Consider the following 57,671-nt stretch of genomic DNA (forward strand, 5'->3'; position numbering starts at 1 on the left):
CTCTGTTGGGTGCCCTCAGGCTGCCTGCCGGGGTGGCAGGCTTGCCCTGGAATCAGTGGCAGCTTTGCCGTGGAATGGGTGGCAGGCTTCGCGTGGAATCAGTGGCAGGCTTGGTCTGGAATACGCAAGATTGACTTTCTGCTGGGCTTCGACAGAGCCAGGAAAACGCTCAATACCCTGCTCGACTGGCCACGCCACGACCTCGACCTATTCATCCGGGTCGTCCACCAAAATGCCGGGCAGTTGTCCGCCAACAAGCGCAAAAGCCACTTTGGCTGGATGCGGGACGATGAAATACGACAGGCCGAGGAGACCGTTATTGAAGCTTTCGGAGGGCTAACAAAACCCGCCTGATTAAAAAGTCCTGGAAAATACGGCGTGTGAGACCGCCTTAAATATATAGTTAACCTATTGTTATAATTGGAAAATATAAATATTTTATTTATATATACCCCCATTTATACCCCCATAGTAACTTACTAAACACTTCCCCCAACTGTAATCACGTAAAGTCCAGTCCGAGGTTTTACTCATAACAAGCTGATTCCTATATGTATATTAGGCGGAACCGGCCTTAACGAGTTACTATCCGAAGCGAACAAAAATTCACCTCCCATCGACGTCTTTGGAAGCACAAAAGCAAAGCTAGTGGAATCGTCTTGAATGGACCACAAGACTAAAAAACAACTTACAGAAACAGATATCATTACTAAGTTCCTCCTCCCGGCCATAGAGCAAGCTGGCTGGGATTCCATGCTCCAAATCCGCCAGGAAGTAAAACTCCGCGACGGCAAAGTCATCGTCCGCGGCCAAATGGGCGTGCGCAAAACCGTCAAATCCGCTGATATCGTCCTCTACCACAAACCCAACATGCCTCTAGCTGTGATCGAGGCTAAAGCCAATAAACACGAAATCGGCAAAGGTATGCAGCAGGGCCTAAATTATGCTCGATTACTCGATGTACCCTTCGTCTTCGCCAGCAACGGCGATGGCTTTATCTTCCACGATAAAACCACCTCACCCGGCGAGCCGATAGAAACTGAAATCGCCCTCGAAGACTTCCCCAGCCCCGATCAGCTCTGGGCCAAGTACCGCGCCTTCAAGGGCTACAGCGATGCGCAACTCCCCACCATCACACAGGACTACTATGACGACGGCAGCGGCAAATCGCCACGTTACTACCAATTACAAGCCATCAACAAAACCGTAGAAGCCGTCTCCAACGGGGATGACCGCATACTGCTGGTCATGGCCACCGGCACCGGCAAAACCTACACCGCCTTTCAAATGATCTGGCGGCTGTGGAAGGCCAAACAAAAAAAGCGCATCCTGTTTTTGGCTGATCGCAATATCCTCGTCGACCAAACCCGCATCAATGATTTTCAGCCCTTCGGCCAGGCCATGACCAAAATCACCGGCCGCAACGTCGACCCCGCCTACGAAATCCACCTGGCCCTCTACCAGGCCCTCACCGGCCCCGACGAATCGCAAAAAGCCTACAAGCAGGTCAGCCCCGACTTCTTTGACCTGATCGTCATCGACGAGTGTCACCGCGGCAGCGCCGCCGAAGACAGCGCCTGGCGTGAAATCCTCACCTATTTCAGCTCCGCCACACAAATTGGCATGACCGCCACCCCCAAAGAAACCGAAGAAGTCTCAAACATCGATTACTTCGGCAAGCCAGTCTACACCTACTCCCTCAAAGAGGGCATCGAAGACGGGTTTCTCGCCCCCTACAAAGTGGTGCGCGTCGATATCGATGTCGACCTCCAGGGCTGGCGCCCGGAAAAAGGCCAAGTCGACAAACAAGGCGAAGCCATCCCCGACCGCATTTACAACCAAAAAGACTTCGACCGCACCCTGGTGATCGACGAACGCACAGACCTGGTCGCCCAAACCATCAGCGCCTACCTACAGCGCACCGACCCTATGGCCAAGACCATCGTCTTCTGTAACGATATCGATCACGCAGAACGTATGCGCCGCGCGCTCATCAACCACAACCCCGAGCAAGTGCAGAAGAACGACAAATACGTGATGAAAATCACCGGCGATGATGACCAAGGCAAAGCCCAGCTCGACAACTTCATAAATCCCAAAAAGGCCTACCCGGTCATCGCCACCACCTCCGAGCTGATGACCACCGGAGTCGATGCCAAAACCTGCAAGCTGGTGGTGCTCGACCAAAACATCCAGTCCATGACCAAGTTCAAACAAATCATCGGCCGCGGCACCCGTATCGACGATCGCTACAACAAACTCTGGTTCACTATCCTCGATTTCAAAAAAGCCACCGAACTCTTTGCCGACGAAACCTTCGATGGCCCACCTGAACAAATTATGACAACCGACCCCGGTACCATCATCGATACCGACAATCCCGACTTCGACGACGAACTGGCCGGCAACCCCACCGATAGTGACGGCGACAAACCGGGCGGGGCAGGGGTTGACCAGGGCACGGGCACCGGCGGCGGAGTCATCACTGACGAGTGGCCCGACGACGAACATAGCGAGCACATCAAATACCGCGTTGCCGGCGTCACAGTGCGCAAAGTCGCCGAGCGCGTGCAATACTACGATACCGACGGCAAGCTTATCACCGAGTCCTTTAAAGACTACACCCGCAACACCATCAAAAAACAATTCGCCACCATGGATGACTTCATCAAAAAGTGGCAAAGCAGCGATCGCAAACAAGCCATCATCGATGAGCTAGAACAGCATGGTGTAATCTGGGAGGCCTTAGAAGAAGACGTCAGCCGCGAATTGGACCCTTTTGATTTAATCTGCCACGTCGCCTTTGATCAACCGCCACTCACCCGAAAAGAGCGCGCCGATAACGTCAAAAAACGCAACTACTTCGGCCAATACTCTGAGGCGGCTCAGTCCGTTCTCAATGCTTTGTTGGATAAGTATGCCGATAGTGGCGTCACCGAAATCGAATCGAAAGAGGTGTTAAAAGTCACCCCATTTGATCAAATGGGCCGCCCCCTAGAAATTGTTAAAAAAGCCTTTGGCAGCCCCAAAGAATACGAACAAGCCATCAGCGACTTAGAACAAGTCCTGTACGACGATAAACACAGCGCCTAGCGCCCAGCAGTAGAGAAACGAATGTCTATATCAAGCGTGATAAAATCAATCCAAGACATCATGCGCAAAGACGCCGGTGTTGACGGCGATGCCCAGCGCCTGGGGCAAATGTCTTGGTTGTTATTCCTCAAAATCTTCGACGCCCAAGAACAAGAGCTAGAGTTTGAGTTGGATAACTATAAAGCGCCGATCCCAGAACGGTATTTATGGCGTAACTGGGCTGAAGATAGCCAAGGTATGACGGGGGATGAGTTATTAGATTTTATCAATAACAAATTGATTGATGACCTTAAAAACCTCAACGCCCCTATCGATACCAACCCCAGGGGCTATGTGGTGAAAGAGGCCTTAAGTGATGCCTTCAACTACATGAAAAACGGCACTTTGCTGCGCCAGGTCATTAACAAACTCAACGAGATCGACTTTACCAGCTCTGAAGAACGCCACCTGTTCGGTGATCTCTACGAGCAAATTCTCAAAGACCTACAAAGCGCTGGTAATGCTGGCGAGTTTTATACCCCCCGTGCTGTTACTCGTTTTATTGTGCAAATGATCGACCCGCAACTAGGTGAGACCATCCTCGACCCAGCCTGTGGCACCGGTGGATTCCTCGCCTGCTCGGTCGATTTGTTAGAAAAGCAAGTTAAAACTAACGACGATAGAAGGCAGCTTCAAGAGTCGCTACGCGGCGTAGAGAAAAAGCAACTCCCACACCTGCTCTGCACTACCAATATGATGTTGCACGGCATCGAGGTTCCAAAAAATATTCGCCACGGCAATACCTTAAATCAACCACTCTCAAGTTTAGATATTGAGGTCATGGTCGACGTAGTGGTCTCCAACCCGCCCTTTGGCGGTATGGAAGAAGACGGGATCGAGAAAAACTTTCCCAGTGAAATGCAAACCCGCGAAACCGCCGACTTGTTTTTGCAGTATATACTCGAGGTATTAAAAGAAAATGGCCGAGCCGCCGTCGTTCTGCCCGATGGCACTCTCTTTGGTGAAGGTGTAAAAACCAAGATCAAAAAACTGTTATTGGAAGAGTGCAACCTCCACACCTTGGTGCGCCTTCCTAACTCGGTGTTCGCCCCCTATACTAGTATCAAAACCAATATCCTGTTTTTTGAAAAGGGGAAACCTACCAAAGATATTTGGTATTACGAGGTTCCCCTGCCAGAAGGCATTAAAGCCTTTAACAAAACCAAGCCCATGAAGCTAGAAGACTTCGCCGCCTGCACCGAGTGGTGGGGTGAGGGAAGAACAATTAAGACTAAAACCAAACGCAAAAACCGCCAGGAAAACGAATTCGCCTGGCAAGTCAGTATGGATGAGATCAAGGAGCGCAACTACAACCTCGATATCAAAAACCCCCATGTAGGAGAACAAATCTGCCATGACCCAGAAGAGCTGTTAGCCGATTACGTCGAACAGCAACAAAAGATTCAAGAGCTGCGCGATGAGTTAAAGAATATTTTATCGACAGCGCTGGCTAGTGAGGGTGCTAAGTAATGGCGGCTGTTGAGAAACTTATTACGGATAGTTTGGATGTTTGGTCTTCGGCGGTTAAGTCCAAAGCTGCTACTGGGCGAGGGGCGAGTGGTGAAAGAGAACTCTATGGAATAAAAAAGCTGAGGGAGTTAATACTTGATTTGGCTGTAAGCGGATTATTGGTGCCTCAGGATAAAAAAGATTCCCCCGTAAAAAAATTACTTGAAATCATGGCGGCTGAAAAGACTAAATTAGTAAGAGAAAAGATAATTAAAAAACCGAAGAAATATGAGCCTATAGATCGTGATAAAATTCCACATGCTATTCCTAGCACATGGGAGTGGGTTAGATTAGCGGATATAGGCCATGATTGGGGTCAAAAAACTCCGGACTGTGAGTTCACATATATTGATGTTGGGGCAATAAATAAAGAGCTAGGTGTTGTATCTGAGCCTAGCGTAATTCTGCCTTCTAATGCGCCTTCAAGGGCTAGAAAGATTGTCAGGAAGGGTACTGTGATCTACTCAACAGTTAGACCATACCTTCTAAATATAGCCGTGGTAGATAGGGAATTCGAACCCGAACCTATAGCAAGTACTGCATTTGCGATTATCCACCCCTTTACCGGAATTAATGCATCCTATTTGCATAGGTACTTAAGGTCACCAACTTTCGTAGGTTATGTGGAGAGTGTTCAGGCGGGTATTGCTTATCCGGCAATTAACGACAAGCAGTTTTTCGCTGGGGTTATTCCTATTCCGCCCTTGGAGGAACAAGAACGCATAGTGGCCAAAGTCGACGAACTCATGGCCCTGTGTGATGCCCTAGAAGTCCAACAAAAAAACAGCTTCACCGCTCACCAAACTTTGGTAGAAACCCTGCTGGCTGTGCTCACCAACGCCCAAAACGCCGAAGCGTTTAACCAAGCTTGGTCCAGAATCGCCGAACACTTCGACACTCTGTTCACCACCGAACACAGCATCGGCCAGGTCGAACAAACAATATTGCAGCTCGCAGTGACGGGAAAACTGGTCCCTCAATATCCGGGCGACGAGCCAGCGAGTGTAGTGTTAGAACAAATTGCTGCAGAAAAAAAGCAGTTGATTGAAGAGGGCAAAACCAGAAAAGAAAGAGTGCCCAGTGAAGAGGAGCAGAATAGCTTGGGTTTTGACCTCGCTCCTGGGTGGAGTCTCACATCTGTTCAAGAGCTCTGTAGACCTGAAGAGATAGTTACTTATGGAATATTGAAACCGGTGTGGTCCGAGGAGGGTGTCCCGACGGTTCGGATATCTGAAATGCGTAACGGTGAGATTGAAATCGATAAACTAAGAAAGTGTGACATCGAAAGGGCATCTAAGTTTGAAAAAACAAGATTAGTACCTGGCGATCTTCTAATTACTAAGGACGGCACTATAGGAAAAACAGCATTTGTCCCGCCCGAGCTGGAAGGTGGAAACATAACTCAGCATGTATTGCGGTTTCCTGTAAGTAGATTTGTTGACAGGCGATACATAAGAGTATGCATAGATGCGCCAGTTTGCCAGGCGTGGATGGCCGGGGAGACTAAAGGCGTTGCTCTTAAGGGGATAAATGTTGGAGATTTTCGAAAAATGCCTTTGCCGCTCCCTCCAATAAAAGAGCAAGCCCGAATTGTGGGAAAGGTTGATGAGTTGCTCTCGATCTGCAATCGCTTAAAAGACTGTTTGAAGTCAGTAGAGAAAATAGCGGTTCAAATATCAGACTTGATTGGAGACCACCTGATCGGCTCTTCCAATAACAAAATTCTTACTAACAGCGGAGGCTATAAAGAGATGAAAATAACTACTCAGTTGATGCTTGGAAAGAGGACGCCGGGTGACGACTCCATCATCGCTCCGCTAATTATGGCTGAGAACGGAAAGGCTGATGCCAAGGCTATATGGAAGAAGTCGCAATTGGAACTGCCGACTTTCTATAGTCAATTGAAACTCGAAATCGAGGCTGGATATGTACTTAAACCAGTGGCCGGTATCCTTGAGGGATAGAGGAGCGAATTAGGTGAAGCTCAGGGAACTAAGGGTATCCAACTACAAGGGGTTTGTAGCTTTCACTACGAATTTTGATGCTGATTCATCCATAACCACTCTGATTGGTCAGAACGGCGTTGGCAAATCGAATCTCATAGAAATAATAGTCTCTGTTTTTCGATCTATAGACCTGAGCGAGACCCTCGATTTCAGTTACGGATTGAGCTATGAATGTAGAGGTCACGAAATTGAGATAGATTACGACTCGCTAGTAAGGAGAAACACAAAAGTCAGCGTTGATGGCTCCAAGAAATCCTTGGCCTTTTTGAGGTCGAATAGAGATGAGTTGTTGCCATTGAATATTTTTACATATTACTCGGGAACAAACTGGCGTATAGAAGAATTATTTGTGAAACATCAGACGCAGTTCTATAAGCGTTTGACCGAGGGCGAGGACTCGATTCTTCGCAGATTTTTCTATTGCCGCGACGTACACAGCTACTTTGTCTTGTTGGCTTTTTTGGTTGATGACGATCCAGCGTGCAACGACATATTGCATAAGCTTGGCATAGTCTCTCTAGACTCCGTTTTGTTTCGCCTAAAGAAACCGTTCTGGTTCAAGTCGAAACCAAGCGCCATTATGGAAAATGAGGGCGATCGTAGGTTTTGGTATGCGAGGGGAGTGGTCAAGGAATTTCTCTCGGACTTATGGGAAGAATCAATTGCTCCCATCGATAACAAAGAACGCAAGGTCATAGATTTTCGGGGGCGATCGGAACAACAAGATCGACTCTATTTGTTTTTGCCAGATAAGCAGTCTTTACAGCGGTTACGTGATAGATATCCGGATACTGCAACTTTGTTTAAATATCTGGAGAGTACATATATAGCTGACTTGCTAGAGGACACGATAATATCCGTCATATTGTCGAACAATGAAAAGGTGACTTTCGCCGAGCTATCTGAAGGAGAGAGACAGTTACTTACTGTAGTTGGTCTGATGAAATTTACCCGTGATGATGAGTCACTTTATCTGCTGGACGAGCCCGATACGTACCTAAACCCCCGTTGGAAGTTGGACTTCTTTGATCAGATCCAGAGAATCCTCGATCACGATAGTGAGGAAACTGGTGTAAACGCATGGAAAAGTAGTCAGGTGATTCTGACTACCCATGATCCTCTAATGCTCACGTCGCTGTACGCGTCTCAGGTTAGGGTGCTGACCGAGAGTGGTGAGGGAAGAACATCTTCTATGCCAAAAGAGGATCCGATAACTCTTGGGGTTGAGGCAATTATCCAATCAGAACTATATGGTATTCGCACCAGCTTGGATAAAGAGATTCAATCTAAGATCGATTTAAGGAACCGCTTGTTGTCAATGAAGGTTGTAGATGGTGAGTTATCGGATGAGCTCAAAAAACTCAACAATGAATTAGAGGAAATGGGGTTGACTCATGCTCATCCGAATCCGTATTTTTCGAACTTTGCCAAAGCGATAGGTAGGAATCCGACATTTAGAAAACCCGATTTCACCCCGGAGGAGTATAGAGAGATACAGGCTTTATCTGACCAGCTTCTGAGCGAGCTAATTGAAGAGGAGAAATCTTCATGATGCGAGTAAGATTTCCCGCCGATCTTCCCGAGGAAATACAAGTATGGAAAGCGCGCGCTCATGAAATTACTTTGGAAATAGTAGCTGCACCTGATTTAGAGGCCAAGTATGCGTTGATTGAGCTTTATAAAAATCATTGGCGGGCCCCTGTTTTGATTCAGTGGCTATCCGATCTGAGCCATGAAAAGTGTTGGTATACAGAAACCAAATTCGGGGGTGACTACCAAGAGGTTGAGCATTTCAGGCCAAAAAAGGGAACCAAATGTATAGATGGAACTGATCTGGCCGGTCACCCTGGTTATTACTGGTTGGCGTTTGATCTAGAAAACTATCGCCTCTGCAAAAGGCGACCGAATGCTAAGAAAGGGACATTCTTCCCTATTTTGAACGAACCATTGAGGTGCGGCTGTGAAGTTGATGACTGGCATGACGAACTACCTTTGTTTCTTGACCCGATGGACGAAGAAGACTATTTGCTTTTGAGCTTCGACGACAATGGCAAACCTGTTCCACAAGAAGGTGCTGAGGATCAGGATAGGGAAAGAGTGCTCTTCACCATAGATAAATATTATTTAGACGAAAGAATACTTAATATTCGTCGTGCACAAGTCTGGGCTAGTTGCAGAGAAATATTCAATAGTTACCAAAATGCTATGAAAGAGGCAAAACTCGGCAATGGGGGGGTAGCCAAGCGCGCTGAGGCAAAGAGAGACTTAAGGCTCTTACGGCAAATGATATCTAGGCAAGCTGAGTTCTCCTCAGTGGCGAAAGCGGCGCTTATTAAAACCGGAGATCCTATGGCTGCAAGAATCGCAGCTTCTTAAACCATTAAATTACAAATACGCAGTTGTAGAGATGAATGCATGTTGGTTTTATTCTGCTTGAACTATGCGCTTTCTGCATTTATTGCACCAATCTAGGTGCTTAGAACGGTATAAATCAGTTCCTATTGAAGACGTCGATTGAGCCTGTGGTTCCAATCCTCTCACAGGATTCGAAGTGGCTCGCAGCAGAGGATGACTCACAACAGGCTAAAGCCTGTTGTGACCCCAGCGGGGCTTCGCCGCATGCGCGGCTCGGTGCAAACTGTGCCGTAGGCACAGTTTGTCGAACCTGGGGAGGTTCTCACCACCATCACACCCACCGGCCACCCGATTGGGTGACCGTTTCGTATTGGTCGGTGTGAGAGGATTCGAACCTCCGACCCCTTCCTCCCGAAGGAAGTGCGCTACCAGGCTGCGCTACACACCGTGAATTTCAAGGGGGCGCAACTATACCAGAGGGAATAACGGCAACCAAGCCCCTCCTCCTACATTTCCGGTGGCGGTGATTGCAAGGCAATATTCACGCACACCAGTCTGAACCCGGGCCCTCTGCCACCTGTCCAAACCGGTACTTCCAGCGCAGCGGTACAGCGCCGGTAACTTCGCTGTACCCCCGCGCCGGCAGTCAACACAACAGTCGGCTGGGAATCAATCCGCCCGGGGTAACTTTCGATCCTCTGGCCCTTTGGTAACCCCCTCATTCCGGGCATTCCCCGTTCGACTGTCGCGGCTACGCCGCCGGGCCATTGCGATCATCTCGTCGTAAGGAGTACACAATGAAAAAGCTACAACAAACTGTCGCCCTGGGTTTCTGCACTGCACTGCTGCCCGTTGCACTGGCCGCAGCGCCGCAGGAAGGCGACCGCGAATTCTCACTGTCGGGCACCGGTACCAGTGACAAGGATTTCGATAACAGCAACTTCGGTATTTCCGGCGACATCGGCTGGTACACCTCGCCCGACCTGTCCCTGGGTATCCGCCAGAGCGTCAGCTACGCCGACATCGAAGGTGAAGGGGTCACCGACGACGCCTGGAACGGCAGCACCCGCGGCTACGCCAACTACCATTTCGGCAGCGGCAATGCGCGGCCGTTTCTCGGCGCCAGCCTGGGTGGCATCTACGGCGACAACGTCAAGGAGAGCGCCTTTGCCGGCCTGGAGTTCGGCCTGAAATACTACGTGCTGGAATCCACCTACATTCTGGGCCGTGCCGAATACCAGTTCTTCTTCGACAGCGGCGACTCGGCCGAGGATAACTTCGACGATGGCGCCTGGGCCTATGTGCTGGGTGTCGGCTTCAACTTCTGACCCGTTCGCGGCCACGCCTGGCGTGGCCGCACCCTCCCTGCGCTGTACTAATAAAGGCGGGGCAATTACAGTAGCCCTCCCCGAACAAATCCCAGTACAGCCCGATGAGCCAACGTTCCCTAAGCGCCGATCAACAGATGGCCGAAGCCCGTTCCCTTGCCAGCAAGGGGCAGGTGGAAGCCGCCAAGCGCATCTATCACCAGATTCTGGCCCAGCAACCGGGCAACAAGAAGGCGCGCAAGGCCCTGAAGGCCCTGCAATCCCAGCCCGGCGGTCCACTGACCCGGGACGATTTCGATCGCGTCACCCACCTGATGCGGCGCGGCAAGCTGGAGGCGGCCCGGGCGGAAGCCAGCCAGCTGGTGCGCCTGCACCCGGAGCAACCCGCCCTGCACAATCTGCTGGGGGTCATCCACACCCGCATGGAGCGGCCGGAAGCCGCAATCGAGGACTACCGCCGGGCCCTGCAACTGGAGCCTGATTTTGCCGATGCGATCAACAACCTCGGCAGCGCCTACAACAAGCTGAAGCGCTATGCAGAGGCCGCGCGCTGTTACCAGGCCCTTCTCAACAGCAATCCGCGGGACCCGGACAGCTGGTACAACCTCGGCAACAGCCAGCGCGGGATGAAGGCCAACCGGGAGGCGGTAAAAAGCTACCAGACCTCGCTCAAGCTGCGCCCGATATCTGCGGAAACCTACCACAACCTGGGCAACACCTACGTTGACCTCGGCGACGCTGAAAACGCCATCGCCTGCTACGAAAGCGCACTGGGCATCCGCGAGGATTTTCACGCGGCCCGGCGCGGCCTGGCGACCACCTACTTCAGCCAGGGCCAGGGCGGCAAGGCCGGCAGCTGCTATCAACGCATCCTCAAGGACCTGCCCAACGACGTGCCTGCCCTGCGCGGACTCGCCAATGTGCAGAACAGCGCGGGCATGTACCACGCGGCGGCAGAGACTTTTTCCAAAGTGCTGGCCCTGAGCCCCGGCGATGCCAACGCCCGACACCACCTGGACGCCCTGCAGCACCGCCGCAGCGAACGCGCGCCGGAGGCCTACGTGCGCTCGGTGTTCAACGCCTACGCGGTGGGCTTTGAAGAACACCTGGGCAACACCCTGGGCTACGCCGGCCCCACCAAGCTGCGCTCGCTGTACGACCAGCTGAATTCTGACGGCGGCGTCAAAAACGTCGGCCTCGACCTGGGCTGCGGTACCGGCCTGGCGGGCGTTGCCTTCAGCGATGTGGTGACCCGCCTCACCGGCATCGACCTGGCAGCGCAGATGCTGCAGGAAGCGGAGAAAAAGGGCGTCTACCACAAGCTCATCGAGGGCGACCTGCTCAGCACGCTGCCGACCCTGGAAGAGCAGGCGGATCTCATCCTTTGCGCCGACACACTGGTCTACCTGGGGCGGCTCGACAGGATCTTTGCGGCGGTGGCCGCTGCTGCCGCGCCGGGCGCCCAGTTCCTGTTCACCACCGAGCACCTGCTGGAAGGGGAGTACGAGCTGCTGCCCAGCGCGCGCTATGCCCACAGCCGCGACTACGTGGAGGCCTGCGCCACCGGTGCCGGGCTGGAGCTGAAGCATTTTGAAATCACACCGCTGCGCATGGAGCGCAACGAGTGGCTGGACGGCGGTTTCTACTGCCTGGTCAAACCGGGCTGAGGGTCAATAGACCCCGGCCCAGCGGGCCAGCAGCTGGCTGAAAAAGCTCAGGCCGACCACAATCACCACCAGGATCAGCAGCAGGCGGAAGGGCCGGAAGGGCTTGCGCTCCACCGCGTTGACACCGCGCTGCAGGAAGGCGTCGACTTTCGCCTGGTCTTCCGGGTATAGGCGGGGTTCATCCTGGGCGTCGCTTTGATTCTGTTTATGTTCTGACATGGCAATTCATCACTACGGGCGTCCTGCCCTCTCGCGATGTACAGCCGAACGCGGCCCGGTACATCCTGCACATAAAAAAGGGGGACAGGCTTGCGCCATTGTCCCCCGAACACACACTCAAGTCACGCCGTCTGTATCAGAAGGCGAAGAGTTCCTCAGGCATCTGCATCAGGTTGTCGGCGCCTGACAGCAGGGCCTGTTTGTGCGCCGCGGTGCGCGGCAGCAGACGGTCGAAGTAGAACTTCGCGGTCATCAGCTTGGCCTGGTAGAAGGAGGTGTCACCCTCGGCGGCGACAATTTTCGCCTGGGCGACGGCGGCCATGCGGGCCCAGAAGTAGGCCAGGGTCACGTAGCCTGCGTACATCAGGTAATCCACAGCGGCGGCGCCGGCTTCGTCCGGATTCTGCATGGCCGCTTCGCCGATCTTCATCGACAGTTCCAGCCACTCGTCCTTGTGCTGTTTCAGGGCGGCGACAAAGGGTGCTACCGCCTCGTCGCTGTTGGCCTCGCAGAACTCGTCGATCAGGCCGGTGAAGGCCAGCAGAAGCTGACCGCCAGAGCCCAGCACCTTGCGACCGATCAGATCGAGTGCCTGGATACCGGTGGTGCCTTCATAGAGCATGGAAATGCGCGCGTCGCGCACGATCTGCTCCATGCCCCATTCGCGAATGAAACCGTGGCCACCGAAAATCTGCACGCCATGGTTGGCGGACTCAAAGCCGGTTTCCGTGATGAAGGCCTTGGCAATCGGGGTCAACAGGGCCAGCAGGTCGTCGGCCTTCTTGGCGCGCTCACCGTCGGCGGCATGCACGATGTCGCCCTGCTGGGCCAGGAAGTAGATGAACGCGCGGCTGCCCTCGGCCAGGGCCTTCTGGGTCAGCAGCATACGGCGTACATCGGCGTGCACGATGATCGGGTCGGCCGGGCCGTCGGCATTTTTCGGGCCGCTGAGGCTGCGCATGGACAGGCGGTCCTTGGCGTAGGCCAGGGCGCCCTGGTAGGACAGCTCGCCGTGGGCCAGGCCCTGGATGGCGGTGCCGATGCGGGCGGTGTTCATGAAGGTGAACATGCAGGCCAGGCCCTTGTTGGGCGGGCCGATCAGGTAGCCTTTGGCGCCGTCGAAGCTCATCACGCAGGTGGCGGAGGCCTTGATACCCATCTTCTTCTCGATGGAATCGCAGCGCACGGCATTGCGCTCGCCGAGGCTGCCGTCGTCGTTGACATTGAACTTGGGCACGATGAACAGGGAGATGCCCCTGGTGCCTTCCGGCGCGTCGGGCAGGCGGGCCAGTACGATGTGGACGATGTTCTCGGCCATGTCGTGCTCGCCGGCACTGATGAATATCTTGGTGCCGGTGATGGCGTAGCTGCCGTCTGCCTGGGGCTCGGCTTTACTGCGCAGCAGGCCCAGGTCGGACCCGCAGTGAGCCTCGGTCAGGCACATGGTGCCGGTCCAGCTGCCTTCGATCAGCTTGGTCAGGTATTTCTGCTTCTGCTCTTCGTCGCCGTGGGCTTCCAGGGTGTTCACGGCACCGTGGGACAGGCCCGGGTACATGCCCCACGACCAGTTGGCGGTGCCCACCATTTCGCTGACCACACTGCCGACGAAGGCGGGCATGCCCTGGCCACCGTAGTTGGGGTCGGCGGACATGGCGGCCCAGCCGTTTTCCACGTATTGCTGGTAGGCGGCGGCGAAACCTTCGGGGGTTTTCACCTCGCCGTCTGACCAGGTGCAGCTCTCTTCGTCGCCGCTCTGGTTGAGGGGGGAGAGCACGTTCTCGGCAAACTTGGCGCCTTCCTCGACAATGGCGTTGATCAGGTCTGCGGTGGCCTCTTCAAAACCGGGCAGGCTTTGATAGAGGGCTTCGGTTTCGAGCACTTCGTGCATCACAAACTGCATATCGCGCAGGGGGGCCTTGTACTCAGGCATACGGTTTACCTCATCTAGAACAGGTGGCAGATGGAAGCCCCGGGGCGGGTTTGCCCGAATGGCGAGGGGCCCATGTGTTCGGCGTTCACATTTTGCGCAAAAAATGTCCGCTGTCAAATATCTTTTCGACTAAGGGGAGCAGGGCTTTAGTGGAAGAGGCGTTATAAGGCGCAGCTGTGGGCCGGCAAGAAAAAAATGTGTAAGCGCTTACTTACCCAGCAGTGCTTTGATATCGAGGTACTCGCTGGCCCTGTCCGGGCAGAAGGGAGAGAGGTGGGGAATTTCGCCCAGCAGCGGGGCCGGCAGCCAGTCGCGCAGGGTGGCGACGTTCTCCTCGTGGCAACCCATGCGCTCGCCGCACTGATTGGCCACCCAGCCGGCCAGCGGCAGGCCGTCGCGGACGATGGCCTCGGCGGTGAGCAGGGCGTGATTGATGCAGCCCAGGCGCATGCCCACCACCAGAATCACCGGCGTGTTCAGCTCCCGGGCCAGGTCGGCCAGGGTCTCGCGGTTATTGAGGGGCACCCGCCAGCCACCTGCGCCCTCGATCAGGGTCAGGTCCGCGGTGCCGCCCATTACCCCACGGCACAATCCCGCCAGACGGCTCGCCTGCAGGCGGCGGCCGGCCTGCTCGGCGGCGATATGGGGTGCCAGCGGCGGTGCCAGGGCCACCGGATTTACCTGGGCGTAGGGCAGGGTTTCGGTCATCGCGGCCTGCAGGGCCAGGGCGTCTTCGTTGTGACCGTTGTCGTCGCAACCGGCCGCCACCGGCTTGACCGCGGCGGTGCACAGACCGGCCCGCGCGGCAGCCCTCAGCAGAGCGCAACTCACCGCGGTTTTGCCCACCTCGGTATCGGTACCGGTGACAAACCACGCCCGCTTCACGCCGCCTGCTCCCGGTGGCCTGCGCCACGCTTGCTGAACACGCCGTAGAAGACCTCATAGGTGGCCGGCAACAGGCCTTCGCTGCGAAAGCCCTCGTAGGCCGCCATCATGCCGGCCAGGGCCCTGCGCCCCCCCAGCCCGGCAGGGCGCTGGCTGTGCACATTGTGGGCGCCGATGCCCTTGAGTTCATCGAACAGCTGGCGCAGCCGGGCATAGCCCAGGCCAAGCAATTCCCGCTCCAGGTGCAGGGCCGGACCGGCGGCCTGCTCCAGCGCGGCCGCCGGCAGGAAATCATTGACGTGGCGCCCGCTGTCTACCGCGGCCCAGGCACTGCGCAGTTCCTGCAGTGTGGCGGGGCCGAGGGTGCTGAACAGGCACAGGCCACCGGGGCGCAGCACCCGCTGCAGTTCGGCGAACAGGGCCGCCGGGCGCTGGCACCACTGGATGGCAAGACTGGAAAACACCAGGTCCACGGAATCCGCCGCCAGCGGTAACTGTTCCGCGTCCCCCGCCACCCAGCGGGCGTCGGTGCCGCGCGCGCTGCGGGCGTAGTCCAACATGCCGCTGGCGAGATCGAGGCCGATATAGTGCGCCGCCGGGTAGCGCTGACTGAGGGCGGGCTGGAAATAGCCGGTACCACAGCCGAGATCGAGCACGGTGGCGACGCTGTCCTTCGCTGGCGGCAGGCGCAACAGCAGGCGCTCACCGACCTCGCGCTGCAGCGCCGCCACGCTGTCGTAGGTGCTGGCGGCGCGGCTGAAAGAGGCGGCGATGGCGCCCTTGTCCAGCCGCACCCCGGCGTCTCCGGCGGCATCGCCGGCGGCGAGCAGGTTCTGCTGTTGCAGAAAAGCCTCGAGTTCGGCAGCGACGAGCTGCGGGCACTGCAGTGGCAGGGCGTGTCCGCCCTCGTGCAAACTGCGCACCACCGCTCCGGGCAGACTCTGAAGCTGCGCGGCCAGGGCCGCTGCCAGCTCCGCGGGCAGCAGGCTGTCGCGCCCGGCCAGCAGGTGCAACTGCGGTTGCGCCAGCCCGGCGAGCACGGCGCGGGTATCCAGCCGGGCCAGCCACTCCAGCCCGCTGGCGCAGGCGGCCGCATTGCCGCGGCAGGCGGCCAGGTGCCGGCGCAGGCCGGCGGCGGCGGGCTGCCCCAGTGCCTGCAGGGCCTCGAAACGCTCAAGGCTGCGCGCGGGGTTGGTTTTGTGGGCACTGGCCATCTGCTGCAGATTGGCCGCGGGCACCCCGGGCCAACCGTCGGCAGCGGTAAAGTGAGGGTTGCTGGCCACCGTGACCAGTGCGCGGATCTGCTCCGGCGCCAGTGCCGCCGCGAGGCTGGCAATCTGCCCACCCAGCGACCAGCCCACCAGCACCGCGCCGTCGGGGCAGGCGTCGACGACAGCGCGGGCCAGCGTCGCAGCGTCACCCGGGTTGCCCTCGCCACCCAGGCCCGGCAGATCCAGCAGGGATACATTGGCCCAGGGCCGCAGGGCTTTCAGCAGGGGGCGCCAGCAGGCGCGACTGCTGCCCCAGCCATGCAACAGCACCAGCTCGGTGCGGGCCTCGCCACTGGCGCACAGCCGCTCGACAGTCAGCTCAAGCTGCATGGCGGGTGACTCCGGCCTGTTCCAGGGCTGCCAGCAGCTGGTCGACCTGCTGCTCCGAATGGCCAGCGGTCAGGGTGATGCGCAATCGCGCCGTGCCCACCGGTACCGTCGGCGGGCGGATAGCCCCCACCAGCACGCCGCGCTCTCGCAGCGCTTCGCTGAAGGCCACGGCGCGCCCGGCATCGCCAATCAGCAGCGGTTGGATCGGGCCGCCAACATCCGCCAGGGGCAGGCCCAGCTGCTCCGCCCCGCGACGGAATCTGGCGACCAGGTGCTGCAGATGCTCGCGGCGCCAGGCCTCTTCCCGCAGCAGGGCGAGAGCCGCCAGACCGGCCACTGCCAGTGCCGGCGGCATGGCGGTGGAATAGACATAGCTGCGGGCGAACTGGATCAGGGCCTCCACCAGCTCCTCGCCACCGGCGACAAAGGCGCCGCTGCACCCCAGGGCCTTGCCCAGGGTCGCCATCAACACCGGCACCTCCCCGCAGCCGAGCCCCGCCGCCTCCAGGCTGCCGGCGCCGCGCTGGCCCAGCACACCGAAGCCGTGGGCGTCGTCCACCATCAGCCAGGCATCGTGGCGCTGGCAGAGTTCGGCCAGCGGTGCCAGGGGCGCCACATCGCCGTCCATGCTGAATACCCCGTCGACCGCCACCAGCGCGGGGCCGCTGAGTCGCGCCAGTTTGCGCTCCAGGGTGTCGAGATCGTTGTGGGGAAAGCGGCTCAGGCGGGCGCCACTGTGCAGGCCGCCGTCCAGCAGGGAGGCGTGGTTGAGGCGGTCCTGCAGTACCGTGTCGCCCGGCTGCAGAAGCACCGACAGGGTCGCGGTATTGGCCGCAAAGCCACTGCCGAACAGCAGGGCCCGGGGGCGGCCGGTGTAGTCGGCCAGGGCTTCTTCCAGTTGCTGGTGGGCCCGGCTGTGGCCGCATACCAGGTGGGAGGCGCCGCTGCCGACACCGTAGTCGCGGGCCCCCTGCTGCAGGGCCGCCACCAGTTTCGGGTGGGCCGCCAGACCCAGGTAATCGTTGCTGCAGAAGTTCAGGAGTTCGCGATCACCCAGGCGCACCAGCGGCCCCTGGGATGAACCCAGGATCCGCCGGTGCCGGTACAGGTGTTCAACCCTGCGCGCCTCCAGGGAGGCGGCCAGGCGCTCGCGAAACAGCGACACGGTTCAGGCGCTGGCGCCCGCGGCAGCGTCGTAGAAGCGCGGGTCGGGCGCGGCGGGTTCCGCTTCCACCCGGCGCTGTTCCGGGTTGATGCCCAGGCGGCCGAACAGCTCCATATCCTTGTTCGCCTGCGGGTTAGGGGTGGTCAGCAGTTTCTCGCCATAGAATATGGAGTTGGCGCCGGCGAAGTAGGCCAGGGCGTGCATCTGCTCGTTCATCTCCTCGCGGCCGGCGGACAGCCGCACGTGGGACGCCGGCATCATGATGCGGGCCACGGCGATGGTGCGAATAAAATCGAAGGGATCGAGGTCTGCCTCGTCCGCCAGCGGCGTCCCCTCCACCCGCACCAGCATGTTGATGGGCACGCTCTCCGGGTGCCGGGGCATATTGGCCAGCTGCTGCAGCAGGCCGGCGCGGTCACCGGCGTTTTCACCCATGCCGACAATGCCACCGCTGCACACTTTCATGCCGGCGCTGCGTACGTGATCGAGGGTTTCCAGGCGATCCTGGTAGGTGCGCGTGGTAATGATCTCGCCGTAGTACTCGGGCGAGGTATCCAGGTTGTGGTTGTAGTAGTCCAGCCCCGCCTCGGCCAGCTCCCGGGCCTGCTCGTCGGTGAGCATGCCCAGGGTCATGCAGCTCTCCAGGCCCAGCTCCTTCACGCCGCGCACCATGGCGGTGACGTAGGGCATGTCGCGCTTCTTCGGCGAGCGCCAGGCGGCCCCCATACAGAAGCGGGTCGCGCCGGTATCCCTGGCGGCGCGGGCCTGCTCCAGCACCTTCTCCACTTCCATCAGCTTTTCCGCTTCCAGGCCGGTGTCGTAACGGGTGCTCTGGGGGCAGTACTTGCAGTCCTCCGGACAGGCGCCGGTTTTGATGGAAAGCAGTGTGCTGACCTGTACTTCGTTCGGGTCAAAATACTGGCGGTGCAGGGTCTGGGCCTGAAACAGCAGATCGTTGAAGGGCAGATCAAACAGGGCCTGCACCTCGGCGCGGGTCCAGTCATGACGGATCAGCGGGCGCTGGGCGGGAGCGGGGTTCATTTCGGCAACCGACATAGTGCGAGTCCATAACTGCAAGAGGTAAAGCCGCCATGATAGTTGCGCCAGCATTGCTGTCAACCGGGAGCGGCAGGTATGGTTAACAAGTTCCGGTGGGCGCTCAGCCAGGGGCTCAACATCCTGCTGCCCCAGTACTGCCTGTTCTGTGGCCTGACGAGCAACACCGCCCTGCCCCTGTGTCGCGACTGTCGGCGGGAGCTGCCGCTCAACCAGCCCTGCTGCGAGCGCTGCGCCCTGCCGCTGGCGCGCCACAGCGCCCGTTTCTGCGGCCGCTGCCTGGCGCAGAAGGCGCCGCCCTTTGACCGGGTGATCGCTCCCTACCGCTACGACCCCCAGCTCGCCCTGCTGATCCAGCGCTGGAAGTACCAGCCGCTGCCGCGCCTGGGGCTGCTGGCAGCCAGCCTGTGGCAGGACGCCGTGCCGGAACCACCGCCAGTCGATGTGCTGGTGGCGGTGCCCCTGCACTGGCGGAAACTGCTGCGCCGGGGCTTCAACCAGTCCGGCCAGTTCAGCGAACTGCTGTACCGGCGCCATCCGGCGCTGGGTGACAAGTGCCTCGCGCGGCGCCTGCTGCGGCGCCAGCGTGCAACGGCGGTGCAGGCGGGCCTGGACGCCGCCGCGCGGCAGCGCAACCTGCACGGCGCCTTTACATTGCGGGGGCGCTGTGACAATTTGCGGGTCGCAGTAGTCGACGACGTTATGACAACCGGTGCCACTGCCAGCGAACTGGCCCGCTGCCTGAAGGCCGGAGGCGCGCGGGAGGTGCAACTGTGGTGCCTGGCGCGTACTCCCGCCCCCGCGAACTGACAAGGATTCCCGTGCGATTGCTGTGCCTGCTAATCCTGTTGCTGTCCCTGCCGGCGCATGCCGGCGACACCCTCCGCGTGGCCGTGGCTGCCAATTTCCGCGCAGTACTCGAAACCCTGGCCCCGGACTTCGAAGCGGCCGATGGCACTGCCCTCAGCCTGAGCAGCGCCTCCACCGGCGTGCTCTACAGCCAGATTCGCCACGGCGCGCCCTTCGATGTCCTGCTGGCGGCGGACAGCGAGCGACCTGCACTGCTGGAGGCCGAAGGCCTGGGCGACCAGCGCAGCTGCTATGCCCTGGGCCAGCTGGTGCTGGTGGGTAGCGATTCACTGGATGCGCTGGCCAATCCCGCCCTCAGCCTCGCCATCGCCAACCCGGCCACTGCTCCCTACGGTCTGGCCGCCGGGCAGGTGCTGGCCAGGCCCGCCTACGCCGCCGGCCAGGGCCGCAAACAGGTGCAGGGCAACAATGTGGTCCAGACCTGGCAGTTCTGGCACAGCGGCAGCGTCGACCTGGCGCTGGTACCGCGCTCGCTGGCGGGGGACAGGGGCATACCGGTACCCGCCGCATGGCACGACCCCCTGCGCCAGGAAGCGCTGATTCTCAACAGCGAACGAAGCACTGCCGCCCGCCGCTTTCTCGCCTGGCTAGGCAGCCCCCCCGTGCAGGCCCGCCTGCAGGCCGCCGGATACGGCCCCTGCCCGTGACCGCCGCCGAGCTCGATGCCGTCCGGCTGACCCTGGCACTGGCCGGTACCACCACCCTGATCCTGATGTTGCTGGGCACGCCGCTGGCCTGGTGGCTGTCGCGCCGGCGTGGCAATTTACCCGCGCTGGTGGAGGCCCTGGTGGCCATGCCGCTGATTCTGCCGCCGACCGTGCTCGGCTTTTACCTGCTGTTGATGCTGGCGCCGGACAGCGCCGTTGGCGCCCTGTGGCAGCGGCTCACCGGCCAGCAGCTGGCCTTCAGCTTCAGCGCCCTGGTCATCGGCTCGGTGATCTACTCTCTGCCCTTTGTCGTGCAACCGCTGCAGGCCGCCTTCGCCCGGGTGCCGACGACCCTGCTGCAGGCCGCCGCCACCCTGGGGGCCACACCGCTGGACCAGTTCCGCAGTGTGGTGGCGCCCCTGTGCCGGCGCAGCTTTCTGGTGGCGGCCTGTCTCGGCTTTGCCCATACCGTGGGCGAGTTCGGCGTCATCCTGATGATCGGCGGCAATATTCCCGGGGAGACCCGGGTGGTCTCGGTGGCGCTCTATGACTATGTGGAATCCCTGCAATTTGCCGAGGCCCACCGCCTGGCGGGCGGGCTGGTGGTGTTCTCCCTGCTGCTGCTGTTCCTGCTCTATCGCAATAACGGCCGCCCGCGGGCGGACCAGCAATGAGCGCACTCGATCTGGCGCTGCGCTGCGCCGGCGCCGATGGCTTCGCGCTGGACATCACTGAACGGCTTTCCCTCACTGGAGTAACCGCAGTGTTCGGCGCCAGCGGCAGCGGCAAAACCACGCTGCTGGAATGTGTCGCCGGCCTGCGCGCGCCCGAGCCCGGCAGCCGCATCGCCTTCGACGACGAAACCTGGGTGGATACCGGCCACAGCCTGCCCCCCTGGCGGCGCGGGATCGGTTACGTCTTCCAGGATGCGCGCCTGTTCCCTCACCTCGATGTGCGGGGCAACCTGACCTACGGCCAGCGCCGCAAAGTCTCCGCGAAGGGCCCAACGCTGGCGCAGGTTTGCGCCTGGCTCGGCCTGCAGGACTTGCTGCACCGCGCCCCGGACACCCTGTCCGCCGGCCAGCGCCAGCGCGTATCCATGGGGCGGGCCCTGCTGGCGGCGCCGCGCCTGCTGTTGCTGGATGAGCCCCTGGCCAACCTCGACGGCGACAGCCGCCGCCAGTGCCTGGCCGCCCTGCGCCACGCCATCGCCGCCAGTCGCATTCCCGCCCTCTACGTCAGCCACGACGCCGAGGAAGTCAGCCACCTGGCAGATCGCCTGCTGATCCTGGCCGCCGGGCGTGTCACCGAACACGGCAGCATGCTGGATCTGTCCAGCCGTATCGACAGCGCCCTGGCCAAAGACGAGCAGGCCGCCGCCATCGTGCACTGCCAGCTGGCCGCCCACGACAGCCCCTTCGGCCTCAGTGAACTGCACTGCGAGGGCAACAGCCTGTGGGTCAACCACCTGCCCGGCGAGATCGGCTCACTGCATCGCCTGCGCATTCCCGCACGGGACGTCAGCCTGTGCCGGGAACTGCCACGGGACACCAGCATCCTCAATATTTTGCCGGTACAACTGGACGAAATAGAACCCGGCGACGCTCCGCGCCTGCTGGTGCGGCTGCGCGCAGGGGAGCAGTTCCTGCTGGCGCGCATCACCCGCAAATCTGCCACTGCGCTGCAACTCAAGGTAGGTGATAAGCTGTTTGCCCAGATCAAGAGCACTGCCCTGCTCACGGAGACAGCCGAGCCAGCATGAATCAGCATCCCTACGAAACGCTTACTCCGGATATGGTGATCGACGCTGTCGAATCGGCCGGCTACCTCAGCGACGCCCGCCTGCTCGCCCTGAACAGTTACGAGAACCGGGTCTACCAGGTCGGCCTGGAGGAGGGCGAGCCTCTCATCGCCAAGTTCTATCGCCCCGAGCGCTGGAGCGACGAGCAGATTCTGGAGGAGCACAGCTTCAGCCGCGAACTGGTGGAGGCCGATATTTCGGTGGTTGCTCCCATGGCCAATGACGACGGAGAAACCCTCCACCGCCACGGCGGTTTCCGCTTCGCGCTGTTCAAGCGTCGCGGCGGCTACCCGCCCGAACTGGACAATCCCGACAGCCAACTGGTCCTCGGCCGCACCCTCGGCCGCATCCACGCGGTTGGCGCTGCCCGCCCTTTCAAATACCGCCCGGCCCTCACTGTGCAGCGACTGCTGGCAGAGCCGCGGGAGTTCATCATCGAGCACTTCATCCCCGCGGAGTTGCGCCCGGCCTATGCCACACTCACCGAGGATTTGCTGGAGATTGTGGAGACGCTGTACGCGGAGATACAACCAGCGGACTGGATTCGGGTCCACGGCGACTGTCATGTGGGCAATATTCTATGGCGCGACGATACGGCGCATTTTGTGGATCTCGATGATTGTTGCAGTGCCCCGGCGATCCAGGATTTGTGGATGTTCCTCAGCGGCGAGCGCCATGAGCGGGAACTGCAACTCTGTGAGCTGATCGAGGGCTATTCGGAGTTCTGCGATTTCAGTCCGCGTCAGTTACGCTGGGTGGAGGTGCTGCGCTCGATGCGCCTGGTGCACTATGCGGCCTGGCTGGCGCGGCGCTGGGAGGACCCGGCGTTTCCCCGCAGTTTTACGTGGTTCAATACGGAGCGCTACTGGGCGGACCATATTCTGGAGTTGCGGGAGCAGCTTGGCGCTTTGCAGGAGGAGCCGCTGCGGTTGTTGTGAGGGGCTGGTGGCGGCCCTGTGGGCCGCTGCATCGCCGCCGGCCGGTGAAAGTCTTTTGCTCCATTCCGGGACGATCGGCTGTGCCTTCCCTGGGGGATTCTTTACCTCGTTAGTTGCTGCCGGCTTCGTTGTGACCGCTGTGTGCACAGAATTCTTGGCACGCTGATCGTTCTGAAGTTCGGCAGTGCCCTTCGCGAGGCCGGGTGACTCCGTAAGTGTGGACCGAGCCCACAGCCGCCGCCCTCCAAGTCCGCAAAAGGCTTTCCCCCGCCGACGTCAATGCGGGTGCCAGCGGGAGGTGACTGTCTTCGGATGGAGAGATCGGTGGGTTCGGTCGGTTTGGCGGGTCCAGCATTCTTTCGCAACAAAGCACCCATGGTGCGGTTTCCCCGCCGCGTTGACGGCGAGCAGGGGAGCTTCTTTTACGGACTTGGAGGGCGGCGGCTGTGAGCGCGGTCTGCCCTTACAGCGTCACCAGCCCCCGCGAAGGGCACTACCGAACTTCAGAACGATCAACGTGCACAAAATCCTGTGCACTCGGAGGTCACAACAAAGCCGGCTGCAACTACCGAGCTAAAAATCACCCAAAGGAAGGCACAGCCGATCGTCCCGGAATGGAGTAAAAGAAGCTCCCCTGATCGCCGGCGACGCAGCGGCCGCAAGGCCGCCCGGAATAGAGCAAAAGAAACTCCCCTGATCGCCGACGACGCAGCGGCCGCAAGGCCGCGCGAATTATCCACAGCAACGCAGCGGCGGCAAGGCCGCCAACATATAGACCAACACTACCTAGTCACGCCTGGACTTCGGATATACCACTCCCCACAACCACCGCCAGGAACTGTTCTCCCCCAGCACCTGCCGGTCCACCTCATCAAAAAACCGCTCCATCCCCTCCGGATCCCTAAAATAATCCAGCCGGGTCGTAAAACCGCGATCGGCATCCAGCTCCTTGACCACCCTCGCCGGATTGCCCGCCACCACCACATTGGCCGGCACATCCCGGGTAACCACAGCGCGGGCCGCGACTACCGAATTGTCGCCAATCGTCACGCCCTTCAGGACAGTGGCATGATCCCCCAGCCACACATTGCGGCCGATATGCACAGGCGTCACCCCCTCGTCACGCCGGGTGCGATCGTAGATGCCGTGCCAGTCGGAATCAGTCACATAGGCGCCGTTGGCGAACATGGTGCCATCGCCGATAGTGATTTCGTCAGAAGCGCTGATGCGGGAACCCGGGCTCATCAGCACACAGTCGCCGATCTCAACCCTGCCGGCGCCTTCCTCCCGGCCCCACACGCCGATTTCCACCCGGTGCTGGGGTTCGCCGATGGCCGTGAAACTGCGACCAATGCGGATGTTCGGACCGGAGATGTGAACGAACCAGGGCTTCATGACCGTTTCATAGGGTCCGAAGTACTCGCACTCGGGGCGCAGAAAGTAGTCGGTGTACCAGCGACGGAAGGAGAGGTAGGCTTTTTTCAGCCAGTAGGGACGGTTGTCCTTGCGCATGCGGGGAGCCTTGTACTGGCGAATCTGTTATTGCTGAATCTATTATCGGATAGCGGCGCTTTTTGCCGGCACACACTTTTACAGGAGCACCCCGTTTTTGCAAGCCAACTCACGGCCGGTCAGCAGCAGCCAGCTCTGGACGCACCCGAAGCTGCCGGCCCTTGTTCATCGTCACCTGGCACAGCCCTGGCGCAAACCGGTGGCGGATTTCAACCGGGCGGCCTTCGCGGAACTGGAAGCGGCACTGCAATCCAGGTCGCGGCCGCTGCTGCTGGACTCTTTCTGCGGTACCGGCCAGAGCACCGCCACGCTGGCGCAACAGTATCCGCAACATCTGGTCGTCGGTATCGACAAGTCGGCCCAGCGCCTGCAGCGTCATGTTGCAGGTGGCGGCGGCAACTACCTGCTGCTGCGGGCGGAGTGCGAGGCTATCTGGCAATTGCTGCTGGAAAGGCGCTGGCGGCCAGAGCGCCACTACCTTCTCTATCCCAATCCCTGGCCCAAGCCCGGCCACCTGCAGCGGCGTATTCACGGCCACGCCAGCTTCCCCCTGCTGCTGCAGCTCGGCGGCAGGGTTGAACTGCGCTCCAACTGGCAGGTCTATGTGGAGGAATTCGGCCTCGCCATGCATCTGGCCGGCCGCCGTGGGCAGGTGGAGCGCATCCCCGGCGAGCCCCCCCCCCTCACGCTTTTTGAGGACAAGTACCGCAAAAGCGGTCACGCCCTGTGGCGTTACCAGGGCCGGGCCCAGGGGGTATGATGGATGCTGTGGTGTCCGGTATGATGGCCGGCCCGACTGGAGATAGCATTGATGTCTGCAATTCACGATGACCCGGTGTGGGAACGCATCCACGAGGAAACCCGCGCCCAGGCAGCCGCCGAGCCCATGCTGGCCAGCTATCTGCACGCCACCATCCTCAACCACAACCGGCTTGAACACGCGCTCAGCTTCCACCTGGCCAATCAGCTGGACAGCCCGGCGGCCTCCGCCCTGCTGTTGCGCGAGGTGATGGAGGAAGCGTTCACCGACGACAGCTGCCTGCGCAAAACCGTGCGCGCCGACCTGCTGGCCGTAGAGGAGCGCGACTCCGCCTGCAATGAACTCTACGTGCCCTTTCTCTACTTCAAGGGCTTCCACGCCCTGCAGACCCACCGCGTGGCGCACTGGCTGTGGAATCGCGGGCGCCGCTCGCTGGCCCTGTTTTTCCAGAACCGCATGTCCTCGGAATTCGCGGTGGACATTCACCCGGCGGCAAAGCTGGGCCACGGCCTGCTACTGGATCACGCCACCGGCCTTGTCATCGGCGAGACCGCTGTCGTCGGCAACAACGTGTCCATCCTGCAATCGGTGACCCTCGGCGGCACCGGCAAGGAAGACGGCGACCGCCACCCGAAAATCGGCAACGGGGTGTTGATCAGCGCTGGCGCGAAGATTCTCGGCAATATCCGGGTGGGTGACGGCGCCAAGGTCGGCGCCGGTTCAGTGGTACTGGAGGAAGTGCCGCCCCATACGACGGTGGCGGGGGTACCGGCGAAGGTGGTCGGCCGCCCGGCCTCGGAATCGCCAGCGCTGGAGATGGATCACGATTTCTGCTGCGACGAAGTGGCAGCCCAGCAGCAGGAAGTGGCAGCCAAGCAGCAGAAAGCCAGCTAAGTCCCTCTCAGGCGTCGAAGATCTTGCCGGGGTTCATGATCCCGGCAGGGTCGAAGGCGCGCTTGATCTGGCGCATCAGGTCGATCTCCAGCTCTGAGCGGCTGTATGGCAGGTAATCCTTTTTCAGCAGGCCGACGCCGTGCTCGGCGGAAACACTGCCACCGTAGCGCTGCACAATCTCGAACACCCACTGGCTGACCTCGCCGCAGCGCTGCTTGAACTCGTCGACCGGCAGGTCATCGGGCTTGAGCACGTTGAGATGGACATTGCCGTCGCCAATGTGGCCGAACCAGACGATCTCGAAGTCCGGGTAGGCGCCATTCACTACCTGCTCTACCTCGCTGAGGAAGTCCGGCACCTTGGCCACGGTGGTGGAAATGTCGTTCTTGTAGGGTGTCCAGCGGGAAATGGTTTCAGAGATATCCTCCCGCAGGCGCCACAGGCTCTCCGCCTGGGCCACGCTCTGACTGGCCACGCCATCCACCACCCAGCCCTGTTCCACACAGTGCTCGAACAACGCCATGGCCTGCTCCATGTCCGCCCCGGTGAGCTGCTCGAACTCCAGCAGGGCGTAGTATTCGGCCGGTGTTTCGAAGGGACGCTGCAGGCCCTGGTGCTCAACCACTTTCTGCAGGGCCAGCTCGGAGAAAAATTCAAAAGCCTGCAGATCCATTTTTGCCTGGTAGGCGGCCAGCACCTGCATGATGGCGCCCATGTCCGGCACACCCAGCACCAGTACCGCCGGGTCCTGCGGCGGGCGGGCCAGGGCCATGGTGGCCTCTACCACGATGCCGAGGGTACCCTCGGCACCGATCACCAGTTGGCGCAGATCGTAACCGGCGTTGTTTTTCACCAGGCCGCGATTCAGGTCGAGCAGTTCCCCGGTGCCGGTGACCAGCTTGAGGCCGGCCACCCAGTCCCGGGTCATGCCGTGGCGGATCACCTTGATACCCCCGGCATTGGTGGAGATATTGCCGCCGATCTGGCTGGAGCCCGCCGAGGCGAAATCCACCGGGTAGTAAAGCCCCTGGCCCTCGGCAAATTGCTGTAACTGTTCGGTAATGACGCCGGCGCCACAGCGCACGGTGCGCTCCACCGGGTTGAAATCGGCAATGCTGCTGAGGCGGTCCAGGGCGATGACCAGTTCGCCATTTGCGGCGACAGCGCCGGCGCTGAGGCCGGTGCGCCCGCCGGAGGGCACGATGGCCAGCCCCTCGCGGGCGGCCAGGCGCACAATGTCCTGCACCTCTTCAATCGAGCCCGGCAGCAGCACCGCTGAAGGGGTCGGCGTGTGAAAGCGGGTCCAGTCACGGCCGTAGTGCGCGGCGGATTCGGCATCGGTCAACACGCGCTCTGCGCCCACAATATCCGCCAGGGCGGACAGGGTCGCGGGACTCAGGCGGGGAGTGGCCAGATCGTTCACAAAAGGTCCTCGGGTAATTTTCACGGCGCGCCGGGTCCGGCGCTGTTTTCAGGGCGGCGTATGGTACCATACGCGCCCCTCGCAACCCCCACAGACACAGTCTTTGTAACGGAGCCGGCACCGCCATGGCGCAACAGTCATTGGAAAAGAGCAAGATCAAATTTCTCCTGCTGGAGGGCGTCCACCCCTCCGCCGTGGAAACCCTGCGCCAGTCCGGGTACGAGAATATCGAACTGCACCAGAAAGCCCTGCCCACCGAGGAGCTGAAGGCGGCTATCGCCAGCGCCCACTTTGTCGGCATCCGCTCGCGCACCCAGCTCACCGCGGACGTATTCGAGGCCGCCCAGAAACTGGTGGCTGTCGGTTGCTTCTGCATCGGCACCAACCAGGTCGATCTGGGCGCCGCTACCGAGCGCGGCATTGCCGTGTTCAACGCCCCTTTCAGCAACACCCGCTCCGTGGCGGAACTGGTGATCGCCGAGGCCATCCTGCTGTTGCGCGGCGTGGCCCAGAAGAACGCCGCCGCCCACCGCGGCCAGTGGCAGAAATCCGCCGCCAATTCCTTTGAAATTCGCGGCAAGAAGCTGGGCATCGTCGGCTACGGCAACATCGGCATGCAGCTCGGCGTGATCGCCGAGAGCATGGGCATGCAGGTGCTGTTCTACGACGTGGTCAACAAGCTGCCCCTCGGCAACGCCCGCCAGGTACCCAGCCTGAACCAGCTGCTGTCCCAGGCCGACGTGGTCAGCCTGCACGTGCCCGAAACCGCCAGCACCCAGAACATGATCGCCGCCGAGCAGCTGGCCCTGATGCCCGCCGGCAGCATTCTGATCAACGCCTCCCGCGGCACGGTAGTGGACATCGACGCCCTCGCCACCGCCCTGCGCGAAGAAAAGCTGTCCGGCGCCGCCATCGACGTATTCCCGGTGGAGCCGCGCTCCAACGACGAGGAATTCGTCTCGCCCCTGCGCGAGTTCGACAACACCATCCTCACCCCTCACATCGGCGGCAGCACCGTGGAGGCGCAGGAGAACATCGGCATGGAAGTGGCCGAGAAACTGGCCCGCTACAGCGACAACGGCACCACCACCTCCGCGGTCAACATGCCGGAAGTGGCCCTGCCGGAACACGCCGGCAGCCACCGCCTGCTGCACATCCACCACAATGTGCCCGGGGTGATGAGCGCCATCAACACCGTGTTCTCGGAAAATGCCATCAACGTCTCGGCCCAGTACCTGCAAACCAATGAGAAGGTAGGCTATGTGGTGATCGACATCGACGCCGACTACTCCGACATCGCGCTGGAGAAGCTGGCCGCCGTAGACGGTACGATTCGCACTCGCGTACTATTCTGAGCACGCCATGCGGCGCGCCAGCCCGGGGCGCCGCACTCTGACCGGAACCCAACCGCCCTTGCCCGATTCCGCGAAAGACGAGTTCCTGGCCGCGATGGTGAGCACACACCAGCCGGCCCTGGAAAAGTATCTCGCACGCAAGATGGACAACCCCGACGACGCCGCCGAGGTCGCCCAGGAAGCCTTCCTGCGCCTGCACCGGATGGAGTCCCCCCAGCAGCTCGACAACGCCCGCGCCTTTCTCTACCAGGTCGCCACCAACCTGGCAGTGGATCAGCTGCGCCGGCGCAAGCTGCACTTCCGTTTCCTTAAAATCGAAGGCGGCCAGGGCATAGAGGACGACAGCACCGACCTCAACGCCGGCGGCGCCTCGCCGGAACAGATCCTGGGTGCGCGGGAAAAACTCAGCGCCATCTACAGCGCAGTGGAAGAACTGCCGCTGAAGGTGCGCCAGGCCTTTTTGCTGCACCGCAAGAGCGGTCTGTCCTACAACGATATTTCCCGCGAGATGGGCGTGTCCGTCTCCAGCGTCGAGAAGTACATCCTGCAGGCGCTGCAGCACTGCCGGCGGCGGCTGGCGGCGCACTATGCGGGGGAAGAAAAGCCGCCGGAGAACTGATTTTTTATTGAGGGAACTGGCGGGCCATCCGTCACACTAATACCAACTAACAGGGTGCAACCGAAAAGGGATTGACCACCGCCTCCGCAAGGGCGCTGGAACAGTTGCACAGGAAACCATAACGAAGCCCTATTACAAAGCCAGAGTGCATGGAAAAGTTTGAACAGGATTGCGACGCGGCACTGGGCTGGATTGCCCGCTTCCGCTCAGGCCAAGTCAGTGAAGGCGACCGGCAGGACTTCGCCCTGTGGCTGGCGGACGATGCCGACCACGGCCGCGCCATGGACGCCATGCAGAACCTGTGGGATGACCTCGGCTGCCTGCAGCACCTGCCCGACTTCGACACGCCAGCGGCTCCCCGTCGCCGCTGGTTCGGCGGTGCCCTCGCGGTGGCGGCCACTGCGCTGCTGGCTGTTGTCCTGTTGCCGCAGCTGCAGCCGGAACCCCCGACCCGCCACCAATTCCAGACCGCCCTCGGCGAGCGTCGCACCGTTACCCTGGAAGACGGCTCGCAGATCACCCTGAACACCAACACCCGCGTCAGCGCCGAACTCGGCGAGTCGGTCCGCCGGGTGGTGTTGCAGGACGGCGAAGCGTTTTTTGACGTGGAACCCGATGCCGCGCGCCCCTTCGAAGTGGACGCAGGCCCCACCCACATCACCGTGGTGGGCACCGCCTTCAATGTCCTGCGGCACGACGCGCGCAGCAGTGAGATCACGGTATCCGAAGGCGTGGTGCGGGTGACCGAGGCCAACGCCCCCAGCTCCCGCGCCGCTGCCAGCGAAGTACTGCACGCCAACCAGCGCCTGCAGGCCACCCCCGCGGGCTTCAGCGCCAGCGCCGCCGCCGATATCAGCCCGCAACTGGCCTGGCGGCAGGGGCAACTGATCGCCCGTGAAATGCCGCTGCCGCAGCTGGCCAGCGAGCTGGAGCGCTACCAGAACATGCGCATTATCGTCGCCGACCCCGCCGTCGCGACCCTCACCGTTTCCGGTGTTTTCCAGCTCGACCAGCCGCTGGCCGTACTGGAGGCGCTGGAGCGCAGTCACGGCATTCGCGTATCCCGCTACGGCTCCCACTCCCTGCAGTTGCTACCCGCCGCACAGTAAGTTATAACGTGCGTTTGGGTCGCCAACCGTCCCAGAAAATCCCTGAATTTTCATAGGCTTGCAAAGGCGCATCCACGGGGGCAGCATGCTCGGCCAGCACGGGAGATGGTACCAACCAGCCCGTTTTGCCCTCCTTGGGCTGCTCGCCTGCGCCCGGCTTTCCGCGGCGGAAACGCCCCCTGACGCCGCAGCGGCGCAGGTGCGCTACAGCATTGAAGCGGGCCCCCTGTCCGGCGCCCTGATCCGCTACAGCCAGCAGAGCGGCCAGGCCATCGTTTTCTCCGACCGCCTGACCCGCCATCTCAGTACCTCGCCCCTGATCGGCCGCTACCGCCGCGACGAGGCGCTCGACGCACTGCTGGCAGACTCCGGCCTCGACTGGGCGTTGATCGACGAGCGTATCGTGGCGATCTACGCCAGTGAGTGCGACACCAACGACTGTGACACTCCCAGTGAAACCGTCAGCAACAACCCGGTCTATGTCCCCGGCATCGAAGAGACCTATGTTTACGGCAGCCGCCTGACCGGCTCGCGTATCCGCCGCAACAGCTACACCGGCGCCGCCCCGGTCGATGTTTTCCGGGCCCCGGAAATCGAGCTCAGCGGCGCCCAGTCCCTGGGGGAACTGCTCAAGTTCGTACCGGCGGTGGTGGGCAACTCCACCAGCACTGCCATCGCCAACGGCGGCGACGGCACCGCCAGTGTGACCCTGCGCGGCCTGCCCGCCAGCAATACCCTGATCCTGATCAACGGCCGCCGGGTGGCCAACGACGGCCTGGCCGGGGAGTCGGTGGATCTCAACAGTATTCCGCCGGCGGCGGTGGAGCGCATCGAGATTCTCAAGGACAGCGCCTCCGCCATCTACGGTTCCGACGCCATCGCCGGGGTGGTCAACGTCATCATGAAACAGGACTTCCGCGGCCTGCTGGCGGAAACCTTCTACGGCGAAACCAGCCGCGGCGACCTGCAGACCCGCACCAACACCCTGCAGTACGGCAGCGGACTGCCGCGGGGCTCGGTTTTCCTGAGCGCTTCCCACTATGAGCAGGACCCGATTTTCAGCCGCGACCGGGCTGTGTCACGCAACGCCGACGCCCGCGCACTGGGCGGCGGCGACCAGCGCTCCAGCGCGACCCCGGATGCCCGGGTCACCCTGCCCGACGGGCGCACCCTGATCGCCGACGGCGACGGCTACCGTCCGGCCGGCCCCGATGACCTGTTCAACTTCCAGGCCGACACCACCGCCGTGGTGCCGATGGAGCGCACCAGCCTCTACGGTAACCTGAGCTACGACTTCACCGACCAGGTCACCGGCCTGGTGGAAATGACCTACCTCGAGACCGACGCCAGCGCCGATCTCGCGCCGACACCGGTGTTCACCGCTTTCGAGCAACAGCCCCTGAACCTGGCGGCGGACAACATCTACAACGACTTCGGCGTCGAAGTCAGCGACATCCGCCGCCGGCTGGTGGAATTGCCGCAACGCGAACAGCACAACGCATCGGAGGTGATGCGCTTGAGCACCGTGCTGGAAGGGCTCCACGCCAACTGGAACTGGGATGTGGGCTACAGCTGGAGCCGCTCGGAGGCCAGCGAAACCAACACCAACCTGGTGAACGCCGACCGCCTGCGGCGGGCGCTGGGGCCGGCTTCCGGCTGCCTTGGGCTCGCCATCGACGGCTGTGTACCGGTGGACCTCAGCGGCTCCGCCGGCAGCATCGGTCCAGAACAGGTGGACTATATCCGCGCCAATGGCACGGTCAGTGGCTACAGCAAGCTCAGCACCATCAGCATGAATGTCAGCAACGCTTTGTTGCACCTGCCTGCAGGCCGCGGTGATATCGCCTTCGGCGGCGAATATCGGCAGGAGACCACCAGCAAACGGCCCGATGCCCTGCTGGCCAGCACCGGCACCATCGGCGCCACCAATTTCGAAGCCACCAGCGGCACGCGCAAGATCGCCGAGTTCTACGCCGAAACCGCCCTGCCCCTGTGGCGCAGCCAGAGTGGACACCAGGCGCTCTACTTCGACGGCGCCATCCGCTATTCGACCTACAGTGATTTTGGCGACAGCACCAACCCCAAGCTCGGCCTGCGCCTGCAACTGGGCAAGGACCTGCTGCTGCGGGCCGGCTATGCCACCGGCTTCCGCGCGCCCAGCCTGAACGAACTGTACGAGGGCGCCAGCGAAGAGCAGGCCTTTATCAACGACCCCTGCACCCAGGCACCGCTGGCCGCCAGCCTGCCGGGTTGCAACGGCCAGCAAGCCGATCCCAGTCGCAATCAGTTCCTCACCGTGCGCGGCGGCAACCCGGACCTCAAACCGGAGACCTCCGTCAGCTACAGCGCCGGCATGGTGTGGTCACCATCCGCCGCCGACGGCTTGCGACTGAGCCTCGACCTGTTCCAGATCGACCAGGACGACGTGGTGGCCTCCAGCGCCCAGTTCATTGTCGACCAGAACGCCCGCTTTGGCAGTTTTACCGACAGCGTGCGCCGCGATGACGCCGGCAACCTGGCGCTGGTGACAGCGACCAATATCAATGTCGGCCGGCGCCTGGTGCGAGGTGCCGACCTGGGCCTCAACTATCACCTGCCGCGGCAGCCCTGGGGGCAACTCTCCTTCAGCGGCAGCGCCACCTACCTGCAGGAGTACCTGGCCCAGCTCGACACCACGGCGCCGGAAATCAACCTGGCTGGCACATTCCGCGACGAGGCCTCCGAGGGCCTGGGCGGCATTCCCGACTGGAAGTGGCAGCTGGGCCTGCGCTGGGAGCACCAGCGCTGGCACGCCAGTTCCGACCTCCACCACGTGGCGGGCATGACCGAGATCGTCCCCGGCAGCAACCGCCGTCGCCAGATCGACGCCTGGACAGTGCTCGACCTGCAGCTCAGCTATACCTTTGATCTGCTGGCCGGGCTGCGCTGGTCCCTGGGCGTGGACAACGCCCTGGATGAAGCGGCGCCGCTGGCGGCTTCGGCCTTCAACGACAATATCGACGGGCGCACCCACGAACTGAAGGGGCGCTACTTTTACACCCGCCTCAGCCAGCGGTTCTGACCACACTTACCCTCACCTTCAGGAGATCCCATGCGCCACCTGTTTCCCCTCTGCCTTGCGTTCACTGCCGCCCTCGCCAGCGCCCAACCGAAGGATTTTCCCGGCATTGAGCAACTGATGAGCCCGGAGGATTTCCGCGCCGCGGGCCTCGACAAGCTCAGCCCCGCAGAGCGCGAAGCGCTGAACCGCTGGCTGGTAGGCTACACCGCCGGCGAAGCCCAGGCCCTGCGCGAATCCAGCGAGGAAGTGAAGCAGGCGGAGCAGGACATTCGCATTGAAGCCGAAGTGAAGGGCGACTTCAGCGGCTGGAGCGGCGACACCCTGTTTCCCCTCGACAACGGCCAGCTATGGCGCCAGCGACTGGACGGCCGTTTTCCCTATAGCGGCAGCGACCGGCGGGTGGTGATCGAGAAAAACTTCTTTGGCTTTTTCCGCCTGACCCACGTCGAGAGCGGCAAATCCATTGGCGTAACCCGCGTCAATCAATAGCGATTGATATCTGCCGCTGTTTCAGGGGTTTACAGCAGCTTTTTGAGGCAGCTATTAACGGTAATTTGACGAGTTCCCGGCGTATTTTGTGAAATTGTTACAAAATGCACAGGCGCATTGAGGGAACTCTGACTAGATTCGTTTAATGTGGGTATCCAGTGGCATCGGCCACAGGAAAAAGCATGCTTAACATAAAGTACAGGGGTATTGATATGTTAAAGAAAAACCGTCTCACCATGGCAGTTTCCGCTGCCCTGGGCATGAGCGCAGCGGCAATCCTGCCGTCTGTGGCCAACGCCCAGGACGAACTGATGGTAGAAGAGGTCGTGGTTACGGGCTCCCGTATCCAGAAGGCCAACCTCGTCAGCGCGTCTCCGGTCACCCAGGTCGACGCGGAAGAGTTCAAGTTCCAGGGCGCCACCCGCGTCGAGGACCTGATGAAGAACCTGCCTCAGGTGTACTCCAACCAGAACTCCAGCCAGGCCAACGGCGCCACCGGTACCGCCACCCTGAACCTGCGTAACCTCGGCGACGAGCGCACCCTGGTTCTGGTCAACGGCCGCCGCCTGCCCGCCGGCTCCCCCATCCAGGGCGGTTCTGGCGGTGCTGACATCAACCAGATTCCGGCCGCGCTGATCGAGCGCGTTGAAGTACTGACCGGCGGCGCCTCCGCGACCTACGGTTCCGACGCGGTTGCCGGTGTTGTCAACTTCATCATGATGGACGACTTCGAAGGCGTGAAGTTCGACTATCAGTTCAGCCAGTACCAGCACGACAACGACAACGACCACCTGCAGGACATCGTCGGCGGCGCAGGTTTCCCCTTCCCGGACGGCAGCGCCACTGACGGCGACATCCAGGACTGGTCTCTGGTCATCGGTAGCAACCTGGCCAACGGCCGCGGCAACGTGACCGCCTACGCCGGCTATCGTGAAATTGACGCTGTGTTCCAGAGCCAGCGCGACTACTCCTCCTGTGCACTCAACACCACCGCCAGCGGCTGTCTGGGTTCCGGCACCAGTGCGGAAGGTACCTTCATCACCCCGGCTGGGGTGTTCTTTGTGGACGGCAACCAGTTCATCCCTGGCAACAAGGTGTACAACTACGGCCCGCTGAACTCCTACCAGCGTCCGGACGAGCGTTACACCGGCGGCGCCTTTGGCCGCTTCACCATCAACGAGCATGTTGAGACCTACACCGAACTGAGCTTCATGGACAACCAGACCAACGCTCAGATCGCCCCCTCCGGCGCCTTCGGTCTCGCACTTAACATCTCCCCCGACAACCCCTTCCTGTCGGATCAGCAGCGCGGCATCCTGTTCGGCGATCTCGACACACTGAACGACGACGGCACCGCACCGATCACCGTGCTGCGTCGTAACGTAGAGGGCGGTCCACGTAACCAGGATCTGCGTCACACCACCTTCCGTGGCGTATTCGGCTTCCGCGGTGACATCAATGAGACCTGGCGCTACGACGTCTACGGCCTGTACTCCCAGGTGTCGATGGAAAACACCTACTACAACGACCTCTCCAACACCAAGATTGCCAACGCAGTGGATGCGGTCATTGACCCCGAAACCGGCGACACTACCTGTGCGTCTGTTGTAGACGGCTCCGACCCCAACTGTGTGCCCTGGAACATCTGGCAGACCGGCGGTGTCGATCCCGCGGCCCCGGCCTACATGACCCTGCCCCTGTTCGCCCGCGGCACCACCGAGCAGAAAGTGTTCTCCGGCTACGTGGCCGGTAGCCTCGGCGACTACGGCATCCAGCTGCCCACCGCCGACAGCGGCGTGGAAATCGTTGTGGGTGCTGAATACCGCAAGGAAAGCCTGAGCTTCAACCCGGACGAGGGCTTCCAGCTCGGTCTGGGCGCCGGCCAGGGTGGCGCCACGCCAGCGGTTGACGGCTCCTACGATGTCACGGAATTCTTCACCGAGATGAGCATTCCAGTGATCGAAGGCGCCGCCTTCGCAGAAGAAGTGACCCTGGACCTCGGCTACCGCTACTCCGAGTACGAAATCGAGGACAACTCGATTTCTACCGACACTTACGGTATTCGCGCCGCCTGGGCACTGAACAGCGACCTGAAACTGCGCGGTAGCTATCAGCGCGCCGTGCGGGCTCCGAACATCCGCGAACTGTTCCAGCCCCAGGGCTTCAACCTGTTCGACATGGTGCAGGATCCCTGTACGACCAGCCCCGACGGCAACCCGCCGACCGCCACCCTGGCCCAGTGCCAGCGCTCTGGTGTAACCCCCGAGCAGTACGGCAACTTTGTCGACTCCTTTGCCGGTCAGTACAACTTCCTGCAGGGCGGCAGCACCGAGCTGCAACCGGAAGAGTCTGACACCTACTCTATCGGTATCGTGGTTACCCCGGACGTGCTGGACGGCCTGAACGTCAGCGTCGACTGGTACTCCATCGAGATCGAACAGGGTATCGACAACCTCGGCCCCGAGTTCATCCTCAACCAGTGTCTGGCAGGCAACGACGCCCTCTGCGCCAACGTCAAGCGCGGCCCGCTGGGTGACCTCTGGCTGGGCTCCGATGTCAATACCAGCGGCCACATCGTTGCCACCAACGACAACCTCGCCCGCGAGGAAGTTGAAGGCTTCGACGTTTCAGCCGACCTGACCGTTGCAGTCGGCGACATGGGCTCCCTCAACTTCAGCAACAACATGTCCCTGATCACCAAGTGGGATCAGCAGGAAGTGGACGTTGCTCCGGTTGTCTCCTGTGACGGCGTGTGGGGCGGCGAGTGTGGATATCCGACCCCGGACTTCCGCAACAACCTGCGCACCACCTGGCTGACCCCCTGGGACATGACCTTCAGCCTGATGTGGCGCCACATCGGCGGCACCGACGACCAGCGCGGTAACGTCGACATCGACAGCATCGACTACTTCGACCTGGCTGCGGTGTGGGATGTTGTGGACAGCACTACCCTGCGCCTGGGTGTGAACAACATCCTGGACGAAGAGCCCCCGATTGTTGGCGACGGCGCTGGCCCCTCCAACAACGGTAACGGCGGTACTTTCCCCGGCATGTATGACGCTCTCGGGCGCTATATGTACGTCGGCCTGACCGTGCAGTTCTAAGCGTCCGCGCTAGCACTCCAACCCCGCCCGGTTTCCGGGCGGGGTTTTTATGCGCCTGGAGACGCAACAGCGTTTCTGCCATCCATGAGGAGATCGAAATGAAATCCCGACTTATACCCACACTGGTTCTGTCTGCGGCATTCGGCACATTGCTGGGCTGCGCCAGCACCGAAACCAGCACGCAGAATACCGTGGCCAGCAATAGCGTCGCCGAAGACAGCGCCGCACCCGGCGGACTGCGTTGCAAGTCCGTGATCAAGACCGGCACGCGCCTGAGAAGCAAGGTGTGCAAAACCGAGGCGGAATGGGAGCAGGCAGCCCAGGACAGCCGCACTGCAACGTCAGATATCCAGCGCACCGCCACCCACGGCCCGGGCCCTGCAGGCGGTTGATGCAAGCCCTGCTTCAGCCCCTCTCCTGGTAGGCTGCGATCGCCAGCAACAGCTCCGTCACCCAGTGACGATCGGTCTCGCTGAGTTCCGGCCGCCAGATATCAAACAGCAGCACCACCCGGTCCCGCGCACTGCGGTTGTGGGCCTCGTGCTCAATGCTGTCGTCAAAAATCAGTAGCTCCCCTTCGCGCCACTCCCGGCGCTCGTTACCCACCCTCAAGTAGCCACAGTCCTCGGGCACCATCAGCGGCAGATGGCAGATCAGGCGCGTGTTCAGCATCCCGTGATGGGGCGGAATCACCGCGCCGGGGGCCAAACGGGAAAACAGGGCTGAGGGCGTCTGCCCCTCCACCATCGGCAGCGGCAGGGCCGCCAGTGCGGCGGCCGTGCGCGGGCAGCGATCCAGGTTGTCCTGCACCGGTGCCCCCTCCCGCCACAGGTAGTGGGCGCTCCAGTCCATGCTGCCGACATTGCTGCGGTCGTTGAGCTGCGGCCCCTGGCCAGAGGATTCCAGGTAGGGCGTGAAGTGGCCCTCCTCCTGCATCAGGGCCTGCAATTCCTCGCGAATAAGCGCCGTCTGCGCCTCCAGCCCGGCGGCCCAGGCAAATTCTTCCCGCTCGTAGAAATAGCGCTGGGGCAGGCCCGGGAAGTAGTAACGGGTTGGCTGCTGCAGGTGCATAGGGCTGCGCCCGAGCGCGATGTCCAGGGATTCGGCGAAGCGGGCGCTGTCCTCCGCCCGGAAACCGCGCTGCTCCAGCGTCTGCAACAGAAAAGCCTCGTAGTCCCTGCTCGCGCGCTCCGTCACCGCCTGCGCGCGCTGCAGCCCCTGCATCACGTCCTGCGGCACCTCCCGCAGCCCTGCGGCGACCCGCAGCGCGGCCTCGTAGAAATCCAGCGCCGCCCGCCCCTGCCCCAACCGATCCAGGTGATCGGCCTTGAACAACAGGGCCCGCAGGTTGCGGGGCTCCCGCACCAGGGCGTCATCCACCGCCTGCAACGCCGCCTCGGCCTTGCCCTGGTTGACGCAGGCAAAGGCCAGCGCCAGGCAGGTTGAGGCATCGCCGGCACCGGCCGCCAGTACCTGGCGAAAAGCCTCCTCCGCCGCGGTGGCATTGCCGCCGCGCAAGGCCGCCAGGCCCTGCTGTAGCAACTGCTGTGCAGGTGCGCTCACGCCACCTTCCCGAGCGGCGGCTGCAACAGCGCCTGGCGCAGCGGGTCGAGCAGGTCGCCCAGGGCCTCGGCGCGGCTGATGGCGCCGGAGTGAATCGGCTCGCGCACCTGTACCGCGCTGGCAGTGCGCACTGCGCGTTCAGTGCGATGCGGTTCCAGGCAGGCCGGTTCGCAATCCAGGCCCACCGCCGCCAGCAGGGCGGGAATCTGACTTTCCGGCTCGGCCACCAGCTGCTCGTAGTCCAGGTGGTGTATACGCCCCGGCAGCACTTCGTCCCAGTGCGCCATCAGGCCCTCGTATTCGCGGTAGTAGGCGCCGAGGTCGCCGAGCTCATCGGCGAAGGTGTGTGGCTCCGAGAAGCGGGTGCTGTAGATCGACCAGCAGGTGGCCAGGGCATCGCGCCGGCAGTGAATAAAGCGGGCCCGCGGCAGCAGTACGGCCAGCATGCCGATGCAGAGGTAATTGGATGGCATCTTGTCCACCACCCGCCGCGCCCGCGGCGCGAGCTGGCGCAGACGGGTCTCCAGGTCGCGCGCTACGCGGCGTTTGGCAGCGGCATCGAGGCGGGCGAAGGCGGCCGCGTACACCTGGCCGCTCTGGCGTTCCATCTCGCCGCAGAGATTGCCCAGCAGGCGCAATTCCCCGGCGCCGTGTACCTCGCTGTGACTGGCGAGAATCTGCTCCACCAGGCTGGTGCCGCTGCGCGGCAGGCCGAAGACGAATACGGGTACTTCGCTGTGGTCGCCGATATCGGCGCAGGCGTCGATGAATTCGCGATTGAAGATTTCGCGAATGGCGCCAAAGTAGCGCTGGGTGGCCTCGATACTGAAGCGCCGCTCGCCGCGCTGGATGCGGTGGGCCTCCCGCAGCAACGCCAGACAGCGTTCCCCCTCGCCGCGCTGCTCCGCGGCCCGGGCCATACCCCAGGCGAGGTCGCGGCGTTCCGGACTATTGCTGCGGCTGCGCGCATAGGCCTGGCTCAGCGCCCGGTACTCGGCCGCGAATTCATCCGGCTCGCGATGGTCGCGCAGCTGGGCCAGCGCGCAGTGGGCGCGGGCGAAATCCGGATCGAGTTTGATCGCCTTCTGATAGGCCGCGGCAGCGCCCGGCAACTGGCCGAGGTCGCGCAGTGTATTGCCGAGATCGTACCAGGCCGGGGCATTGCGGCCCTTCAGCGCCACACAGCGCTCCAGCGCCTGTCGGGAAAGGTCGAGGCGGCCGGCCTGAAAATAGAGAAAGCCCAGTGCGTGGTGGGTCGGGGCGTGGTCGGGACGGGTGCGCAGGACAGACAGGAACTGCTGTTCGGCTTCGCGCAACTGGCCGCGGCGGTGCAGGGCTATGCCTCGAGCCAGGGCCTGTTTCAGGGGGTCGCCAGCGGCGGATTTTTTTCGGGACATCGCAGTCTCTTGCCGTCAGTAAAGGCTGCGATTCTAGCAGATGCCACCACGGGCGGCGCCAGCGCTCTAGTGCTGGGCCAGCAGCTCCAGCTTGTGGTTGTAGCGCGCCAGCGCCTCGTCGTCGTTGTCGGCGAGTTCCGCCGCCTGGCGGAAGCGCTTCTCGGCAAGCCAGTGGTCGCCCTGGCGCAGGTGCACCAGCCCCATCAGGCGGTAAATCCGGTGATCCTTGCTGTGCTGGCGCAGGGCCTTGCGCAGCAGGTCCTCGGCCTCGACATAGTCGGCCTCGGCGTAGGCCTCCTCCGCCAGGTAGAAGAGGTAGTAGGGATTGCGACTGCGGAACAGGTCGACCTGCTGGCGATAATAGGAGGCACGATCGCTGTCGCCGCGGGCGGCGTAGAGACGCGCCAGGTTACTGTAGGCCACCGGCTCTTCGTCGATATCAATGGCGGTGAGGTAGGCGGATTCCGCCGCCGCATCCTGACCCAGGCGGCGGTACAGGGTACCGAGGTTGGTATAGAAATAGCCGGTACCGGGACGCAGCTGGATGGCCCGCTGGAAATGCGCGAAGGCGCGGTCGCCCTCACCCCCGGTCATCCAGTGCACCCCCATATTGTTGTGATAGCGGGCCAGCGCCTCGCGATCCGTCAGTTGTCGGCGATGGAACTCGCGGTTGTAATCGTCGAGGTTGAAATCCACCACCTGCTTGTAACTCGGCAGGTCCACCAGCGCGTTGATATGCAGGTTGAACAGCCAGGTTTCTCCCCGCGCGCTCCAGGTGGGTGGCACCGTCACCTCCTGAAAGCGGACATTGACTCCGGCTTCCCGGGCCAGCGCCACGAACAGGTTGGTGAAGGACATGCAGTTGCCTTCGCGAGAGTAAAACGCCTCTTCTGCAGTGAAGGTGCGGAAATTGTTGTAGGTGAGGTTGAGGCCGTCGTCGAGAATGGCGGCGAGAATCAGCTCCACTTTGCGCCGGTCGTTAACCCCCTCGGGTACATGCTGGCGCAAAAAAGCGCGCATATCGTCGTTGACTGCGAGCAGGTCAACCGGCTCCAGCGCCGCCGGCTGCAGGCCGAAACGACTGCCCTGCAGCAGCTCTTCGGGGGAGTAACGAGGGCTGTGAACCATTGAGGACTGGCCGGCGCAGGCGCCGAGGCAGGACAGCAACAGCGCCGTGGTGAACAGGCGCAAGCGCGGAAAATGCGTCATGGCGGGCCTCGCTCTGTGTTATCTATTGGCCTGCCTGAAGTCTAGCACTTTCCCCAGAGGGTCACAGTGCCGGCACCGACTTGTCTATACTATTGCGTTTGCGTTTTGTACCGCCGCAGGCGCTGGCGTTTTGCGACGCCAGGGGTGCCACGCCAACACACCGGGAGAAACCATGGACACCATTTCCGCCTTTGTCACCCTGCTACTGGTCATGGATCCGGTGGGCAACGTGCCCGTCTTCCTGTCGGTGCTCAAGGATGTAGACGCCAAACGCCGGCAGTGGGTGATCTTCCGGGAACTGCTGATCGCCCTGGTGGTGCTGTTCATATTCCTGTTCGCCGGCCCCAGCCTGCTGGCGGTACTCGGGTTGCAGCAGGAGTCGATCAGCATCGCCGGCGCCATTATCCTGTTCCTGATTGCCCTGCGCATGATCTTCCCCTCTCCCTACGGCATGATGGGCGATACCCCCGAGGGCGAACCCTTCATCGTGCCGCTGGCCATTCCGCTGGTGGCCGGACCCTCATCGCTCGCCATCGCCATGCTGATGGTGAACACCGACCCGGACCGCATGCTGGACTGGAGTGTCGCCCTGATCGGCGCCTGGGCGGTGTCGGCGGTGCTGTTGATGGCCTCGCCCCTGCTACTGAAGGCGCTGGGCAATCGCGGCCTGATCGCCATGGAGCGGCTGATGGGGATGATCCTGGTGATTATCGCGGTGCAGATGTTCTTCGACGGCGTGCGCGAGTTTCTGCACATCCCCGCCTGATCAGGCGGGCGCCAGGCCAACGTAGCGATCCACCGCCCGCAGGTAGCGCTGGCGCAGTTCTGCACTTTCATTGGCCAGATGATGGCCGGCTCCGGGCACCTGCTGGATATGGCAGCCCGGAAACAGGCGGCTCATCTGCGGCAGGTTGTACTGCCAGTCTACGGTGGTGTCGCGATCGCCCTGCACAATCAAGGCCGGCCCGACGCCGAGGTCCTGCAGCGGCAGTCTCGCCAGCCAGTCTTTCAGCGCCCCCACCCAGTTCACCGGAATGCGCCTCGGCTGCAGCGGATCTTCCTGCAGGAAGGCGAGAAACTCGGCGTCGGAAGAGTTCACGGCAAAGCGCCGCGGCACACTGTCGACAAAGTGGTGCAGCAGGCTGTGCGCCAGCCTCACCTGCCCCCACTTGGCGGGCCGCAGCAGCGGCGCCAGCAGCACCGTCTCAGTGAAGGGCCAGGCGTGGCGGCGGGAAAAGTTCATTAAGGCCGCGGCACCGGTACTCTGGGCCATGACCCACAGTGGCAGCTCGGGCAGGTCGACTGCGGCCAGCACCGCGGCAATGCTGTCGCCGTAGTGGTCGAAGGTATCGATGGCGGCGGGGCGGCCGCTGGACAGGCCGTGGCCCGGCAGATCAAACACCAGCACATTGCAGTTGCGACTGAGGCCGTAGTCCACCAGCTTGCCGAAGAGGCCCGCGTGGTCGAAATAGCCGTGCAACAGCAGCAGGTTGTGGCTGGCACCGGGATGCAGCCAGCGCTGCGCCGCCAGGCTGAAGTCGCCGCTGGTAACGGTGCCGATGCAGTGGCTGGCGCGCGAACCGGCCAGGGCGTCGAGGTGATAGTAGCGCAGATAGTCCCCGAGCAGGGGCGGCGCCACCGGCTCGGGAAAGGGCGACAGGCTGTAACTCAGCGCCTGAAGTGTAGAGGCGTCCAGCGCCGGTACTCCCTCAGTTGATCTTGGGCTTAAGGGCGCCGGCGGCGTAGGCTTCGAACATGGATTCCAGCGAGCGCACCTTGATCTTGTCGGCGTTGCCGGCGGTGCCAAAGGCTTCGTAACGGGCAATGCAGATGTCTTTCATCGCCTTGATGGTGGGGATCAGGAATTTGCGCGGGTCGAATTCGCTGGGGTTCTGCGCCAGGAAGCGCCGCGCCGCTCCGGTAGACGCCAGGCGCAGGTCGGTGTCGATATTCACCTTGCGCACGCCGTGCTTGATGCCTTCCTGGATCTGCTCGACGGGCACACCGTAGGTTTCGGGCATCTCGCCGCCGAACTCGTTGATGATGGCCAGCCACTCCTGGGGCACCGAGGAGGAGCCGTGCATCACCAGGTGGGTGTCGGGAATACGGGCGTGGATTTCCTTGATGCGGTCTATGGCCAGGATGTCGCCGGTGGGCGGGCGGGTGAACTTGTAGGCACCATGACTGGTGCCACAGGCAATGGCCAGGGCGTCCACCTCGGTGGCCTTGACGAAGTCCGCGGCTTCTTCGGGATCGGTCAGCAGCTGGTCGTGGCTCAGCACACCCTCGGCGCCAATGCCGTCTTCCTCACCGGCCTGCCCGGTTTCCAGCGAACCCAGGCAGCCCAGTTCGCCCTCTACCGACACGCCGCAGGCGTGTGCCATGTCCACCGCGCGACGGGTCACTTCCACGTTGTAGTCGTAGTCCATCGGGGTTTTGCCGTCTTCGCCGAGGGAGCCGTCCATCATCACCGAGGAAAAGCCGAGCTGGATGGAGCGCTGGCACACCGCCGGGGACACCCCGTGATCCTGGTGCATCACCACCGGGATATGGGGAAACTCCTCGATGGCGGCGAGGATCAGGTGGCGCAGGAAGGGCGCCCCCGCGTATTTGCGGGCGCCGGCGCTGGCCTGCATGATCACCGGCGAGTTGGTCTCGTCAGCGGCTTCCATGATGGCGCGCGTCTGTTCCAGGTTGTTGACGTTGAAGGCAGGAACGCCGTAGCCGTATTCCGCGGCGTGGTCGAGCAGTTGCCGCATGCTGATGAGTGCCATTGTCTTACCTCTGTGTGTCTGGGGCGGTGATGGCCTGTGGACAGGCCTTATCGTGGTCGTTGTGTTGCGGGGCCGGCGCAACGCGCCCGCCCCGTGAATCTTTACGCGTCTTTCGCCCGCTGTTCGAGCATGGCCACGGCCGGCAGGGTCTTGCCCTCCACGTATTCGAGGAAGGCGCCGCCGCCGGTGGAGATATAGGAAACCTTATCGGCGATGCCGAATTTGTCAATTGCCGCCAGGGTGTCGCCACCCCCGGCCAGGGAGAAGGCGGGGCTGTCGGCAATCGCGCGGCTCAGCGCCTCGGTGCCACCGGCAAACTGGTCAAACTCGAACACCCCCACCGGGCCGTTCCAGAGGATGGTGCCGGCGGACGCCAGAATATCGGCAATCTCCGCGGCGGCCTCGGGGCCGATGTCAAAGATCATGTCGTCGTCCGCCACCGCGTCGGCGCTTTTCAGTTCGGCAGCGGCCTGTTCGGAAAATTCCCTGCCGGTGACCACATCCGCCGGCAGCGGGATGGCCGTTTTCGCCATCAGCGCCCTGGCGGCGGGTATCAGGTCGTGCTCGCACAGCGACTTGCCCACCGGTTTGCCGGCGGCGGCCAGGAAGGTGTTGGCAATACCGCCGCCCACCACCAGCTGGTCGACCTTGTCGGCCAGGGTTTCCAGCACGGTGAGCTTGGTGGAGACCTTGGAGCCGCCCACGATCGCCACCATGGGCCGGGCGGGGTTTGACAGGGCCTTTTCCAGGGCTTCCAGTTCACCGGCCAGCAGGGGGCCGGCGCAGGCCAGCGGGGCGAACTTTGCCACCCCGTGGGTGGAGGCCTGGGCGCGGTGGGCGGTACCGAAGGCGTCCATTACAAAGACGTCGCACAGGCTGGCGTAGGCACGGGACAGTGCCTCGTCGTCCTTTTTCTCACCGGGGTTGAAGCGCACGTTCTCCAGCAGGGCAACCTCGCCCTGGGCCAGTTCGACACCCTCGCGCCAGTCGTTTACCAGGCTGACCGGCTGGCCCAGCAGGCCCGACAAGTGAGCGGCGACCGGGGCCAGGGAGAAGGCGTTGTCGAACTCGCCCTCGGTGGGCCGCCCCAGGTGCGACATCAGCAGCACTTTGGCGCCGGCGGCCACTGCCGCCTGGATGGTCGGCAGGGCGGCGCGAATGCGCGCATCGCTGGCCACTTTTCCGTCCTTCAGCGGCACGTTGAGATCCTCGCGGATCAGCACCCGCTTGCCGGACAGATCCAGTTCGCTCATCAGTTTGACTTGCAGGCTCATGGTGTTACTCCTGTTGTACCCGGGACAGACCGGCCCAGTGGGCCGCCACATCCAGCATGCGGTTGGCATAGCCCCACTCGTTGTCGAACCAGGTCAGCACCTTGACCAGGCGCGTTCCGCTGACCCGGGTCTGGTTGCCGTCGACGATGCTGGAGCGGGGGTCGTGATTGAAATCGCAGGACGCCAGCGGCTCGGTAGTGTAGCCCAGCACGCTGTTGAAGCGGTGGCTGGAGGCGGCCTTGAGAGCGGCATTGATCTCCGCCATATCGGTATTCCGCTCCACCTGCACGGTCAGGTCCATGGCGGAAACGTTCAGGGTAGGTACCCGCAGAGCCTGGGCGGTAAAGCGCCCGGCCAGCTCCGGCAGGATGCGCTCCACCCCCAGGGCCAGGGCGGTATCCACCGGGATGATGGACTGGGAGGCGGCGCGGGTTTTACGCAGGTCGGTGTGGTGATAGGCATCCAGCACCGGCTGGTCGTTCATCGCCGAGTGAATGGTGGTAATGGTGCCACTCTCGATGCCCACCGCATCGTCCAGGGCCTTGATCACCGGCACGATGCCGTTGGTGGTACAGGACGCCGCCGAGACAATGGTGTGCTGCGCCTGCAGGCTGTCCTGGTTGATGCCGTAGACCACGGTGGCATCGACATCCTGCTGGGCCGGCTGGGAGAACAGCACCCGCCGTGCGCCGCTGGCGAGATGGCGCTCGGCGGTGGCGCGATCGGTAAAGGCGCCGGTGCACTCCAGCACCATGTCCACCCCGAGCTCCCCCCAGGGAATCAGCGCGATGTCCGGCTGACGCAGCAGGGCGATAGCGTCGCCATCCACCACCAGCTCGCGCTCACTGCCGTCGAGGGGCAGGGGAAAACGGCCGTGGGTGCTGTCGTAGCGGGTCAGGTGCTGGACGGTGCGGGCATCGGCGATCTCATTGATTGCCACAATGCGCAGGCGCGAGCGCAGCGGGCTCTCGTAGAGAGCCCGCAACACGCCGCGGCCGATGCGGCCATAGCCGTTGATGGCGAGTCGCAGCACGACTCAATCCTCCAGGATGACCTCTTGCGCGGCGGCCACTACATTGTCGACGGTGATGCCAAAGTGCTTGTAGAGAGCGCCCGCGGGGGCGGATTCGCCAAAGGTGGTCATACCCACCACACGGCCGTCGAGACCGACGAACTTGTACCAGTAGTCCACGTGGCCGGCTTCCACCGCCACCCGGGCCAGCACGTCCGAGGGCAGCACGGCCTCGCGATAGGCCGCATCCTGGGCACAGAACACCTCGGCGCAGGGCATGGAGACCACGCGCGCCTGCTTGCCCGAGCCTGCCAGCTGCCCGGCGGCGTCCACTGCCAGCTGCACTTCGGAACCGGTGGCGATCAGGATCACGTCGGGCTGGCCCTCGCAGTCCACGAGGATGTAGGCACCGCGGGTAATGTCGGCCACCTGGGTCGCGGAGCGCGGCTGGTGAGGCAGACCCTGGCGGGAGAAGATCAGCGCGCTGGGGCCGTCGCTGCGCTCGATGGCGGCCTTCCAGGCCACGGCGGATTCCACCGTGTCGCAGGGGCGCCAGGTGTGCAGGTTGGGGGTCACGCGCAGGGCGGTGAGCTGCTCCACCGGCTGGTGAGTCGGGCCGTCTTCACCCAGCCCGATGGAATCGTGGGTGTAGACAAACAGGGTGCGCTGCTTCATCAGCGCCGCCATGCGCACTGCGTTGCGGGCGTATTCCATGAACATCAGGAAGGTGGCGCCGTAGGGCACGAAGCCGCCGTGCAGGGCGATGCCGTTCATGATGGCGGACATGCCGAACTCGCGCACGCCGTAGTAGAGGTAGTTGCCGCTGGCATCGTCGGCACTGACGCCTTTCGAGCCACTCCAGATGGTCAGGTTGGAACCGGCAAGGTCGGCGGAACCGCCCAGCAGTTCCGGCAGCAACGGGCCGTAGGCGTTGAGACAGTTCTGGGAAGCCTTGCGGGAGGCCACCACCTCGCCCTTTTCCTGGCACTCGGCGATATAGGCCGCGGCTTTCTCGGCAAAGTCCGCGGGCAGTTCACCACTCAGGCGGCGGCGCAGCTCGGCGGCCAGCTCCGGGTGGGCTTCGGCGTAGGCAGCCATGGACTGTTCCCAGGCCTGCTCGCGCTCGGCACCTTTGGCTTTGGCATCCCAGCCCGCGTAGACACTTTCCGGGACTTCGAAGGGGGCGTGTTCCCAGCCGATAGCGGCACGGGTCGCGGCGATCTCCTCGTCACCCAGGGGCGCGCCGTGACAGGACTCGCTGCCCTCCTTGTTGGGCGCACCCTTGCCGATCACAGTGCGGCAGCAGATCAGGGTGGGCTTGCCGCCCTCGCCGCGCGCCGCCTCGATGGCGGCTTTGACCGCCTCCGGGTCGTGGCCGTCGACGGCGGGAATGACCTGCCAGCCATAGCTCTCGAAGCGCTTCGGGGTGTCGTCGGTAAACCAGCCCTCGACCTCGCCGTCGATGGAGATGCCGTTGTCGTCGTAGAAGGCGATCAGTTTGCCCAGGCCCAGGGTGCCCGCCAGGGAACAGGCCTCGTGGGAGATGCCCTCCATCAGGCAGCCATCGCCCAGGAAAACGTAGGTGTAGTGGTCGACCACGTCGTGGCCGGGGCGGTTGAACTGGGCCGCCAGCACTTTTTCCGCCAGCGCCATGCCGACGCCGTTGCTGATGCCCTGGCCGAGGGGGCCGGTGGTGGTTTCAACGCCGGGCGCATAGCCGTACTCCGGGTGGCCGGGGGTGGCGCTGTGCAGCTGGCGGAAGTTCTTGAGCTGCTCCATCGGCAGAGCGTAGCCGGACAGGTGCAGCAGGGAGTAAACCAGCATGGAGCCGTGGCCGTTGGACAGCACGAAGCGGTCGCGGTTGGGCCACTGGGGATTGCCCGGGTTGTGCTGCAGATAATCGTTCCACAGCACCTCGGCGATGTCCGCCATGCCCATCGGGGCGCCGGGATGGCCACTGTTGGCGCGCTGGACAGCATCCATACTCAGGGCGCGAATGGCATTGGCAAGCTCAATACGAGAGGGCATTCAATTCTCCAGAAGAATAGTGGGGCTGGGGCCGGCTGAAAACGGGGCGGTATTTTCGCGTAAGCCGCCGGCAACGGCAAACAAATGGGCAATATTTGGGCAAATTTCATATCGGGGTCAGAGCCCTTTTTCTGCGCCTTGCAGAAAAAGGGCTCTGACCCCAAACCTATATCAAAATATTTTGATATAGGTGGCCGGCCCTGCTAGACTCCCGCGCCATGCTAGCTCTGGAAACCAACGAAACCGCCGCCACCGGGAACGAGATCGATGCCCTGGCCGCCCTGTGCAAGGCCAGCGCCGACCCCCTGCGCCTGCAGGTGCTGCGGGTGCTCGCCCGGGACTCCTTCGGCGTGTCCGAGCTGTGCAGCCTGTTCGAGTTGCGCCAGCCGGCCCTGTCCCACCACCTCAAGGTGCTGGCCAGCGCCGGCCTGGTGGCCACCCGGCGCGAGGGCAATTCCATCTTCTACCGCCGCAGCGAACTCGGCCAGCGCCCGGCGCTGGAGGCCCTGCAACAGCAGATCTTCCAGAGCCTCGACGAGATTGAGCTGCCGCAGGCCCTGCGCGACAACCTGGCCGAGCTACAGCGCCAGCGAGTGGAAAACTCGCGCACCTTCTTTCACCACAATGCCCACAAATTCCGCGAACAGCAGGACCTGATCGCCAGCTACGAGCAGTACGCCGCTACCGTAGCCCAGGTACTGCGGGACGCCCCGCTGGCCCGCTTCGGCACCGCACTCGAAGTCGGCCCCGGCGATGGCGCCTTTCTCCGCGAACTGGCGCCGCGCTTCGAGCGCGTCATCGCCCTCGACAACGCCGCCGCCATGCTCGACAAGGCCCGCGCCACCGTCGATGGCGCGGGGCTGGCGAACATCCACTTTATTCACGGCGACACCGGCAGCGGCGAGCTCGACGGACTGCAGGCGGACTGCATCGTCATCAACATGGTGCTGCACCACACCCCGGAACCGCAGCAGATTATGCGCGACGCCGCCCGCTGCCTGGCCCCCGGCGGCGTACTCCTGCTCACCGACCTGTGCCGCCACGACCAGGCCTGGGCGCGGGAGAACTGCGGCGACCTGTGGCTCGGCTTCGAGCCCACCGATTTAACGAACTGGGCCCGCGATGCGGGCCTCGACGACATTGCCAGCGTGTTCCTGGCGCAACGCAACGGATTCCAGATACAGGTGCGCCTGTTCGGCCACCCCTGATTCAACCTAAGGACTGACCCATGAGCGAATACTCCCTCTTCACCTCGGAATCGGTTTCCGAGGGCCACCCGGACAAAATGGCCGACCAGATCTCCGACGCCATCCTCGACAAAATCCTGGCCGACGACGCCAATGCCCGCGTCGCCGTGGAAACCCTGGTCAAGACCGGCATGGTGGTGATCGCCGGTGAAGTCACCACCGACACCTACGTCGACCTCGAAGACGTGGTGCGCGAGGTGGTGCTGGATATCGGCTACAACTCCTCCAAAGTCGGCTTCGACGGCGCCTCCTGCGCCGTGCTCAACGCCATCGGCAAACAGAGCCCCGACATCGCCCAGGGCGTGGACGAGGGCGAAGCCAAGGAACAGGGCGCCGGCGACCAGGGCCTGATGTTCGGCTACGCCGCCAACGAAACCGACGTGCTGATGCCCGCCCCCATCTACTACTCGCACCGCCTGGTGGAGAAGCAGGCCCAGCTGCGCAAGGACAACGTTCTGCCCTGGCTGCGCCCCGACGCCAAGAGCCAGGTGACCCTGCGCTACGACAACGGCAAGCCGGTGGCCATCGACGCCGTGGTGCTGTCCACCCAGCACGACGAGGGCATCAGCCAGAAGGACATCCATGAAGCGGTAATGGACCTGATCATCAAGGAAACCCTGCCCGCCGAGTGGCTGCACGCCGGCACCCGCTACCACATCAATCCCACCGGCAATTTCGTCATCGGCGGCCCGGTGGGCGACTGCGGCCTCACCGGCCGCAAGATTATCGTCGACACCTACGGCGGCATGGCCCGCCACGGCGGCGGCGCCTTCTCGGGCAAGGACCCGTCCAAGGTGGACCGCTCGGCGGCCTACGCGGGGCGCTATGTGGCGAAGAATATTGTCGCCGCGGGCCTGGCCGACCGCTGTGAGATCCAGGTCTCCTACGCCATCGGCGTGGCGGAGCCGACGTCGATTTCAATCAACACGTTTGGCACCGGCAAGGTGTCGGACGAGGTGATTGTGGAGCTGGTCCGCGAGCACTTCGATCTGCGCCCGAAGGGCTTGATCGAGATGCTGGACCTGAAGCGCCCGATCTACCGCCCGACAGCGGCCTACGGACACTTCGGGCGGGAGCTGCCGGAGTTTACCTGGGAGAGAACGGACAAGGCTGAGGCGTTGAAGGCAGCGCTGTAATCGGCATTGCAATAAATTCGACGTTGAGCGGTTTAGCAACGTCTGAATGAGTGCTTCGTAGTGCCGGCCCACATCCTCCAGGAGGGGTTCCGGGACTCGCCGTGAATACATCCATGTAGGCTCTTCAGCGGCATCCATGCCGCTGACGGTCCCGTCACCCCTCCCGGAGGACGCAGGCCTGATCAGGAGCAGTGGATTGAATTGCGTAACAGTAACCACCGCTGGCCAATCGAAGTCAGACGCTGTCTCTAACACGTAGGGCTTCGATACCGGGAGGCCCTGAGCGGACCGTGTGCGACATGGATGTCGCACTCGAGCGTACATGGATGTATTCACAGCGAGTCCGCGAAGGGCCTACCGGTAGCGGAGCCCGGACTAGAACCGAAGCACGGAAGTACCAAAGAATTACGCGCAGTAAAGAACAGAGCAACCAGTCAGCGTTACGCGCACCAAACACACATTGCAAACGGGCAACCACGAAGAAGCCCAAAGAGGACCCAACCATGAGCACAGCCGAACAACTCGACAGCAAACAGGACTACAAAGTCGCCGACATCAGCCTCGCCGGCTGGGGCCGCCGCGAACTCGACATCGCCGAGGGCGAAATGCCCGCGCTGATGGCCCTGCGCGAAAAATACAGCGCCAGCAAACCGCTGGCCGGCGCCAAAATCCTCGGCTGCATCCACATGACCATCCAGACCGGCGTACTCATCGAAACCCTGGTCCAGCTCGGCGCCGAAGTGCGCTGGTCATCGTGCAACATCTTCTCCACCCAGGACCACGCCGCCGCCGCCATCGCCGCCGCCGGCGTGCCCGTGTTCGCCTGGAAAGGTGAAACCGAAGAAGAGTACGAGTGGTGCCTCGAGCAGACCATCCTCAAGGACGGCCAGCCCTGGGACGCCAACATGGTGCTGGACGACGGCGGCGACCTGACTGCCATGCTGCACGACAAGTACCCCGCCATGCTGGACAACATCCACGGCATCACCGAAGAGACCACCACCGGCGTGCATCGCCTGCAGGAAATGCTGGAAAAAGGCACCCTGAAAGTGCCCGCGGTGAACGTCAACGACTCCGTCACCAAGTCCAAGAACGACAACAAGTACGGCTGTCGCCACAGCCTCAACGACGCCATCAAGCGCGGCACCGACCACCTGCTGTCCGGCAAGAAGGCGCTGGTGATCGGCTACGGCGACGTGGGCAAGGGCTCCGCCCAGTCCCTGCGCCAGGAAGGCATGATCGTGCGCGTCACCGAGATCGACCCGATCTGCGCCATGCAGGCCTGCATGGACGGCTACGAAGTGGTGTCGCCCTACATCGGCGGCGTCAACAAGGGCAACGCCGAGTGCGTCGACCGCAGCCTGCTGCAGAACATCGACCTGCTGGTTACCACCACCGGCAACTACAATGTCTGTGACGAGCACATGCTGGCCGCCCTGAAGAACGGCGCTGTGGTGTGCAACATCGGCCACTTCGACAACGAGATCGATACCGCCTTCATGCGTCGCAACTGGGAGTGGGAAGAGGTGAAGCCGCAGGTGCACAAGGTGTACCGCAACCGCGCGGAGAACGATCACCTGATCCTGCTCTCGGAAGGCCGCCTGGTAAACCTGGGCAACGCCACCGGCCACCCCAGCCGCATTATGGACGGCTCTTTCGCCAACCAGGTGCTGGCGCAGATCTACCTGTACGAGCGCAAGTTTGCGGACCTGGAGCCGGAGTTGAAGGAGGGCGCCCTGAGCGTTGAGGTGCTGCCGAAGAAGCTGGACGAGGAAGTGGCGGCGCACATGGTGCGCGGCTTTGGCGGGGTGATTACCCGTCTGACGGACGAGCAGGCGCAGTACATCAATGTGAAGGTGGACGGGCCGTATAAGCCGGAGAGCTATAAGTACTGATTGCGCTGAAGGTTGAGCGCCTCATCCCGGAGCTTCGTAGTGCCGGGTCGCGCTCGGGGTAGAGTCCTCCGGGACTCGCCGTGAATACATCCATGTAGGCTCTTCAGCGGCATCCATGCCGCTGACGGTCCCGTCGGACTCTACCCCGATCACGCCCCTGATGAGGTGCCAATCGAGCAGTTTCAGCAACTATCGACAAGGAGATCAGTGCACCACTCCCTTCGCATTGCACTAAGGGCTTCGGCAGTGGGGACGCCTGAGCGGACCGTGTGCGACATGGATGTCGCACTCGAGCCCCCATGGACGGGTTCACGGCGAGTCCGTGAAGGCGTCACCGCTGGCGGAGCCCGATTTCGAATCGAAGCTCACAGGCTGCACTGAGACATCACGCCCGTGCCCAGTTGAGAACCAAAGACACCAGAGTCACATAAAATGACCAAACAAAAACCCAGAATCAGTTTCGAGTTCTTCCCTCCCAAAACCCCCGAGGGCAAACAGAAACTCCTTCAAGAAACCGTGCCCGCCCTCAACGCGCTGGGCCCTGAATTCTTCTCCGTCACCTATGGCGCCGGCGGCACCACCCGCGACAGCACCCGCGGCATCGTCACCAGCATGCGCGAAGCCGGCATCGACGTCGCGCCGCACCTGTCCTTCGGCGGCGACGACGAATACGCCGTGGGCGACCTGCTCGACAACTACGTCAACAGTGGCATCAAGCGTCTGGTAGCCCTGCGCGGAGACATGCCATCCGGCATGGGCGCCAGCACCCAGCTGGTGTACGCCAACCAACTGGTCGAATTCGTGCGCCAGCGCTGCGGCGATCACTTCGAAATCGAAGTGGCCGCCTACCCGGAGATTCACCCGGAATCGGACAGCTACGACAGCGACATCAAGTTCCTCAAGCAGAAGCTGGACGCGGGTGCAAACAGCGCCATCACCCAGTATTTTTACAACGTCGAGTCCTACTTCTACTACCTGGACCGCTGCGCCGATGCCGGCATCGACAAGCCGATCTACGCCGGGGTGATGCCGATCACCAACTTCCAGAACCTGGCGCGCTTCTCGCGCAATTGCGGGGCGGAAATACCGCGCTGGATCTGCAGGCGGATGGAAAGCTACGGCAACGACCAGGAGAGTGTACGCAAGTTCGGGCTGGAGGTGGTCACCCAGCTGTGCCAGACGCTGATCGATTCCGGCGCGCCGGGCATTCACTTCTACACCATGAATCAGGTGGAGCCGACGCGCGAGATCTACAATAATCTCGGGTTGAAGTAAGCCGAACGGAAGTCACCATGCGCATTCCCCGCATCTACACCGGGCAAGATCTTGGCGAGGGACTGAGCCTGGCGCTGGAGAGCGGGCCGGCGGCGCATGTGGCGCGTGTGCTGCGCATGGGCGAGGGCGATGCATTGGTGCTGTTCAATGGCGATGGTTCGGACTACCCGGCGACCATCACCCGCAGCGACAAGCGCTCGGTCGAGGTCACGCTGGGCGCGCCGGCTCCTACTGCCACGGAATCGCCACTCGCGGTGGAGCTCGGTATCGGCATTTCCCGCGGCGATCGCATGGACTGGGTGCTGCAGAAGGCCACCGAGCTCGGCGTGAGCGCAGTGGTGCCGCTGTTCACCGAGCGCTGCGAGGTGAAGCTGAAGGGCGAGCGCGCCGAGAAGAAAGTGCAACACTGGCGCCAGGTGGTCATCAGCGCCTGCGAACAATGCGGGCGCAGCCGCCTGCCCCGGCTCGATGCGCCGCGCAGCCTGGATGAGTGGCTGACCGACTGCACCGCGGAGCGCCGCTTTGTCCTGCACCACCGCGCCGGCCCTGCCGGCGCGTCCGCCACACCCGACAGCGTGGCCCTGACGGTGGGCCCGGAGGGCGGCCTGAGCGAGGCGGAAATCAGCGCCTGCGAAAGTGCCGGGTTCGAGCCTCTCACTCTTGGGCCCCGGGTGCTGCGCACCGAGACTGCGCCGCTGGCGGCGCTGGCTATCCTGCAGGCGCGCTGGGGCGATATGGCACCTCACTAACGGAACACAGTCCATGACCATCATCCAGCACCAGATGAGCGGCAACCACTGCTTCGGTTGCAGTCCCGACAACCCCCACGGCCACCATATCGAAAGCCGCTGGGACGGCCAGGTTGCCACCTGCACCTTCCAGCCCCAAACCTGGCACTGTGCCGGCTCTCCCAACTTCGTCTACGGCGGGCTGATCGCCTCGGTAATCGACTGCCACAGCATCTGCACTGCCATTGCCGAGGCCTACCAGCGGGAGGGCCGGGCCATCGGCACTGGCGACGGCATTCTCTACGTCACGGGCCACCTGGATATCCGCTACCTCGCCGCCGCGCCCATCGCCGGGCCGCTGGTACTGGCGGCGCGCGTGACAGAGGCGGGGGCGCGCAAGTCGCTGGTCAGCTGCGATTTGCACGTGGGGGAGACGCTCTGCGCCCAGGCTGAGGTGGTCGCGGTGAAGGTTCCAGCCAGTTGGGGCGATGCCTGAGCGGCAAAGCCCGCCTTCGCCACCGCACCTTTTCACCACACTTCATCAACCCGTCACCGCAGCGCGCTTGCGCCACCTGCGGTCATTGCGTACTTTAGCGGGCACTTTTTCCGCGACACTATCGGGCCCGCCTCATGACCATCAAGCTCGGCGTGGTGATGGATCCCATCGCCAACATCGCCTACAAGAAAGACACTTCACTGGGCCTGCTGTGGGCCGCCCAGGCCCGCGACTGGGAACTGTGGTACATGGAGCCCGGCGACCTCTACCTCGCACAGGGCGAGGCCAGGGCCAACATGGCGCCGCTGACGGTGTTTCACGACCCCGAGGGCTGGTACCGGCTGCAGGAGCGCGAGGATCACGCGCTGGCGGAGCTGGATGTGATCCTGATGCGCAAGGATCCGCCCTTCGACAATGAGTTCGTCTACAACACCTATGTGCTGGAGGCCGCGGAGCGCCAGGGCACGCTGGTCGTCAACCGCTGTACCAGCCTGCGCGACTGCAACGAGAAGGTGTTCGCCACCCAGTTTCCCCAGTGCTGCCCGCCGGTACTGGTGAGCAGCGATGCGGCCCGGCTGAGGGCCTTCCACGCCGAGCACGGCGACGTGATTTTCAAGCCCCTGGACGGCATGGGCGGCAGTTCCATCTTCCGCGTCAAACAGGACGACCCCAACCTGTCGGTCATCCTGGAAACCCTTACTGAGTTCGGCCGCCGCACCATCATGGCACAGCGCTACATCCCGGAGATCGTCAACGGCGACAAGCGTATCCTGATGATTAACGGCGAGCCGGTGAGCCACTGCCTGGCCCGCATTCCCTCCCAGGGCGAACTGCGCGGCAACCTCGCCGCCGGCGGCACCGGCCGCGCCCAGCCGCTGTCGGACCGGGATCGCTGGATCGCCGAACAGGTGGGCCCCAGCCTGCGCGAGCGCGGCCTGCTGTTCGTCGGCCTGGACGTGATTGGCGACTATCTCACCGAGATCAATGTCACCTCCCCCACCTGCCTGCGCGAGCTGAACGACCAGTGCGGGCTGGACATCGGCAGCGACCTGATGGATTGTATTGCCGCGGAACTTGAGAACAGGTAGACGCCAGGCGAATGTACAGGGGCGGCAATACGGCCAGCGAACAGCGCATGAAAATGGCGCTGGGTATCGCCTTTGCGCTGCATGCCGTACTGCTGCTGGGGGTGTCTTTCGACGCCGCCACCGACGACCGGCAGCCACCCCCTCAGATTGATGTCACCCTGGCCCGCCAGCCCAGCCCCCAGGCGCCGGAAAACGCCACCCACATCGCCCAGGCCAACCAGCAGGGCAGTGGCGACCTGAGCGAACAGGCTGATGTCAGCTCCCGGGCCAGCGCGCCCCCGCTGGTGCCCGCCGCCGCCGAACAGATTCCGGCCCTGCAACAACGGGCGCAAACTGGCCAGCCATCCGAGCGCGTGGTGAGCACCACCGCCCCGGCCAACTATCACCTGAGGGAAAATACCGCCGCCGACCTGCCGGCCGAAGGCGCCCTGCGGGGCATCAGCCCGGAAGTGGATCAACTCACCCGGGAGCTGGCGGAACTGGAAGCGACTCTGGAACAGCAGGCGACTGACTATTCCAACATGCCGCGGGTGAAACGGCTGACCGCCCTGTCCACTCGCGAAGCGGTGGACGCCGCCTACCTCCACGACTGGCGACGCCGGGTTGAGGCGGTGGGCAACCAGTACTATCCGGAGGCGTCGATACGTTACGGCATTTACGGCAGCCTGCGCCTGCTGGTGGTGATCGACCACAGCGGCCGGCTGGACAATATCCGCGTACTGTCCTCTTCCGGTTACGCCCTGCTGGACGAGGCGGCCGTCAAGATTGTGCGCATGGCCTCGCCCTACGCGCCCTTCCCGCCGGAGCTGCGCGCCACCGCCGACAAACTGGAGATCATCCGCACATGGCAATTCCAGGAAAACCGGCTAAGCTCAGGCTAACGCCCAGCCTCTTCCACCGGATACCCGTACCCAACGCATGCCGTCATCGATCAACGCCAACACCTCTCGCAGCGGCCACAGCCTCCGCGACCACTTCCTGTTGGCCATGCCCTCACTGACCGAGGGAATTTTCTCCCACAGCATTACCTATATCTGTGAACACGGTGAAAGCGGCGCCATGGGTATCGTCATCAATCAGCCGCTGGATCTGAGCCTGGGCGAAATCTTCGAAC

Annotated in this window: 47 protein-coding genes, 1 tRNA gene and 1 pseudogene (1 of these 49 running past the window's edge); 32 read left to right on the forward strand and 17 right to left on the reverse strand. The window is 62.3% G+C overall.

The features are described from left to right. From FVW59_RS07200 to FVW59_RS07225, 6 genes and pseudogenes are all read left to right on the forward strand, one after another. A pseudogene (locus FVW59_RS07200) lies at window positions 1-354 on the forward strand (hypothetical protein); the annotation flags it as partial. A 309-nt stretch (window positions 355-663) separates the two neighbouring features. Continuing rightward, window positions 664-3,093, forward strand: a complete 2,430-nt coding sequence (gene hsdR, locus FVW59_RS07205) for an EcoAI/FtnUII family type I restriction enzme subunit R (protein WP_148063588.1) — start codon at window positions 664-666, stop codon at window positions 3,091-3,093. Window positions 3,094-3,114: 21 nt separating this feature from the next. Continuing rightward, window positions 3,115-4,602 carry an N-6 DNA methylase gene (locus FVW59_RS07210; RefSeq protein WP_148063589.1) on the forward strand — a complete coding sequence of 496 codons (1,488 nt, stop codon included), beginning with the start codon at window positions 3,115-3,117 and terminating at the stop codon, window positions 4,600-4,602. Further along, window positions 4,602-6,605, forward strand: coding sequence for a restriction endonuclease subunit S (locus FVW59_RS07215; protein ID WP_148063590.1), 2,004 nt, complete (start codon window positions 4,602-4,604; stop codon window positions 6,603-6,605). The genes FVW59_RS07210 and FVW59_RS07215 overlap by 1 nt, the downstream gene beginning before the upstream one ends. 13 nt (window positions 6,606-6,618) lie before the next feature. Beyond that, window positions 6,619-8,199 carry an AAA family ATPase gene (locus FVW59_RS07220; protein WP_148063591.1) on the forward strand — a complete coding sequence of 527 codons (1,581 nt, stop codon included), beginning with the start codon at window positions 6,619-6,621 and terminating at the stop codon, window positions 8,197-8,199. Further along, window positions 8,196-9,023: a hypothetical protein gene (locus tag FVW59_RS07225; protein ID WP_148063592.1), complete on the forward strand. Its 828-nt coding sequence runs from the start codon at window positions 8,196-8,198 to the stop codon at window positions 9,021-9,023. Before FVW59_RS07220 ends, FVW59_RS07225 begins: the two co-directional genes overlap by 4 nt. Before the next feature lie 350 nt (window positions 9,024-9,373). On the opposite strand, the gene FVW59_RS07230 is transcribed toward FVW59_RS07225, so the two are convergent. Further along, window positions 9,374-9,450: transfer RNA gene (locus FVW59_RS07230), tRNA-Pro, on the reverse strand. Between the two features lie 349 nt (window positions 9,451-9,799). Here FVW59_RS07230 and FVW59_RS07235 point away from each other — a divergent pair. Next, complete coding sequence (locus tag FVW59_RS07235; protein WP_148063593.1) at window positions 9,800-10,330, forward strand: OmpA family protein; 531 nt, start codon at window positions 9,800-9,802, stop codon at window positions 10,328-10,330. 104 nt (window positions 10,331-10,434) lie between these two features. Then, on the forward strand, window positions 10,435-11,997 hold the full coding sequence (locus FVW59_RS07240; RefSeq protein WP_148063594.1) for a tetratricopeptide repeat protein: 1,563 nt from the start codon (window positions 10,435-10,437) through the stop codon (window positions 11,995-11,997). A gap of 3 nt (window positions 11,998-12,000) precedes the next feature. On the opposite strand, the gene FVW59_RS07245 is transcribed toward FVW59_RS07240, so the two are convergent. The 6 genes from FVW59_RS07245 to bioB form a co-directional block, all read right to left on the reverse strand. Then, a complete protein-coding gene (locus tag FVW59_RS07245; RefSeq protein ID WP_148063595.1) occupies window positions 12,001-12,216 on the reverse strand; it encodes a DUF3094 family protein in 216 nt (71 codons plus the stop codon). A gap of 136 nt (window positions 12,217-12,352) precedes the next feature. Continuing rightward, a complete protein-coding gene (locus FVW59_RS07250) occupies window positions 12,353-14,146 on the reverse strand; it encodes an acyl-CoA dehydrogenase C-terminal domain-containing protein (RefSeq protein WP_148063596.1) in 1,794 nt (597 codons plus the stop codon). Between the two features lie 207 nt (window positions 14,147-14,353). Further along, window positions 14,354-15,031 (reverse strand): dethiobiotin synthase, encoded by a 678-nt coding sequence (gene bioD, locus FVW59_RS07255; protein ID WP_148063597.1) that lies wholly within the window; start codon window positions 15,029-15,031, stop codon window positions 14,354-14,356. After that, complete coding sequence (gene bioC / locus FVW59_RS07260; protein WP_148063598.1) at window positions 15,028-16,632, reverse strand: malonyl-ACP O-methyltransferase BioC; 1,605 nt, start codon at window positions 16,630-16,632, stop codon at window positions 15,028-15,030. Before bioC ends, bioD begins: the two co-directional genes overlap by 4 nt. Further along, a complete protein-coding gene (gene bioF, locus FVW59_RS07265) occupies window positions 16,622-17,797 on the reverse strand; it encodes an 8-amino-7-oxononanoate synthase (protein ID WP_148063599.1) in 1,176 nt (391 codons plus the stop codon). The genes bioC and bioF overlap by 11 nt, the downstream gene beginning before the upstream one ends. A gap of 3 nt (window positions 17,798-17,800) precedes the next feature. Next, window positions 17,801-18,853: a biotin synthase BioB gene (gene bioB, locus FVW59_RS07270; protein WP_246139665.1), complete on the reverse strand. Its 1,053-nt coding sequence runs from the start codon at window positions 18,851-18,853 to the stop codon at window positions 17,801-17,803. A 78-nt stretch (window positions 18,854-18,931) separates the two neighbouring features. Between bioB and FVW59_RS07275 the strand changes: the two genes are divergently transcribed. The 5 genes from FVW59_RS07275 to FVW59_RS07295 are packed head-to-tail and all read left to right on the forward strand — an operon-like array spanning window position 18,932 to window position 23,109. Beyond that, complete coding sequence (locus tag FVW59_RS07275; RefSeq protein WP_222711448.1) at window positions 18,932-19,663, forward strand: ComF family protein; 732 nt, start codon at window positions 18,932-18,934, stop codon at window positions 19,661-19,663. Window positions 19,664-19,674: 11 nt separating this feature from the next. After that, entirely contained in the window at window positions 19,675-20,370 is a 696-nt protein-coding gene (gene modA, locus FVW59_RS07280) for a molybdate ABC transporter substrate-binding protein (RefSeq protein WP_187275808.1), read from the forward strand. Further along, entirely contained in the window at window positions 20,367-21,044 is a 678-nt protein-coding gene (gene modB, locus FVW59_RS07285; RefSeq protein WP_425468397.1) for a molybdate ABC transporter permease subunit, read from the forward strand. Before modA ends, modB begins: the two co-directional genes overlap by 4 nt. Further along, a complete protein-coding gene (gene modC / locus FVW59_RS07290) occupies window positions 21,041-22,132 on the forward strand; it encodes a molybdenum ABC transporter ATP-binding protein (RefSeq protein WP_148063601.1) in 1,092 nt (363 codons plus the stop codon). Before modB ends, modC begins: the two co-directional genes overlap by 4 nt. Continuing rightward, the gene (locus FVW59_RS07295) at window positions 22,129-23,109 is read left to right on the forward strand and encodes a serine/threonine protein kinase (RefSeq protein ID WP_148063602.1); all 981 of its coding nucleotides are present in this window, start codon (window positions 22,129-22,131) and stop codon (window positions 23,107-23,109) included. The genes modC and FVW59_RS07295 overlap by 4 nt, the downstream gene beginning before the upstream one ends. Before the next feature lie 786 nt (window positions 23,110-23,895). Here the strand turns inward: FVW59_RS07295 and FVW59_RS07300 are convergent. Next, a complete protein-coding gene (locus FVW59_RS07300) occupies window positions 23,896-24,621 on the reverse strand; it encodes an acyltransferase (protein ID WP_148063603.1) in 726 nt (241 codons plus the stop codon). A gap of 97 nt (window positions 24,622-24,718) precedes the next feature. Here FVW59_RS07300 and trmB point away from each other — a divergent pair, with 97 nt between their 5' ends. Both trmB and cysE read left to right on the forward strand, forming a co-directional pair. After that, window positions 24,719-25,381 (forward strand): tRNA (guanine(46)-N(7))-methyltransferase TrmB, encoded by a 663-nt coding sequence (trmB, locus tag FVW59_RS07305; RefSeq protein ID WP_148063604.1) that lies wholly within the window; start codon window positions 24,719-24,721, stop codon window positions 25,379-25,381. Window positions 25,382-25,432: 51 nt separating this feature from the next. Then, a complete protein-coding gene (gene cysE, locus FVW59_RS07310) occupies window positions 25,433-26,275 on the forward strand; it encodes a serine O-acetyltransferase (RefSeq protein ID WP_148063605.1) in 843 nt (280 codons plus the stop codon). Window positions 26,276-26,282: 7 nt separating this feature from the next. On the opposite strand, the gene FVW59_RS07315 is transcribed toward cysE, so the two are convergent. Next, window positions 26,283-27,698 carry an FAD-binding oxidoreductase gene (locus tag FVW59_RS07315; protein WP_148063606.1) on the reverse strand — a complete coding sequence of 472 codons (1,416 nt, stop codon included), beginning with the start codon at window positions 27,696-27,698 and terminating at the stop codon, window positions 26,283-26,285. Window positions 27,699-27,823: 125 nt separating this feature from the next. Between FVW59_RS07315 and serA the strand changes: the two genes are divergently transcribed. From serA to FVW59_RS07350, 7 genes are all read left to right on the forward strand, one after another. Then, complete coding sequence (serA, locus tag FVW59_RS07320) at window positions 27,824-29,053, forward strand: phosphoglycerate dehydrogenase (RefSeq protein WP_148063607.1); 1,230 nt, start codon at window positions 27,824-27,826, stop codon at window positions 29,051-29,053. Between the two features lie 58 nt (window positions 29,054-29,111). Next, window positions 29,112-29,672: an RNA polymerase sigma factor gene (locus tag FVW59_RS07325; protein WP_246139666.1), complete on the forward strand. Its 561-nt coding sequence runs from the start codon at window positions 29,112-29,114 to the stop codon at window positions 29,670-29,672. 149 nt (window positions 29,673-29,821) lie between these two features. Beyond that, window positions 29,822-30,781 carry a FecR family protein gene (locus FVW59_RS07330; RefSeq protein ID WP_148063608.1) on the forward strand — a complete coding sequence of 320 codons (960 nt, stop codon included), beginning with the start codon at window positions 29,822-29,824 and terminating at the stop codon, window positions 30,779-30,781. 199 nt (window positions 30,782-30,980) lie between these two features. Beyond that, window positions 30,981-33,842 carry a TonB-dependent receptor gene (locus tag FVW59_RS07335; protein ID WP_187275809.1) on the forward strand — a complete coding sequence of 954 codons (2,862 nt, stop codon included), beginning with the start codon at window positions 30,981-30,983 and terminating at the stop codon, window positions 33,840-33,842. Between the two features lie 30 nt (window positions 33,843-33,872). Beyond that, window positions 33,873-34,331, forward strand: a complete 459-nt coding sequence (locus FVW59_RS07340) for a hypothetical protein (protein ID WP_148063610.1) — start codon at window positions 33,873-33,875, stop codon at window positions 34,329-34,331. Window positions 34,332-34,543: 212 nt separating this feature from the next. Continuing rightward, entirely contained in the window at window positions 34,544-37,435 is a 2,892-nt protein-coding gene (locus FVW59_RS07345) for a TonB-dependent receptor domain-containing protein (RefSeq protein ID WP_148063611.1), read from the forward strand. Window positions 37,436-37,533: 98 nt separating this feature from the next. After that, a complete protein-coding gene (locus tag FVW59_RS07350) occupies window positions 37,534-37,827 on the forward strand; it encodes a hypothetical protein (protein WP_148063612.1) in 294 nt (97 codons plus the stop codon). Between the two features lie 13 nt (window positions 37,828-37,840). On the opposite strand, the gene FVW59_RS07355 is transcribed toward FVW59_RS07350, so the two are convergent. The 3 genes from FVW59_RS07355 to FVW59_RS07365 form a co-directional block, all read right to left on the reverse strand. Beyond that, window positions 37,841-38,998 carry an aspartyl/asparaginyl beta-hydroxylase domain-containing protein gene (locus FVW59_RS07355; RefSeq protein WP_148063613.1) on the reverse strand — a complete coding sequence of 386 codons (1,158 nt, stop codon included), beginning with the start codon at window positions 38,996-38,998 and terminating at the stop codon, window positions 37,841-37,843. Beyond that, entirely contained in the window at window positions 38,995-40,395 is a 1,401-nt protein-coding gene (locus tag FVW59_RS07360) for a tetratricopeptide repeat-containing sulfotransferase family protein (RefSeq protein WP_148063614.1), read from the reverse strand. Before FVW59_RS07360 ends, FVW59_RS07355 begins: the two co-directional genes overlap by 4 nt. Before the next feature lie 66 nt (window positions 40,396-40,461). Continuing rightward, a complete protein-coding gene (locus tag FVW59_RS07365) occupies window positions 40,462-41,604 on the reverse strand; it encodes a transglutaminase domain-containing protein (protein ID WP_148063615.1) in 1,143 nt (380 codons plus the stop codon). 172 nt (window positions 41,605-41,776) lie between these two features. Between FVW59_RS07365 and FVW59_RS07370 the strand changes: the two genes are divergently transcribed. Continuing rightward, window positions 41,777-42,370 carry a YhgN family NAAT transporter gene (locus FVW59_RS07370; protein WP_148063616.1) on the forward strand — a complete coding sequence of 198 codons (594 nt, stop codon included), beginning with the start codon at window positions 41,777-41,779 and terminating at the stop codon, window positions 42,368-42,370. On the opposite strand, the gene FVW59_RS07375 is transcribed toward FVW59_RS07370, so the two are convergent. From FVW59_RS07375 to tkt, 5 genes are all read right to left on the reverse strand, one after another. Then, the gene (locus FVW59_RS07375) at window positions 42,371-43,243 is read right to left on the reverse strand and encodes an alpha/beta hydrolase (RefSeq protein WP_187275810.1); all 873 of its coding nucleotides are present in this window, start codon (window positions 43,241-43,243) and stop codon (window positions 42,371-42,373) included. It abuts the gene before it with no gap. Between the two features lie 70 nt (window positions 43,244-43,313). Further along, complete coding sequence (gene fba, locus FVW59_RS07380; RefSeq protein WP_148063618.1) at window positions 43,314-44,378, reverse strand: class II fructose-bisphosphate aldolase; 1,065 nt, start codon at window positions 44,376-44,378, stop codon at window positions 43,314-43,316. Window positions 44,379-44,479: 101 nt separating this feature from the next. Further along, window positions 44,480-45,646, reverse strand: a complete 1,167-nt coding sequence (locus FVW59_RS07385) for a phosphoglycerate kinase (RefSeq protein WP_148064027.1) — start codon at window positions 45,644-45,646, stop codon at window positions 44,480-44,482. 10 nt (window positions 45,647-45,656) lie between these two features. Further along, window positions 45,657-46,685 (reverse strand): type I glyceraldehyde-3-phosphate dehydrogenase, encoded by a 1,029-nt coding sequence (gene gap / locus FVW59_RS07390; RefSeq protein ID WP_148063619.1) that lies wholly within the window; start codon window positions 46,683-46,685, stop codon window positions 45,657-45,659. A gap of 3 nt (window positions 46,686-46,688) precedes the next feature. After that, the gene (tkt, locus tag FVW59_RS07395) at window positions 46,689-48,692 is read right to left on the reverse strand and encodes a transketolase (RefSeq protein WP_148063620.1); all 2,004 of its coding nucleotides are present in this window, start codon (window positions 48,690-48,692) and stop codon (window positions 46,689-46,691) included. Window positions 48,693-48,910: 218 nt separating this feature from the next. Here tkt and FVW59_RS07400 point away from each other — a divergent pair, with 218 nt between their 5' ends. The 9 genes from FVW59_RS07400 to FVW59_RS07440 all read left to right on the forward strand — a co-directional run. Then, window positions 48,911-49,900 carry an ArsR/SmtB family transcription factor gene (locus FVW59_RS07400; protein WP_148063621.1) on the forward strand — a complete coding sequence of 330 codons (990 nt, stop codon included), beginning with the start codon at window positions 48,911-48,913 and terminating at the stop codon, window positions 49,898-49,900. Between the two features lie 20 nt (window positions 49,901-49,920). Then, window positions 49,921-51,075 carry a methionine adenosyltransferase gene (metK, locus tag FVW59_RS07405; protein WP_148063622.1) on the forward strand — a complete coding sequence of 385 codons (1,155 nt, stop codon included), beginning with the start codon at window positions 49,921-49,923 and terminating at the stop codon, window positions 51,073-51,075. A 503-nt stretch (window positions 51,076-51,578) separates the two neighbouring features. Further along, on the forward strand, window positions 51,579-52,970 hold the full coding sequence (ahcY, locus tag FVW59_RS07410) for an adenosylhomocysteinase (protein WP_148063623.1): 1,392 nt from the start codon (window positions 51,579-51,581) through the stop codon (window positions 52,968-52,970). Between the two features lie 432 nt (window positions 52,971-53,402). Next, on the forward strand, window positions 53,403-54,245 hold the full coding sequence (gene metF / locus FVW59_RS07415) for a methylenetetrahydrofolate reductase [NAD(P)H] (RefSeq protein ID WP_148063624.1): 843 nt from the start codon (window positions 53,403-53,405) through the stop codon (window positions 54,243-54,245). 17 nt (window positions 54,246-54,262) lie between these two features. Continuing rightward, window positions 54,263-54,994: a 16S rRNA (uracil(1498)-N(3))-methyltransferase gene (locus tag FVW59_RS07420; RefSeq protein ID WP_148063625.1), complete on the forward strand. Its 732-nt coding sequence runs from the start codon at window positions 54,263-54,265 to the stop codon at window positions 54,992-54,994. 13 nt (window positions 54,995-55,007) lie between these two features. Beyond that, window positions 55,008-55,469 (forward strand): PaaI family thioesterase, encoded by a 462-nt coding sequence (locus FVW59_RS07425; protein WP_148063626.1) that lies wholly within the window; start codon window positions 55,008-55,010, stop codon window positions 55,467-55,469. Between the two features lie 134 nt (window positions 55,470-55,603). Beyond that, window positions 55,604-56,557, forward strand: a complete 954-nt coding sequence (gshB, locus tag FVW59_RS07430) for a glutathione synthase (protein WP_148063627.1) — start codon at window positions 55,604-55,606, stop codon at window positions 56,555-56,557. Between the two features lie 11 nt (window positions 56,558-56,568). Further along, window positions 56,569-57,438 (forward strand): energy transducer TonB, encoded by an 870-nt coding sequence (locus FVW59_RS07435; RefSeq protein WP_148063628.1) that lies wholly within the window; start codon window positions 56,569-56,571, stop codon window positions 57,436-57,438. A gap of 37 nt (window positions 57,439-57,475) precedes the next feature. Continuing rightward, window positions 57,476-57,671 carry the beginning of a YqgE/AlgH family protein gene (locus FVW59_RS07440; RefSeq protein WP_148063629.1) on the forward strand. 395 nt of this gene lie beyond the right edge of the window, so only the first 196 of its 591 coding nucleotides appear in the window; it begins with the start codon at window positions 57,476-57,478; the stop codon falls past the right edge of the window.

Source organism: Parahaliea aestuarii (assembly GCF_008064635.1).
Lineage (GTDB): Bacteria > Pseudomonadota > Gammaproteobacteria > Pseudomonadales > Halieaceae > Parahaliea > Parahaliea aestuarii.

Coding starts and splice junctions, on each gene's coding strand:
- FVW59_RS07370 (WP_148063616.1), top strand. CDS start 41,777: ATGGACACCATTTCCGCCTTTGTCACCCTGCTACTGGTCATGGATCCG.
- FVW59_RS07245 (WP_148063595.1), bottom strand. CDS start 12,216: ATGTCAGAACATAAACAGAATCAAAGCGACGCCCAGGATGAACCCCGC.
- FVW59_RS07400 (WP_148063621.1), top strand. CDS start 48,911: ATGCTAGCTCTGGAAACCAACGAAACCGCCGCCACCGGGAACGAGATC.
- metK (WP_148063622.1), top strand. CDS start 49,921: ATGAGCGAATACTCCCTCTTCACCTCGGAATCGGTTTCCGAGGGCCAC.
- FVW59_RS07215 (WP_148063590.1), top strand. CDS start 4,602: ATGGCGGCTGTTGAGAAACTTATTACGGATAGTTTGGATGTTTGGTCT.
- FVW59_RS07250 (WP_148063596.1), bottom strand. CDS start 14,146: ATGCCTGAGTACAAGGCCCCCCTGCGCGATATGCAGTTTGTGATGCAC.
- FVW59_RS07210 (WP_148063589.1), top strand. CDS start 3,115: ATGTCTATATCAAGCGTGATAAAATCAATCCAAGACATCATGCGCAAA.
- FVW59_RS07275 (WP_222711448.1), top strand. CDS start 18,932: ATGGTTAACAAGTTCCGGTGGGCGCTCAGCCAGGGGCTCAACATCCTG.
- FVW59_RS07365 (WP_148063615.1), bottom strand. CDS start 41,604: ATGACGCATTTTCCGCGCTTGCGCCTGTTCACCACGGCGCTGTTGCTG.
- FVW59_RS07330 (WP_148063608.1), top strand. CDS start 29,822: ATGGAAAAGTTTGAACAGGATTGCGACGCGGCACTGGGCTGGATTGCC.
- cysE (WP_148063605.1), top strand. CDS start 25,433: ATGTCTGCAATTCACGATGACCCGGTGTGGGAACGCATCCACGAGGAA.
- FVW59_RS07350 (WP_148063612.1), top strand. CDS start 37,534: ATGAAATCCCGACTTATACCCACACTGGTTCTGTCTGCGGCATTCGGC.
- FVW59_RS07345 (WP_148063611.1), top strand. CDS start 34,544: ATGTTAAAGAAAAACCGTCTCACCATGGCAGTTTCCGCTGCCCTGGGC.
- FVW59_RS07295 (WP_148063602.1), top strand. CDS start 22,129: ATGAATCAGCATCCCTACGAAACGCTTACTCCGGATATGGTGATCGAC.
- FVW59_RS07435 (WP_148063628.1), top strand. CDS start 56,569: ATGTACAGGGGCGGCAATACGGCCAGCGAACAGCGCATGAAAATGGCG.
- FVW59_RS07235 (WP_148063593.1), top strand. CDS start 9,800: ATGAAAAAGCTACAACAAACTGTCGCCCTGGGTTTCTGCACTGCACTG.
- tkt (WP_148063620.1), bottom strand. CDS start 48,692: ATGCCCTCTCGTATTGAGCTTGCCAATGCCATTCGCGCCCTGAGTATG.
- FVW59_RS07300 (WP_148063603.1), bottom strand. CDS start 24,621: ATGCGCAAGGACAACCGTCCCTACTGGCTGAAAAAAGCCTACCTCTCC.
- serA (WP_148063607.1), top strand. CDS start 27,824: ATGGCGCAACAGTCATTGGAAAAGAGCAAGATCAAATTTCTCCTGCTG.
- modC (WP_148063601.1), top strand. CDS start 21,041: ATGAGCGCACTCGATCTGGCGCTGCGCTGCGCCGGCGCCGATGGCTTC.
- gshB (WP_148063627.1), top strand. CDS start 55,604: ATGACCATCAAGCTCGGCGTGGTGATGGATCCCATCGCCAACATCGCC.
- FVW59_RS07420 (WP_148063625.1), top strand. CDS start 54,263: ATGCGCATTCCCCGCATCTACACCGGGCAAGATCTTGGCGAGGGACTG.
- FVW59_RS07360 (WP_148063614.1), bottom strand. CDS start 40,395: ATGTCCCGAAAAAAATCCGCCGCTGGCGACCCCCTGAAACAGGCCCTG.
- FVW59_RS07240 (WP_148063594.1), top strand. CDS start 10,435: ATGAGCCAACGTTCCCTAAGCGCCGATCAACAGATGGCCGAAGCCCGT.
- FVW59_RS07340 (WP_148063610.1), top strand. CDS start 33,873: ATGCGCCACCTGTTTCCCCTCTGCCTTGCGTTCACTGCCGCCCTCGCC.
- hsdR (WP_148063588.1), top strand. CDS start 664: ATGGACCACAAGACTAAAAAACAACTTACAGAAACAGATATCATTACT.
- bioC (WP_148063598.1), bottom strand. CDS start 16,632: ATGCAGCTTGAGCTGACTGTCGAGCGGCTGTGCGCCAGTGGCGAGGCC.
- bioB (WP_246139665.1), bottom strand. CDS start 18,853: ATGTCGGTTGCCGAAATGAACCCCGCTCCCGCCCAGCGCCCGCTGATC.
- FVW59_RS07425 (WP_148063626.1), top strand. CDS start 55,008: ATGACCATCATCCAGCACCAGATGAGCGGCAACCACTGCTTCGGTTGC.
- FVW59_RS07225 (WP_148063592.1), top strand. CDS start 8,196: ATGATGCGAGTAAGATTTCCCGCCGATCTTCCCGAGGAAATACAAGTA.
- metF (WP_148063624.1), top strand. CDS start 53,403: ATGACCAAACAAAAACCCAGAATCAGTTTCGAGTTCTTCCCTCCCAAA.
- ahcY (WP_148063623.1), top strand. CDS start 51,579: ATGAGCACAGCCGAACAACTCGACAGCAAACAGGACTACAAAGTCGCC.
- fba (WP_148063618.1), bottom strand. CDS start 44,378: ATGGCACTCATCAGCATGCGGCAACTGCTCGACCACGCCGCGGAATAC.